Source organism: Cetobacterium somerae, assembly GCF_022430525.1.
GTDB lineage: Bacteria > Fusobacteriota > Fusobacteriia > Fusobacteriales > Fusobacteriaceae > Cetobacterium_A.
The window spans coordinates 1,614,801-1,672,471 of sequence record NZ_CP092519.1; the positions used below are offsets into that span (position 1 = coordinate 1,614,801).

General features: G+C 30.1%; 55 protein-coding genes, 4 tRNA genes and 3 rRNA genes (2 of these 62 cut by a window edge). 6 read left to right on the plus strand and 56 right to left on the minus strand.

Features of this window, described 5'->3' with window-relative positions:
* The 3 genes from MKD34_RS07440 to MKD34_RS07450 form a co-directional block, all read right to left on the minus strand.
* Positions 1–2,729: the 5' portion of an ATP-dependent DNA helicase gene (locus MKD34_RS07440; RefSeq protein WP_240218914.1), read on the minus strand. It extends 52 nt beyond the left edge of the window; the window shows 2,729 of its 2,781 coding nt (coding positions 1–2,729); it begins with the start codon at positions 2,727–2,729; its stop codon lies off the left edge, out of view.
* Positions 2,730–2,817: 88 nt separating this feature from the next.
* On the minus strand, positions 2,818–2,985 hold the full coding sequence (locus MKD34_RS07445) for a 4Fe-4S binding protein (RefSeq protein ID WP_023052384.1): 168 nt from the start codon (positions 2,983–2,985) through the stop codon (positions 2,818–2,820).
* Between the two features lie 135 nt (positions 2,986–3,120).
* Positions 3,121–3,405 (minus strand): hypothetical protein, encoded by a 285-nt coding sequence (locus MKD34_RS07450; protein ID WP_240218915.1) that lies wholly within the window; start codon positions 3,403–3,405, stop codon positions 3,121–3,123.
* A gap of 210 nt (positions 3,406–3,615) precedes the next feature.
* On the opposite strand from MKD34_RS07450, the gene MKD34_RS07455 reads away from it, so the two are divergent.
* Positions 3,616–4,050 carry a MarR family winged helix-turn-helix transcriptional regulator gene (locus tag MKD34_RS07455; protein ID WP_240218916.1) on the plus strand — a complete coding sequence of 145 codons (435 nt, stop codon included), beginning with the start codon at positions 3,616–3,618 and terminating at the stop codon, positions 4,048–4,050.
* 37 nt (positions 4,051–4,087) lie between these two features.
* Here the strand turns inward: MKD34_RS07455 and rrf are convergent.
* From rrf to MKD34_RS07505, 10 genes are all read right to left on the minus strand, one after another.
* Positions 4,088–4,204 (minus strand): 5S ribosomal RNA (rrf, locus tag MKD34_RS07460).
* A 49-nt stretch (positions 4,205–4,253) separates the two neighbouring features.
* Positions 4,254–7,170: ribosomal RNA gene (locus tag MKD34_RS07465) — 23S ribosomal RNA — on the minus strand.
* A gap of 136 nt (positions 7,171–7,306) precedes the next feature.
* Positions 7,307–7,382 (minus strand) — tRNA-Ala (locus tag MKD34_RS07470).
* A 52-nt stretch (positions 7,383–7,434) separates the two neighbouring features.
* Positions 7,435–8,947 (minus strand): 16S ribosomal RNA (locus tag MKD34_RS07475).
* Together the 16S, 23S and 5S rRNA genes with 1 tRNA gene alongside form the textbook arrangement of a ribosomal RNA operon.
* Before the next feature lie 329 nt (positions 8,948–9,276).
* On the minus strand, positions 9,277–10,284 hold the full coding sequence (locus tag MKD34_RS07480) for a hypothetical protein (protein WP_240218917.1): 1,008 nt from the start codon (positions 10,282–10,284) through the stop codon (positions 9,277–9,279).
* A 373-nt stretch (positions 10,285–10,657) separates the two neighbouring features.
* On the minus strand, positions 10,658–11,056 hold the full coding sequence (gene rpsI / locus MKD34_RS07485; RefSeq protein WP_023052397.1) for a 30S ribosomal protein S9: 399 nt from the start codon (positions 11,054–11,056) through the stop codon (positions 10,658–10,660).
* Between the two features lie 16 nt (positions 11,057–11,072).
* Entirely contained in the window at positions 11,073–11,507 is a 435-nt protein-coding gene (gene rplM, locus MKD34_RS07490) for a 50S ribosomal protein L13 (protein ID WP_023052398.1), read from the minus strand.
* 114 nt (positions 11,508–11,621) lie between these two features.
* Positions 11,622–12,233 (minus strand): acetate uptake transporter, encoded by a 612-nt coding sequence (locus tag MKD34_RS07495; protein ID WP_240218918.1) that lies wholly within the window; start codon positions 12,231–12,233, stop codon positions 11,622–11,624.
* A 97-nt stretch (positions 12,234–12,330) separates the two neighbouring features.
* A complete protein-coding gene (locus MKD34_RS07500) occupies positions 12,331–13,278 on the minus strand; it encodes an ROK family protein (protein ID WP_240218919.1) in 948 nt (315 codons plus the stop codon).
* Positions 13,279–13,289: 11 nt separating this feature from the next.
* The gene (locus MKD34_RS07505; protein WP_240218920.1) at positions 13,290–14,777 is read right to left on the minus strand and encodes a carboxypeptidase M32; all 1,488 of its coding nucleotides are present in this window, start codon (positions 14,775–14,777) and stop codon (positions 13,290–13,292) included.
* 140 nt (positions 14,778–14,917) lie between these two features.
* Between MKD34_RS07505 and trpS the strand changes: the two genes are divergently transcribed.
* Positions 14,918–15,901, plus strand: coding sequence for a tryptophan--tRNA ligase (trpS, locus tag MKD34_RS07510; RefSeq protein WP_240218921.1), 984 nt, complete (start codon positions 14,918–14,920; stop codon positions 15,899–15,901).
* Positions 15,902–15,936: 35 nt separating this feature from the next.
* On the opposite strand, the gene MKD34_RS07515 is transcribed toward trpS, so the two are convergent.
* The 7 genes from MKD34_RS07515 to MKD34_RS07545 form a co-directional block, all read right to left on the minus strand.
* A tRNA-Arg gene (locus MKD34_RS07515) sits at positions 15,937–16,013 on the minus strand.
* Between the two features lie 52 nt (positions 16,014–16,065).
* Positions 16,066–16,157: transfer RNA gene (locus tag MKD34_RS07520), tRNA-Ser, on the minus strand.
* Positions 16,158–16,165: 8 nt separating this feature from the next.
* Positions 16,166–16,249 (minus strand) — tRNA-Ser (locus MKD34_RS07525).
* A gap of 91 nt (positions 16,250–16,340) precedes the next feature.
* Entirely contained in the window at positions 16,341–17,042 is a 702-nt protein-coding gene (locus MKD34_RS07530) for a hypothetical protein (RefSeq protein WP_023052403.1), read from the minus strand.
* Between the two features lie 66 nt (positions 17,043–17,108).
* The gene (locus MKD34_RS07535; RefSeq protein WP_240218922.1) at positions 17,109–18,761 is read right to left on the minus strand and encodes a sensor histidine kinase; all 1,653 of its coding nucleotides are present in this window, start codon (positions 18,759–18,761) and stop codon (positions 17,109–17,111) included.
* Between the two features lie 20 nt (positions 18,762–18,781).
* Positions 18,782–19,459, minus strand: a complete 678-nt coding sequence (locus tag MKD34_RS07540; protein ID WP_023052405.1) for a response regulator transcription factor — start codon at positions 19,457–19,459, stop codon at positions 18,782–18,784.
* 81 nt (positions 19,460–19,540) lie between these two features.
* The gene (locus MKD34_RS07545) at positions 19,541–20,377 is read right to left on the minus strand and encodes a phosphate ABC transporter substrate-binding protein (RefSeq protein ID WP_240218923.1); all 837 of its coding nucleotides are present in this window, start codon (positions 20,375–20,377) and stop codon (positions 19,541–19,543) included.
* Between the two features lie 252 nt (positions 20,378–20,629).
* On the opposite strand from MKD34_RS07545, the gene pstC reads away from it, so the two are divergent.
* From pstC to MKD34_RS07565, 4 genes are read left to right on the plus strand one after another with little or no spacing between them, the layout of a single operon-like run.
* The gene (gene pstC / locus MKD34_RS07550) at positions 20,630–21,511 is read left to right on the plus strand and encodes a phosphate ABC transporter permease subunit PstC (protein ID WP_240218924.1); all 882 of its coding nucleotides are present in this window, start codon (positions 20,630–20,632) and stop codon (positions 21,509–21,511) included.
* Positions 21,512–21,524: 13 nt separating this feature from the next.
* Positions 21,525–22,364, plus strand: coding sequence for a phosphate ABC transporter permease PstA (gene pstA / locus MKD34_RS07555; protein ID WP_023051191.1), 840 nt, complete (start codon positions 21,525–21,527; stop codon positions 22,362–22,364).
* A 32-nt stretch (positions 22,365–22,396) separates the two neighbouring features.
* Entirely contained in the window at positions 22,397–23,158 is a 762-nt protein-coding gene (gene pstB / locus MKD34_RS07560) for a phosphate ABC transporter ATP-binding protein PstB (protein WP_023051192.1), read from the plus strand.
* A 12-nt stretch (positions 23,159–23,170) separates the two neighbouring features.
* Complete coding sequence (locus tag MKD34_RS07565) at positions 23,171–23,863, plus strand: phosphate signaling complex PhoU family protein (RefSeq protein WP_023051193.1); 693 nt, start codon at positions 23,171–23,173, stop codon at positions 23,861–23,863.
* 11 nt (positions 23,864–23,874) lie between these two features.
* On the opposite strand, the gene MKD34_RS07570 is transcribed toward MKD34_RS07565, so the two are convergent.
* From MKD34_RS07570 to tuf, 36 genes are all read right to left on the minus strand, one after another.
* Positions 23,875–24,762 (minus strand): polyprenyl synthetase family protein, encoded by an 888-nt coding sequence (locus MKD34_RS07570; protein WP_240218925.1) that lies wholly within the window; start codon positions 24,760–24,762, stop codon positions 23,875–23,877.
* A complete protein-coding gene (gene xseB, locus MKD34_RS07575; protein ID WP_240218926.1) occupies positions 24,749–24,970 on the minus strand; it encodes an exodeoxyribonuclease VII small subunit in 222 nt (73 codons plus the stop codon). The genes MKD34_RS07570 and xseB overlap by 14 nt, the downstream gene beginning before the upstream one ends.
* A 14-nt stretch (positions 24,971–24,984) precedes the next feature.
* Positions 24,985–25,533 carry a 16S rRNA (guanine(966)-N(2))-methyltransferase RsmD gene (gene rsmD, locus MKD34_RS07580; protein ID WP_023051196.1) on the minus strand — a complete coding sequence of 183 codons (549 nt, stop codon included), beginning with the start codon at positions 25,531–25,533 and terminating at the stop codon, positions 24,985–24,987.
* 18 nt (positions 25,534–25,551) lie between these two features.
* Positions 25,552–26,583 (minus strand): tRNA preQ1(34) S-adenosylmethionine ribosyltransferase-isomerase QueA, encoded by a 1,032-nt coding sequence (gene queA, locus MKD34_RS07585; protein WP_240218927.1) that lies wholly within the window; start codon positions 26,581–26,583, stop codon positions 25,552–25,554.
* A complete protein-coding gene (prmC, locus tag MKD34_RS07590; RefSeq protein ID WP_240218928.1) occupies positions 26,564–27,703 on the minus strand; it encodes a peptide chain release factor N(5)-glutamine methyltransferase in 1,140 nt (379 codons plus the stop codon). The genes queA and prmC overlap by 20 nt, the downstream gene beginning before the upstream one ends.
* A gap of 2 nt (positions 27,704–27,705) precedes the next feature.
* On the minus strand, positions 27,706–28,779 hold the full coding sequence (gene prfA, locus MKD34_RS07595; protein ID WP_240218929.1) for a peptide chain release factor 1: 1,074 nt from the start codon (positions 28,777–28,779) through the stop codon (positions 27,706–27,708).
* A gap of 111 nt (positions 28,780–28,890) precedes the next feature.
* Positions 28,891–29,301 (minus strand): hypothetical protein, encoded by a 411-nt coding sequence (locus MKD34_RS07600; protein WP_240218930.1) that lies wholly within the window; start codon positions 29,299–29,301, stop codon positions 28,891–28,893.
* A gap of 11 nt (positions 29,302–29,312) precedes the next feature.
* Entirely contained in the window at positions 29,313–29,639 is a 327-nt protein-coding gene (locus tag MKD34_RS07605; protein ID WP_023051201.1) for a hypothetical protein, read from the minus strand.
* Complete coding sequence (locus MKD34_RS07610) at positions 29,640–30,092, minus strand: RNA polymerase sigma factor (RefSeq protein ID WP_023051202.1); 453 nt, start codon at positions 30,090–30,092, stop codon at positions 29,640–29,642. It abuts the gene before it with no gap.
* Between the two features lie 58 nt (positions 30,093–30,150).
* Positions 30,151–31,200 carry a flavodoxin-dependent (E)-4-hydroxy-3-methylbut-2-enyl-diphosphate synthase gene (gene ispG, locus MKD34_RS07615; RefSeq protein ID WP_240218931.1) on the minus strand — a complete coding sequence of 350 codons (1,050 nt, stop codon included), beginning with the start codon at positions 31,198–31,200 and terminating at the stop codon, positions 30,151–30,153.
* A gap of 47 nt (positions 31,201–31,247) precedes the next feature.
* On the minus strand, positions 31,248–32,261 hold the full coding sequence (locus tag MKD34_RS14085) for a M23 family metallopeptidase (protein ID WP_282441576.1): 1,014 nt from the start codon (positions 32,259–32,261) through the stop codon (positions 31,248–31,250).
* Positions 32,261–33,508 carry a transcription termination factor Rho gene (gene rho / locus MKD34_RS07630; RefSeq protein ID WP_023051205.1) on the minus strand — a complete coding sequence of 416 codons (1,248 nt, stop codon included), beginning with the start codon at positions 33,506–33,508 and terminating at the stop codon, positions 32,261–32,263. Before rho ends, MKD34_RS14085 begins: the two co-directional genes overlap by 1 nt.
* Positions 33,509–33,524: 16 nt before the next feature.
* Positions 33,525–34,835 carry a tRNA (N6-isopentenyl adenosine(37)-C2)-methylthiotransferase MiaB gene (gene miaB, locus MKD34_RS07635; RefSeq protein ID WP_240218932.1) on the minus strand — a complete coding sequence of 437 codons (1,311 nt, stop codon included), beginning with the start codon at positions 34,833–34,835 and terminating at the stop codon, positions 33,525–33,527.
* 96 nt (positions 34,836–34,931) lie between these two features.
* Positions 34,932–35,585 (minus strand): N-glycosylase/DNA lyase, encoded by a 654-nt coding sequence (locus tag MKD34_RS07640; protein WP_240218933.1) that lies wholly within the window; start codon positions 35,583–35,585, stop codon positions 34,932–34,934.
* A 111-nt stretch (positions 35,586–35,696) separates the two neighbouring features.
* Positions 35,697–37,457, minus strand: coding sequence for a hypothetical protein (locus MKD34_RS07645; RefSeq protein WP_240218934.1), 1,761 nt, complete (start codon positions 37,455–37,457; stop codon positions 35,697–35,699).
* An 8-nt stretch (positions 37,458–37,465) separates the two neighbouring features.
* Positions 37,466–40,198, minus strand: coding sequence for a DEAD/DEAH box helicase (locus tag MKD34_RS07650; RefSeq protein ID WP_240218935.1), 2,733 nt, complete (start codon positions 40,196–40,198; stop codon positions 37,466–37,468).
* A 112-nt stretch (positions 40,199–40,310) separates the two neighbouring features.
* Positions 40,311–40,517, minus strand: coding sequence for a DUF1858 domain-containing protein (locus tag MKD34_RS07655; protein ID WP_023051210.1), 207 nt, complete (start codon positions 40,515–40,517; stop codon positions 40,311–40,313).
* A 66-nt stretch (positions 40,518–40,583) separates the two neighbouring features.
* Complete coding sequence (locus MKD34_RS07660; RefSeq protein WP_240218936.1) at positions 40,584–41,540, minus strand: KpsF/GutQ family sugar-phosphate isomerase; 957 nt, start codon at positions 41,538–41,540, stop codon at positions 40,584–40,586.
* A 1-nt stretch (position 41,541) separates the two neighbouring features.
* Complete coding sequence (gene kdsA, locus MKD34_RS07665; RefSeq protein ID WP_051364178.1) at positions 41,542–42,378, minus strand: 3-deoxy-8-phosphooctulonate synthase; 837 nt, start codon at positions 42,376–42,378, stop codon at positions 41,542–41,544.
* 6 nt (positions 42,379–42,384) lie between these two features.
* Complete coding sequence (locus tag MKD34_RS07670) at positions 42,385–43,785, minus strand: UDP-N-acetylmuramoyl-L-alanyl-D-glutamate--2,6-diaminopimelate ligase (protein ID WP_240218937.1); 1,401 nt, start codon at positions 43,783–43,785, stop codon at positions 42,385–42,387.
* A gap of 108 nt (positions 43,786–43,893) precedes the next feature.
* Positions 43,894–44,286, minus strand: a complete 393-nt coding sequence (locus MKD34_RS07675) for a hypothetical protein (protein ID WP_240218938.1) — start codon at positions 44,284–44,286, stop codon at positions 43,894–43,896.
* Between the two features lie 70 nt (positions 44,287–44,356).
* The gene (locus MKD34_RS07680) at positions 44,357–45,025 is read right to left on the minus strand and encodes a uracil-DNA glycosylase (protein ID WP_240218939.1); all 669 of its coding nucleotides are present in this window, start codon (positions 45,023–45,025) and stop codon (positions 44,357–44,359) included.
* Between the two features lie 13 nt (positions 45,026–45,038).
* A complete protein-coding gene (locus tag MKD34_RS07685) occupies positions 45,039–46,811 on the minus strand; it encodes a TIGR03960 family B12-binding radical SAM protein (protein ID WP_240218940.1) in 1,773 nt (590 codons plus the stop codon).
* A 10-nt stretch (positions 46,812–46,821) separates the two neighbouring features.
* A complete protein-coding gene (locus tag MKD34_RS07690; protein WP_240218941.1) occupies positions 46,822–47,241 on the minus strand; it encodes an HD domain-containing protein in 420 nt (139 codons plus the stop codon).
* Positions 47,242–48,093: a KH domain-containing protein gene (locus MKD34_RS07695; protein WP_240218942.1), complete on the minus strand. Its 852-nt coding sequence runs from the start codon at positions 48,091–48,093 to the stop codon at positions 47,242–47,244.
* The gene (locus MKD34_RS07700) at positions 48,093–48,692 is read right to left on the minus strand and encodes a thymidine kinase (RefSeq protein WP_023051219.1); all 600 of its coding nucleotides are present in this window, start codon (positions 48,690–48,692) and stop codon (positions 48,093–48,095) included. The genes MKD34_RS07695 and MKD34_RS07700 overlap by 1 nt, the downstream gene beginning before the upstream one ends.
* Positions 48,693–48,819: 127 nt before the next feature.
* Positions 48,820–49,713, minus strand: coding sequence for a GTPase Era (gene era, locus MKD34_RS07705; protein WP_240218943.1), 894 nt, complete (start codon positions 49,711–49,713; stop codon positions 48,820–48,822).
* 2 nt (positions 49,714–49,715) lie between these two features.
* Entirely contained in the window at positions 49,716–50,507 is a 792-nt protein-coding gene (locus MKD34_RS07710; RefSeq protein WP_240218944.1) for a tyrosine-type recombinase/integrase, read from the minus strand.
* Positions 50,507–52,168 (minus strand): DNA repair protein RecN, encoded by a 1,662-nt coding sequence (gene recN / locus MKD34_RS07715; RefSeq protein WP_240218945.1) that lies wholly within the window; start codon positions 52,166–52,168, stop codon positions 50,507–50,509. Before recN ends, MKD34_RS07710 begins: the two co-directional genes overlap by 1 nt.
* Positions 52,162–52,959 carry an NAD(+)/NADH kinase gene (locus MKD34_RS07720; RefSeq protein WP_240218946.1) on the minus strand — a complete coding sequence of 266 codons (798 nt, stop codon included), beginning with the start codon at positions 52,957–52,959 and terminating at the stop codon, positions 52,162–52,164. Before MKD34_RS07720 ends, recN begins: the two co-directional genes overlap by 7 nt.
* A gap of 11 nt (positions 52,960–52,970) precedes the next feature.
* On the minus strand, positions 52,971–54,059 hold the full coding sequence (locus tag MKD34_RS07725) for a murein hydrolase activator EnvC family protein (protein WP_240218947.1): 1,089 nt from the start codon (positions 54,057–54,059) through the stop codon (positions 52,971–52,973).
* 2 nt (positions 54,060–54,061) lie between these two features.
* Positions 54,062–54,859: a cell division protein FtsX gene (locus MKD34_RS07730; RefSeq protein WP_240218948.1), complete on the minus strand. Its 798-nt coding sequence runs from the start codon at positions 54,857–54,859 to the stop codon at positions 54,062–54,064.
* Between the two features lie 59 nt (positions 54,860–54,918).
* On the minus strand, positions 54,919–55,845 hold the full coding sequence (locus MKD34_RS07735; RefSeq protein WP_240220099.1) for a transketolase family protein: 927 nt from the start codon (positions 55,843–55,845) through the stop codon (positions 54,919–54,921).
* 17 nt (positions 55,846–55,862) lie between these two features.
* The gene (locus MKD34_RS07740) at positions 55,863–56,690 is read right to left on the minus strand and encodes a transketolase (protein ID WP_240218949.1); all 828 of its coding nucleotides are present in this window, start codon (positions 56,688–56,690) and stop codon (positions 55,863–55,865) included.
* Between the two features lie 96 nt (positions 56,691–56,786).
* Positions 56,787–57,395, minus strand: coding sequence for a hypothetical protein (locus tag MKD34_RS07745; protein ID WP_240218950.1), 609 nt, complete (start codon positions 57,393–57,395; stop codon positions 56,787–56,789).
* Positions 57,396–57,501: 106 nt separating this feature from the next.
* Positions 57,502–57,671, minus strand: the 3' portion of a protein-coding gene (gene tuf, locus MKD34_RS07750) for an elongation factor Tu (RefSeq protein WP_040406695.1). Its footprint extends 1,015 nt past the window's final position; the window shows 170 of its 1,185 coding nt (coding positions 1,016–1,185); its start codon lies beyond the right edge, outside the window; the stop codon is at positions 57,502–57,504.

Here is a 57,671-nt window from a genome sequence, read left to right on the forward strand (position 1 = left end):
TTTTCTTCAGATAATCTTTTTTCTGAAAACATACCGTTAGATATCTGCTCTGTTATTGAATCAAAATCTTTTAAAATTTCTTCTTCATCACCTAAAGTATATGGTATTTCAATTTTATTCTGATTTTTTACAAAATATATATAGCCACCCAAAACCTTTTTCTCACTATTCATTGATAATAAATAACAGTATAGCTTTATTTGAGCTATATAATTTTCTAGACTTTCATTATCTAAATTATCTGACCCTGTTTTAAAATCAATTATTTTTAAATTTTCTCCATCTTGTATAATCAAATCTAATTTTCCTTCTATTGTGTAATTTTCTCTAAATACAAATAAATTTTTTTCAACATCTACTATTTTCATTTTTATCAAATCATTATTATAATAATTCAATATTTGATTTAGTCCTTTTTTTAAAACATCATTATCTAAATATAAATTTTCTTTCTTTTTCATCATTTCATAACTAGAGTAATATCTATTCTCTATTTCTTCAATATTTAAATATTTATTATTAATTATAGTTTTATTTATATACTCTAAACTTTCATGAATTAAGTTTCCATAAAAATTTTCAATTGTTTTCTTTCTTTGAAAATCATAAATTTTATTCAATTTATATCTATAAGGACATTCTTTGTATTTTAGTAAATCTCCAGTATAGGAGTAACTATCTTTTATATCTATAGTACTTGTATTTTCAATATCTAATTCTGAAAATTTTAAATCTCCTGATAAAATATCTGGAATACTTTCGTAAACTCTTTTAAATGGCAGTGAAGGGACTTGCCTTTTTCCTTTATTACTTTCAACACAACTTAGTATTAATAAGTTTTTAGCTCTTGAAAAAGCAGTATAATATAATCGCCAAAAATCAAAATCTTTTATTCTATATTCTGGTTCAAAATTATTATATGGTATATACTTTTTTTCAAGTTCTCCTTCATCATCTCTATCAACTTCAGGAATGCTTTCTAAAGAACCTACTATAACAACAGGAAACTCTAATCCTTTTGATTGATGAATTGTTAAAAATGATACAGCACCTTTAGGAGCATATTCTTTTATATCCTCATATTCATCTACACCATTTTGCTTTAAAAATTTTAAATGCATTGTAAACAGATAGTCCCCAATTTTTAATATATTTTCACTAGTTAAATTTTGAATTTTCGAAATTTTATCTGCTTTTTCAATAATTTTAGAAAATATTCCTAAATTATATAATGCTCTATTTTGTAAAACACTATTCTCTTCATTTTCAAATATATTTTTGAAACAATTTAACGCTATTATTTCATAATATAAACTCAATAAATTTCCTTTGTTTTTATTTATATTTTCATATTCATTTTTAAGAATATCTAAATCTTTTTTTAACTCATTATCTATTTTTATCTTTTTTTCTATAGAATTTAAACATTTTTTATAATAATCCAAAATTTCTAATTTATATTCATTATTATAAATCTTGCTATCTGCTCTCAATAAAATATATAGAAAAATACCTATAATCAATATAATTTCTTCTCTATTAAAAAATAAATTTGATCTAGGTGAATAGACACCAATTCCTTTATATTCTAAATAGTGGGCTAAGGAAATTATTCTTTTGTTCCTTACTGATCTGAATAAAAAAGCTACTTGATTATAATCAGTTATCTTCTTTGAGTTTTTCATAAAAATTAAAAAATTAGCAATCCTTTCCTGCCACTTATTTTCAGAATTTTCTACTGATAATTTTACAACTCTTGTTCTGTCAATATTTTTATCTTTAGGCACAATCAATTCTTTTGAATGTCTAAATTCATCCCAATATAGACTATCTATCCATTCTTTACAGAAATTAACAATATCTTTTTCAGATCTATAGTTCACTTCCAATTTAACAATTTTACAAACCTTTCCTACTCTTCCTTCAAACTGAAGAATATTTCTAATTGTAGCTCCTCTAAATCTATAGATTCCTTGATCATCATCCCCCACTACACAAATATTTTGATTTTCTCCACCTATTAAAAAAATTAATTTTTCTTGTATTGTATTAGTATCCTGATATTCATCAATCATAATATATTTTATTTTTTCTTGAAAATTTTTTAAAATTTTAGAGTTTTCATTTAAAATTCTATAAGCTTCACATTGAATCATTGAAAAATCTATAACATTTTCTTCAAAAAGAATTTTTTTATATATTTGATAACTTTTTGCTAAAAAACTATCATCATTTACTTCTAATCCCTCTTCACTAAATCTATTAAACCATTTTATTAAACTTTCTCCAATTTTCCAGTTTGTTAGATAACTTTTATTTTGAAAGAATTCTTTAAAGCCTTTAATATCTTTAAAAAATTTTAACTTAGAAAAAATAAAAAATTTTTGATCTACATTATCTAAAACTCTATATCCTTTTTCTAAATTTGAGTATTCTATATTTTCATCTATTATTTTTAAGCAAATGGAATGGAGGGTTCCTATATACAATCCTTCTAAATATATTTTTTCATTTTTTAATCTATTTCCTATTCTTGTTGTTAACTCTCTTGCAGCCCTTTCTGTAAATGTAGAAACTAATATTTCATCTGGTTTTATGTTTCTTTCTTTTATCATATAAACCATTCTCTCTACTAAAGTTCTTGTTTTCCCAGAACCTGGACCAGCTATTATTAGTAATGGTCCATCAATATTTTCTACTGCTTCTTTTTGACTTAAATTCAAATTCATAATAACCGTCCTTTTTATTTTAGTATACAAAAAAATACAAAAAAAATAAAGCTTAGGTTTTACCTAAGCTTTAAACTTCTGTTTATAACTATGCTGTTATTGCTGATACTGGACAAACTCCTGCGCAAGCTCCACAATCTACACAAGCCTCTCCAATTTCATATTTTCCATTAGCGTCAGCTGATATTGCTGATACTGGGCAAGTTCCTTCGCAAGCTCCACATCCAATACAAGTATCTTTATCTATTACGTGCATTCTAAATACCTCCTGATTTTTTATGTTTCTATACTTACTATACCCAATTAAATGGAAAAAGTCAAGATAATTTGGTTGAAAAAAATACATTTTTTTCTTAAAAATTTGATTATCAAATCTTAGAATAAACTAAACTTAATCTTTTGAATTATCTTTTATCATTTCATTTCTTATCTCATCATTATTTTTAAATTCATCCTGTAATTTCTCATAATATTTTTGAGTAGCCTCTTGAATTGAAACCCCATTTTTTTGTGAATATGCTTCTATATTTTTTTGATCTATCGCCTGTCTTTCTTGTAAATTTCTTTCATAATCAAAAGATTTCTCACTTTCACCAAAAGCTAAATTTCCTACTAATAAAGTTCCAACTAACATCATTAAATTAAATTTTTTCATTATTAAATTAAATTTTTTCATTTTTTCCTCCTGATATATAACCTTTTCAATTATTAAACACAATATGAAATACTTACATTTTTCATTTCTTATCTACAACTATTTTAACTGATTTTAGAACAAACAAATAGATAGTATGTTCATATATGAATAATTCACCCTTTTTATTTACTTTTGCGATATTAAAAGGTATTATAAAGTATATTAAGATAATTAAATCGAGGTGGTTTTATGAAAAATAATGAAGGTTCTATTTTCCTTATATCTGCAATTAATAAAGAAATAAATTTCCTTTTTGATAATTTTCTTTCTGAACTAGAAATAACTAAAACAGAAAGCATGTATCTAAGATTAATTTATAATAATCCTGGTATAACACAATATGAAATATCAAAATTAAGAAAAATTGAAAAATCTTTAGTTACAAAATATATAACTAATCTAGAAGACAAAGGATTAATAGAAAAAAAATTACTTGATAAAAGAAAAAAAGGATTGTATTTAATAGAAGATGGTCAAAAAGCCATTAAGTTTATTGATGATTTTATTCCTGATTTACAAGAGAAATTTAAAGATATTTTTACCAATGAGGAATCTAAATTCTTTAATAATTTATTAAAAAAATTAAAACTTCGTCTTGAAGAAGTAAATGAAAGAGAGTCTTAAAAACTCTCTTTTTAATTTTTTACAAAAAATAAAAAAAGATTGGCAACTTCCTATCCTCCCAGGGGGCTGCCCCCCAAGTACTTTCAGCGTTTATGGGCTTAACTTCCAGGTTCGAAATGTTACTGGGTGTACCTCCATAGCTATCGTTGCCAATCAATATTTATTTGTGTTCTTGAACACTTGAAACTATATAGTAGTATATTAAGGTTAAAACTTCGATATATTAGTATTGGTCAGCTAAAAGTCTCACAACTCTTACACCCCCAACCTATCAACCTCCTAGTCTCGAAGGTATCTTAAAGAGTACTTATCTTGAAGTCAGTTTCCCGCTTAGATGCTTTCAGCGGTTATCTGTTCCAAACGTGACTACCCAGCTGTGCCACTGGCGTGACAACTGGTACATCAGAGGTTTGTCCATCCCGGTCCTCTCGTACTAAGGACAGATCTTCTCAATACTCTAACGCCTACAGTGGATAGGGACCGAACTGTCTCACGACGTTCTGAACCCAGCTCACGTACCGCTTTAATGGGCGAACAGCCCAACCCTTGGGACCTTCTCCAGCCCCAGGATGCGATGAGCCGACATCGAGGTGCCAAACTCTACCGTCGATATGGACTCTCGGGTAGAATCAGCCTGTTATCCCCAGGGTAGCTTTTATCCGTTGAGCGACGACCCTTCCATTCGGAATCGCCGGATCACTATGTCCTGCTTTCGCACCTGCTCGACCCGTCAGTCTCGCAGTTAAGCTCTCTTATGCCATTGCACTCTGCGGTTGATTTCCATCCAACCTGAGAGAACCTTTGAACGCCTCCGTTACTCTTTCGGAGGCGACCGCCCCAGTCAAACTGCCCACCTAGCACTGTCTTCGAGGGTACAAACCTCAAATTAGAATTCCGACATAGTATGGTTGGTATTCCACCAGTGACTCCGCGTAATCTAGCGACCACGCATCATAGTCTCCCAACTATCCTATACATACGATGCCAAAACCCAATACCAAGCTACAGTAAAGCTCCATGGGGTCTTTCCGTCCTACTGCAGGTAACCGGTATCTTCACCGGTAATACAATTTCACCAGGCCTCCCGTCAAGACAGCTCTCAGATCGTTACACCATTCGTGCAGGTCGGAACTTACCCGACAAGGAATTTCGCTACCTTAGGACCGTTATAGTTACGGCCGCCGTTCACCGGGGCTTCAATTCGGAGCTCTCACTCCTCCTCTTAACCTTCCGGCACTGGGCAGGTGTCAGCCCATATACGTCGCCTTACAGCTTAGCATAGACCTGTGTTTTTGTTAAACAGTCGCCTGAGACTCTTCACTGCGGCCTCTCATAGCTTTGCGTCGCGTGTACGCTCACCATAAAAGGCACCCCTTCTCCCGAAGTTACGGGGCTATTTTGCAGAGTTCCTTAACGAGAGTTAGCCTGTCCGCCTTAGATTTCTCATCCTGACCACCTGTGTCGGTTTGGGGTACGGGCACTAATATCTTTAAAACGCTTAGAAGCTTTTCTCGGCAGTGTGGTATTTGCACCTTCCATCTTACGACTCCTCATCACACCTCACGTTTAGTCTAGCGGATTTTCCTACTAGACCACGCTACATGCTTGAACTGGCACTTCCGTTCGCCAGCGTGCATAACCTCCTGCGTCCCTCCATCACTTGATATCAGTGGCACAGAAATATTAATCTGTTTTCCATTCGCCTACGCAATCTAGCCTCGGCTTAGGACCCGGCTTACCCAGGGGAGACAAACTTTACCCTGGAACCCTTGGTCTTCCGGCGTGGGGGATTCTCGCCCCCATTCTCGCTACTTATTCCTGCATTCTCACTTCTGATACCTCCAGAGTTTCTTGTCGATTCTCCTTCAACGGCCTACAGAACGCTCTCCTACCAGTCGCTTACGCAACTCCACAGCTTCGGTTTATAACTTAGCCCCGTTACATTGTCGGCGCAGAGACTCTCGACCAGTGAGCTATTACGCACTCTTTAAAGGTATGGCTGCTTCTAAGCCAACCTCCTGGTTGTTTGTGAATCTCCACCTCCTTTCCCACTTAGTTATAATTAGGGACCTTAGCTGGTGGTCTGGGTTGTTTCCCTTTTGACCATGGAAGTTAATTCCCATAGTCTCACTCCTGAGCTCTAGAATTATGGTATTCGGAGTTTGATTGACTTCGGTAAGCAGTATGCCCCCTAGGTCATTCAGTGCTCTACCCCCATAATTGAACACTCAAGGCTGCACCTAAATGCATTTCGGAGAGAACGAGCTATCTCCTGGTTCGATTGGCTTTTCACCCCTAAACCTACCTCATCTCCCAACTTTTCAACGGCGGTGAGTTCGGGCCTCCACTGTGTCTTACCACAGCTTCACCCTGGACAGGCTTAGATCACCAGGTTTCGCGTCTACGCCCAGCGACTATGTCGCCCTATTCAGACTCGGTTTCCCTTCGGCTCCGTTAAACTTAACCTTGCCACTGAACGTAACTCGCAGGATCATTCTCCAAAAGGCACGCCATCACCCCAAAGGGCTCTGACCGCTTGTAAGCACACGATTTCAGGTTCTATTTCACTCCCCTCCCGGGGTTCTTTTCACCTTTCCCTCACGGTACTATGCGCTATCGGTAAGTAAGAGTATTTAGCCTTACGAGATATGGTCCTCGCAGATTCACACAGAATTCCTCGTGTTCCGTGCTACTTGGGAGAGATCATACATTTGATACGGTTTACCTGTACGAGGCTTTCACTCTCTACGGCAGGCCTTTCCAGACCTTTCCAGTTCGGCGTATCATAATGTCGAATACCTTGCAGTTCTTCAGACGATCTTCCCGCTACCCCGTAGATGCAACGGCTGCATCCTTGGCACATCTACGGTTTGGGCTCACCCCCGTTCGCTCGCCGCTACTTAGGGGATCGTTTTTACTTTCTTTTCCTCGCGTTACTTAGATGTTTCAGTTCACGCGGTTCCCTCTTTCGTGCTAAGACTCCATCTTAGCAGATTTCTCCATTCGGAAATCTTGGCATCACAGTTCGATTGCAACTCCACCAAGCTTATCGCAGCTTACCACGTCCTTCATCGGCTCTTACTTCCTAGGCATCCTTCGTGTGCCCTTAATATTTTAACCTTGTAATATAATTCATATTATTTAGACAGACTAACTACTCAATTTAAGATTGACTTAAAAATGAATTGTTAGTTAATTTAGAATATTTTCTCAATATCTACTATATAGTTTCCAATGTCCAAGTTTGATAATGTTTTGGTGGAGATAAGCGGAGTCGAACCGCTGACCTACGCAGTGCAAGTGCGTCGCTCTCCCAACTGAGCTATATCCCCATACTTACAAAGAACAGTATCAATCGAATAGAGAAAAAGTTAGTCTCCTTAGAAAGGAGGTGATCCATCCGCACGTTCCCGTACGGATACCTTGTTACGACTTCACCCCAATCGCTAATCACACCTTAGGAACATCCCTCCTTACGGTTAGGCCTGCTACTTCAGGTGCAACCAACTCTCGTGGTGTGACGGGCGGTGTGTACAAGACCCGAGAACGTATTCACCGCAACATGCTGATTTGCGATTACTAGCGATTCCAACTTCATGTACTCGAGTTGCAGAGTACAATCCGAACTAAGAACAGCTTTAAGAGATTAGCTCACCCTCGCGGGTTGGCAACTCTCTGTACTGCCCATTGTAGCACGTGTGTAGCCCAGCGTATAAGGGGCATGATGACTTGACGTCATCCCCACCTTCCTCCTGCTCATCGCAGGCAGTATCGCATGAGTGCTCAACTTAATGGTAGCAACATACAATAGGGGTTGCGCTCGTTGCGGGACTTAACCCAACATCTCACGACACGAGCTGACGACAGCCATGCACCACCTGTCACTAAGTTCCGGCAAGCCGGCACGAATCCATCTCTGGAAACTTCTTAGGATGTCAAACGCTGGTAAGGTTTCTCGCGTTGCGTCGAATTAAACCACATGCTCCACCGCTTGTGCGGGTCCCCGTCAATTCCTTTGAGTTTCACACTTGCGTGCGTACTCCCCAGGCGGATCACTTATCGCGTTAGCTTGGGCGCTGAGGTTCGACCCCCAACACCTAGTGATCATCGTTTACGGCGTGGACTACCAGGGTATCTAATCCTGTTTGCTCCCCACGCTTTCGCGCTTTAGCGTCAGTATCTGTCCAGTGAGCTGACTTCTCCATCGGCATTCCTACAAATATCTACGAATTTCACCTCTACACTTGTAGTTCCGCCCACCTCTCCAGTACTCTAGAAAAACAGTTTCCAACGCAATACGGAGTTGAGCCCCGCATTTTAACATCAGACTTATTTTTCCGCCTAGACGCGCTTTACGCCCAATAAATCCGGATAACGCTTGCGACATACGTATTACCGCGGCTGCTGGCACGTATTTAGCCGTCGCTTCTTCTGTTGGTACCGTCACTTGCTTCTTCCCAACTGAAAGCACTTTACAATCCGAAGACCTTCATCGTGCACACAGAATTGCTGGATCAGACTTTTGGTCCATTGTCCAATATTCCCCACTGCTGCCTCCCGTAGGAGTAAGGGCCGTGTCTCAGTCCCCTTGTGGCCGTTCACCCTCTCAGGCCGGCTATCCATCGTCGCCTTGGTGGGCCGTTACCCCACCAACTAGCTAATGGAACGCAAGGCTCTCTCTTGGCGCATATAGCTTTCATAAGTTTCTCATGCGAGAATCTCATAATATCCGGTATTAGCTGTCGTTTCCAACAGTTGTCCCAGACCAAGAGGCAAGTTCCTTACGCGTTACTCACCCGTCCGCCATCCTCATTACCCGAAGGTAAATTGAATCGACTTGCATGTGTTAAGCATTCTGTCAGCGTTCATCCTGAGCCAGGATCAAACTCTTCATTCAAATATATTTAAAGTCCTAAGACTTACGTTTACACCATTTATTGGTTTGCCATTTCTGGCATTTTGTTATTTTCATAACTTCTGACTATTTTCTCTATTCGGTTGTTAATGTCCTTATCTTTTAACTTTCGTCTGCGGTGTTTCCCGCTGACAAAAATAATAATACCATTTTTTTTACATTATGTCAATAACTTTTTTTATTTTTTTTAAAAATATTTTTTTTATTTTTTCATTAAACAATTATATTAATTTATACCAAAACTTAGTTCTTCTATAATATCATTATATATATAAAAATCCTTGCAAGTAAACTTACAAGGATTTAATTAACTAGAATTTTACATTAACTCCAGCTTCAACTATTGTCATATATGAATCTTTTTTAGATCCATCTGCTTGCTCCCACTTTCCAAACTCATATCCTAAGCTTGTGAAAATAGTTGTTGTTTCTGTTAATGCATATGTTCCATGTGCATATATTCTATTTACATCAAATGCATCTTTCATTCTAGTTCCTACTCCATAGTCTTTAGAACCATTTTCTTTCTTAGACTCATATTGTAATGTTCCTCTATATTCTCCTGATACAGCAAAATCTCCATACTTTGCTTTTGGAGTAAATAATCTTACTTGTTGATATTGAACTTCTGAATCATTACTAATTGCGTACTCTCCCTCAAAGTAGTAAGAAATTCCCCACCCATTATATGATAATTTTGGTTGGAACTCTACATAATTAGAATCTGAATTAGTGTGTTGAACTACTGATACAATTCCTTCTTCATTCACCGTAAAGTCTTTATTATCAAACTTCTTCCCGTCATCAGCCTTATATTCATACATTAAGTATCCAGATAACCATGAAGTTGGTGCAAAATTTCCTGTTATTGCATACTTATCCCAAGATCCTTGAGCTGCATATTGTAATTCTACAGAATAATTTTCAAATAAATTTCTTCCAACTCCTACATATGTTCTAGTTGCCACTTTGTCAAATAAATCTTTTTCTGCATATGATCCATTTGTATTAGAGTTGAAATATCTTCTTGCATTAAACCATCCATACCAGTCAGCTCCATAAGAGAAGTTAGTATATAATCTTAACGAATTGTTTCCTAAATCTCCACCAGCTTTTCCAGATCTATTTTCTGACCAAATACCAGTTTTAATTGATGTTAATTTTAAAGTTGGTGCTTCCTCTACTACTACTTCTTCAACCACGTCTGCTACTACTACTACCTCTTTCGATACTTCTACTGGCGCTACTACAGCCTCTTTTGCTGATGCAGTTGCTCCAACTACTAATAAAGAACCTAATAAAAGTGCTAACTTTTTCATATAAATTCCCTCCAGTTATTATTTTTTTAGAAATCCCCGTTTTTGAATTTCTCCCGTTACCTAGTTTATACAATATTTTAATCTTTTTGTAAATATTTTTTTATTTTTTTCCAAACTTTTTACTCGCTTTTTACGTCTACTGTGTTTAATCTTAAATCATTTTTTTAGTTAAAAAATCATTTTTGTAAATTCAAACTTCATTTTTCCAACTTTTTTTCAAGTTGTACTTCACTGAATTTACAGTCATTAATTTATATATATATATTTTTTTTATCTTTAAATTTATTATATATATTTATTTTTTTATGCCATAAAATAAAAAAAAGCAGATACATAATTGTATCTGCAATAATTTTTTTGAATAAAAAAGTGATTATCTCTTTGAGAATTGTGGAGATCTTCTTGCTTTTCTCTTTCCGAATTTCTTTCTCTCTACCATTCTTGAGTCTCTTGTTAAGAATCCAGCTTCTTTTAAAGCTCCTCTTAAAGTCTCATCAGCTTCTAATAAAGCTCTTGATAATCCGTGTCTGATAGCTCCTGCTTGACCAGCATTTCCTCCACCGATTACATTTACTTTAACTTCAAACTTATCTAAAGTTTCAGTTAATGTTAATGGTTGCTCAACGATTTTAGAAAGTAACTCTCTTCCACCGAAGTAGTCTGCCATAGTTTTTCCATTTATTTCAATTCCTTTTCCACCAGGAATAAGTCTTACTCTTGCTACTGAAGTTTTTCTTCTTCCAGTTCCTCTATATTGAATCATTTCTGCCACTGTCAATCCCTCCTAATTAAAATTCTACCTTTACTGGTTTTTGTGCAGTATGAGCGTGCTCAGCTCCAACAAATATTCTTAATCTTGTTAACTGCTCTCTTCCTAATCTGTTCTTTGGAAGCATTCTCTTAACAGCTAGCATTAAAGCTTCTTTAGGATTCTTTGCAAGAATCTCTTCTAATCTTCTTTCTTTTAATCCACCAGGGAAACCTGAGTGACTATAGTAAACTTTATCTGTTAATTTCTTTCCAGTTACAGCTACCTTCTCGATATTTGTAACGATTACGAAGTCTCCTCCGTCAATATGTGGAGTGTAAGAAACTTTATCTTTACCCATTAATTTTTTAGCTATTTCTGCAGCTAATCTTCCTAAAATTTTTCCTTCTGCGTCGTATTGAACGAATTCTCTTACAACGTCTTCTTTTCTTTGCATTGCAGTGTATTTCTTCACGTTTTTTTTCCTCCTCGAAAATAGTTATATTTTTTAATATAACGAACGGCGTTCCTTTGTGGGAAAGGATTTATTATACCTATATATTATATCTATTTTTTCCTTTTTTGTCAATTACTTTTTGAAGATTCCTAAAGGTTTTCCTAGTGGTAAAAACTCTCTTCCAAAAGTTTTATTTAAAACATTTGCAGCTGATCCATAGAATGACATCATAGCTATTGCAAACTCTGATACTGCAGCTAATGTATGCATTGCATGAGGAGCAATTCCAAATGTTGTTCCAGCTAATCCTATAAATAGGAAATCAATTAATATAAATATTATCAATAATGTTTTATTAGTCTCAATAGCTCCAACTGTCATGTACAATGTGAATATTAAATATCCTATAAATACAAATCCAAAAGCTTTAGGGTCCGCTGCAGCTTTCATAGCTTCACCAAATACTCCAAGTTGTATCATCCAGCTCATAGCCATTCCAAACCAGAAGAATGCATATCCACCAAATGCTGTTGTTCCAAATACGTTTCCATGTTTAATATCATTTAAACAAGCTATTAATTGAACAAAAGCTCCTAAGAATATTGCCCAAGGAATTACTAACGATACTCCACTTACAATTCCAAATTTATTTGCCGATGCTACTAATGTAACAATTGCAAGACCTAATAGTCCTAATGCTGAAGGGTCTGCTACTTCAATTTTTACATGATTGTTTTGATTCATTTTCTTTTCTCTTACTCCTTAATTAATTTTTTTACGCAAGGAGTATTTTAACCTTTTCATAAAACTTTGTCAACAAATACTTAACTTTATTTATTTTTTATATTGTTAGTGCTGATGCACCTTTTATTCCAGCATCATTTCCAAGTTGCCCTAACTTAATCTGAAGATTTTCAATTGTTATCCCCAATGCATAATTAGGCAATTTCTCCTTAACTTTATCTAATAAAATATCTCCAGCTAAAGCTACTCCTCCCGATAAAATTATTACTTCCGGATTTATAATATTCAAAACATTTCCAATCCCCATAGCTAGATAATCTGAAACGTAATCAACTATATCCAAAGAAAATTTATCTCCATTTTTAGCGGCATCAAATACATGTTTTGCTTCTAATTTATTTAAATCACCGTCTATTAACTTGTACAACTCATTATTTTTATTTATTTGTAATCTTGATAATGTTTCTCTTATAACTCCAGTTGCTGAGGCATATGCTTCAAAACATCCTTTTTGACCACACCCACACACTTTTCCTTCTTTTTCTAATTTCATATGACCAATTTCTCCACCTGCACCAGTAGCACCAGAAATTAATTTACCATCTATAAATATTCCACCACCAACTCCTGTTCCAAGAGCTATTGTTACACTTTTAGAGTACCCTTTTCCAGCTCCATACAAAGTTTCTCCAAGAGCTATTACATTAACATCATTATCCAATCTCGTTTTTACTCCAGAAATTTTTTCCATTTTTTCACTAATATTTATATTTTTCTCCCAAGGAAAATTAGCAAAAAATCCAACTTTTTTCTGATCAATAACTGGTCCAGGTATCCCCATACCAATACCTTTTATCAAATCTCTAGTTATATCTAATTCGTCTGCTAGCTCTAAAACAGAAGTCCATATTTTATTTAAAGTATAATCTACTCCCTCTATTGATTCTGTTTTTATACTTGTACTTTTTAAAATATCACCATTAGAATTTAGTATTCCAATTTTACTATTAGTACCTCCAATATCTATTCCTACAAAATATTCCATAAAACTCCCTCCTAATTATAAATATTTTTATATTTTTCTTTTAAATACTCTATATAATATTCTGGATTTAATTCTTCTCCAGTTACTGAAACCATAATTTCTTTAGGTGTTTTCAACTTTCCATATCTATGAATTTTCTCTCTTAACCAATCTTTAATTCTTTTTAATTCTCCTCTTTCTAATGTCCCCTCTATATTTATATCTTTTTTCATAGCATTTAAAATTTGAAGTGAATATACATTTCCCAAAGCATACGATGGAAAGTACCCAATAAGACCACAAGACCAATGAACATCTTGTAAAACACCTTCAGAATCTGTTGATGGAACTACCCCTAAATATTCATACATTTTTTCATTCCAAACTCTTGGTAAATCTTTTACCAGGTATTCTCCTGATAAAATTCCTTTTTCAATTTCATAACGTACCATTATATGTAATGAATAAGTTAACTCATCCGCTTCAACTCTGATTAAAGATGGCGAAACTTCATTTATACCTTTATAAATCTCTTCTAATGTTAATTCTGATAATTTACTATATTTAAATTTACTTTTTTCTAGAATCCCAAACCAAAATTCCTTACTTCTACCAACAACATTTTCATAAAATCTTGATTGAGATTCATGTATACCCATAGAGGCTCCATCAGATAAAATTGTATCTTTTAATATCTCATCCACTCCCTGTTCATAGACACCATGTCCACCCTCATGAATAGTGCTAAAAATACTTGAAAAAGGAAGATCTTTTAAATATCTCGTTGTTAATCTAACATCATCTTTATTTACAGTTAATGTAAATGGATGAGCGCTTTCTGATAAAACTCCTCTTTCCAAATCAAACCCTATATACTCTAAAACCTCTTTTGAAAAAAGCTTTTGATTGTATTCTGAAACTTCAAACTTCACTTTCTTTTGAAAGTCTCTTTTATTTTTATTTACTTCTTTTAATAAAGGTACAATCTCTTTTTTTAATTCTTCAAAAAAATTATCTAGTTTTTTAACATTCATTCCCTTTTCATAATCATTCAAAATCTCTGAATAAACATCCTCTTTTATTCCTCTATACTCTATAAACTTTCGATTAAAATTAAAAATTTGCTCTAAGATAGGAGCAAAACTTTCAAAATCATTATTTTCTCGAGCTATCTCCCATATCCCTTGAGCTTTAGCTGTAAGTTCAGAATACATTTTATACTCTTCACTAGGAATAACTTTTATTTTTTCAACTTCTTCTTCTAAAAGTTCTATCTCTCGTTTTACTATATTATCTAATTTTTCTTCATTTTTTTTCAATTCTTTTAACATCTCTAAAAACTCTTTAGAAGTAGTTAAATTATAGCTCTTTAAGCTTAATTCTCCTATCATTTCAGAGATCAATTTATAACCACCTTTTGGTGCTTGGGTTTCCAAATCCCATTGAAGTAAAGCTAACATAGAATCTATTATTTTTTTCTCTTTTATCATTTCTCTAAATTTATTTATTTTCTCTTCCATAATTCCACTCCTTTACCCTTTTACTTAATTATATTGAATTTTTCTCTCTTTAACAAGATTTTTCACGTTCTATTGATAATTTTAGTAAAATAATGTAAACTTATATATAAAAATATAATAATAGTATAAAAGGAGTTTTTATGAAAAGAAGTATATCTGGTATCCAACCCAGTGGAATATTACATTTAGGAAACTATTTTGGAGCCATGAAACAGTTTATAGAAAACCAAGATAAATATGAAGGTTTTTATTTTATTGCAGATTATCATTCACTTACATCTCTTACTGATCCTAAAGCACTTAGAGAAAACTCTTATAATATAGTTTTAGATTATTTAGCTTTAGGACTTGATCCTGAAAAGTCAACAATTTTTTTACAATCAGATGTTCCTGAACATACAGAACTTATGTGGTTACTTTCTAACATTACTCCTGTAGGTCTTTTAGAAAGAGGCCATTCATACAAAGATAAAGTTGCTAAAGGCTTCACTCCTAATACAGGACTTTTAACTTACCCTGTTCTTATGGCTGCTGATATACTTATGTATAATGCTGATATTGTTCCAGTAGGAAAAGATCAAAAACAACATCTAGAAATGACAAGAGATATTGCATTAAAATTTAATCAGCAATATGAAGTTGAGCTTTTCAAACTTCCTGAACCTCAGATTTTAGAAGATTTAGCTGTTATTCCTGGTACTGATGGACAAAAAATGAGTAAATCATATGGTAATACAATTAATATGTTTGCATCTAAAAAAGAACTTAAAAAGCAAATTATGAGTATCGTTACTGATTCTACTCCTCTAGAAGATCCAAAAGATCCAAATAACAACATTGTTAAACTTTATGAACTTTTCGCAACTAAAGAACAAGTTGAAGAGATGAAAAATAAATTTATTGCTGGAAATTATGGATATGGACATGCTAAAACTGAGCTTTTAAATGCTATACTTGAATATTTCAAAGATGCTAGAGAAAAAAGAGAAGAATTAGTAAATAATATGGAATATGTTGAAGAAGTTCTTGCTAAAGGAGCTGCTAAGGCTAGAGAAATTGCTAAAGCACAAATAACAGCTGCCAAAAAAGCTGTCGGATTAATTGGAAATATATATAACAAATAAAAAAAGACAGTGAAAACTGTCTTTTAATTTTTTTATGGCGCACCCGAGAGGAATCGAACCCCTAACCCCCTGATCCGTAGTCAGGTGCTCTATCCAATTGAGCCACGGATGCATATTTATCTATAAAAAAAAGGTAGTTACTCTACCTTAAACTACTTTTATAATGGCGGTGAAGGTGGGATTTGAACCCACGGTACGGGATTAACCGTACTCTCCCTTAGCAGGGGAGTGCATTAGGCCACTCTGCCACTTCACCATCCTTTATGGCGGAAGGTCAGAGACTCGAACTCTGAAGTCTTGCGACGCCGGTTTTCAAGACCGGTTCCTTACCAGTTAGGGTAACCTTCCGTACACAAAGATAGTATCATTTTTTTTATTGATTGTCAAATACTTTTTTTATTTTTTAAAAAAAAGCTGCCTTAAAAGCAGCTTTAATTAACTATTTTTCTTCAGTACCTGTTGTTTCAGTTACTTCTTCTTTATTTTCTTCCTCTTTTGGAATAGGATTTCCAAACATCCACTCGATTTGTCTTCTAACTCCAGTTAATTCTACTACTTGTCCATCGAATTCTAATCTATCATTCTCAGGAATAGCTAGGAATCCATCCTCTATTGGTGCATCTTTTAATAAGTTATGCTGAATTTTTATAGCATTCTCAAATCCAAATGGTTTAAATTCTGTTTTTACACTTCTAATTAACTCATCATTTTTAGAAATCTCCTCCACTTGTTCTGGAGTAAATCTTCTTTGTGGCGGATATTCTGCTATGAATAAAGTTTCTGTTTTTAAAAACTTTAATTCTTCTCCCTCTTTTTCAAATATATCTATTGTATATCTTCCTCTCGTTTTAACTAAAAATCTGTCAATATCTACAATCTTTTTTCCAACACCTAAAGGGTCTACCATTGGTGTTAGTTCCCCTCTTGATATTAAATCATCATCAGGCCCATTTAATCTAACTTCAAACACTGTTGGTTTTGTAATCTCCTCGAAAGTTAAAACAATTGACAATCTCATCATAGGATGAGGAAAAATTGGTTGAATTATATTATCAAAAGAGCCAAATATATCTACAGCTCCTCCTACTTGTTGACTCATCTGAGCTGCATGTGCAACTATTATATTTTTTACCTTAGCCATCTTATCCCCCTTTTTGGTTGTTTTGTTCTAATTTACTATAGCATACCTATTTTAATTTGTAAATTTTTATTTCAAGATTGTAAATATAAAAATAGTACCTTTTCCCTCTTTAGAAATAACATCCACTTTTCCTCCACATCTTTCTACAAGTTCTTTCACGATAGAAAGTCCTAATCCAGTTCCAGCCTTATTACTTGTTCTTGCCTTGTCTACTCTGTAAAATCTTTCGAATATCTTCTCAACATCATCAGAAGCAATCCCTACACCATTATCTTTCACACCTATTTTATACATACTTTTTGTTTCTATTATCGATATTTCTATTTCTGGTTTTAAATCCCCTCTATATATAATTGCATTTTCAACTAAATTTTTTAAAATAGTTAAAACTTTTTCAAAATCAATCTTTAACTCTCCTTCTTTATTTAGAAGATTTAAGCTATAAGTTATATTAGCTTCACTTGTTTTTATTCTTTCATTTAATATTGCATGTAATTCCGCTTTTAATCTTGCTACCGGTATCTTTTCAATATTAACAATATTCGAGCTTTCAATCTTACTTATATTTAAAAAATCTGCAATTATATTCTCTAATTTGTCTATATTATTTTTTATAGTTTTTATAAACTGAATTTTCAACGGCTCAGGTGCGTCTTCTAACGCAATTACATAACCTTTTATATTCGTTAAAGGTGTTTTCAATTCATGGCTTACATTACTTATAAAGGTTTTTTGAACTTCTATCATACCTTTAGTTTGAGTTATATCTTTTATAGACAATAAGTATCTCTGGTCTTGATCTAAAAATTTAACACTTACACTAAAATATCTTTTTAATCTTAAAATATAAACTTCTGATTTTTGATTCTGTTTTTCTCTTACACTTTTTTTTACTATATCTATAATTTCAATATCTTTTATTAAATTTAAATAATTCAATTTATCCTTTTCATAAAGATAATTAAATCTACTATTTTTAATTATTAATTGTAAATTTTCATCAAAAAGACATATTGAAGAATCTATAGATGTTATTATTTGATGTAAAATTCTCTTTTCTCTATTAAGATTAACTATATTTTCTAAATTTTGTTTTTGCCACTTTTGAACAATATCCCATAAATTAAGAATCCAAGGGTCTTTTTCAAAATACAGGTTTTCTCCATTTCCTTTTTCTTTTAAAAAATCTTCAATAACTTCTATCTTTCTATACAAGTCTCTTTTTAAATATTTTTTATAAAAAGCATGTATTATAAAGTTTAAAAATGTAAAAAATAAAAGTTCTGCAACTAAAATTATCTTTAACATTCTTAAAGTATCTCCATAATTTTTAGAAACTCTTACAACTACTTTTTCTCCCTCTTTATTACTTCTTTCAACTGCATAGTATGCCATAACCTCATCTGAAATAGAACTTTTCCTTATATCAAATCCTATTCCAGTATTTTTAACTTCAAGAACTTCTCTTCTGTTACTATGATTTTCTAACTTTCCTTCTTCATTATATTTTCTCGAATCATATATAACCTTTCCATTTAAACCAATTATATTAAATCTCATATCAGAATTTTCAAATATTTGTTGGTAATCTTTTTTGTCATACTCCTTTATTAAATTAGATATGATAAAAACATTTTCTTTTAAGCTATTTTTTACTCCATCTTTATACAAATGAGATAAAAATAAAATATTGGTTATTACAAAAATTATTTCAATCATAACTATAAAAAATAAAGCAATTATCTCTTTTCTTCTAATCTGTATCCTACTCCTTTCACTGTTTTTATACATTCTGTTAAAAATGGTATTTTCTCTCTCAATTTAGATATATACACATCTACAGTTCTATCGCCTGAATAATAATTACTCCCCCAAACTTTATCCAATATTTTCTCTCTACTTACTACAATTCCTTTATTTTTAACTAAAAGCAAAAGTAAATCATACTCTTTCTTAGATAATTCTACCTCTTCACCATTATTTGTAACCAAATGTTTATCTTCATCAATTTCCAAATCTAAAAATCTATTTCTTATCTTTTTGTTTTTTTCTTGTTGATTAAGAAGTTTTTTTCCTCTTAACAGAAGCTCTCTTGGATCAAATGGCTTTTTCATATAATCATCCGCTCCAATTTCTAATCCTTTCAATACATCTTCAACTTCTGTTTTAGCAGTTAACATAACTATATAAGGAGTTCCATACTCATCTTCCATCTCTTTTACAATCTTCGTAAAATTTATTCCATCCAAATTAGGTAGCATTAAATCTAAGATGATTAATTCATGTTTATCTTTTTTCAAATACTTCAAACCTTCTAATCCATCAGAAGCTACGGTTACTTTATAACCCTCTTTTGTGAAATAATAGTTTATTAACGCCTGTATCTCTAAATCATCTTCAACTACTAGTACCTTCATATCATCTCTCCTTATTTTTTCTTTTTATTATATCACAAATATAAAAAAGGTGTCCTTTTTTCATCAGGACACCTATACTTACTATTTTGCTGGAACGAATCCCTCATCAGCAACTACTCTTTGTCCATCTGCTGATAATGCAAAGTCAACTAATCCATTTACATCTTTATTATCTGTATCTATAACATACCAATAGATTTCTCTTGCTATTGGATATTTTTTATCTGCTACATTTTGTACACTAGGTTCTATTGAATCCACTTTTAAACTTTTTACAGATTTATCCATATATCCCATTCCTATATATCCAATTGCGTATTTATTATTCTTTGCTTCTTGTTTTATAGCTTCATTTGAAGGCATATACAAAGTATTTTTACCGTATTCCGCATCTTTCTTTGTATTTTCTTCTCTTATAATATGCTCTTTAAAAAACTCATGTGTTCCAGATGATGAATCTCTAGATAAAACAACTATTGTAGCATCATCTCCTCCAAGCTCTTTCCAATTAGTAATCTCTCCTCTAAATATTTTAGCTAAATCCTCATGCGTTAAATCATTTACTTTATTTGAGTCATTCACTATTACTGTTATCCCATCATATCCTAAAACAACTTCTTTTAATTTTAATCCTTTCTCCTCTGCTGCTTTTACTTCTTTATCCTTAATATTTCTAGATGCCATCCCTATATCAGCTGTTCCGTTTATTAAAGATGATATTCCTACTCCAGACCCTCCACCTGTAACAGCAATTCTAGCATCCTTATTTTTTCCCATATACTCTTCAGCAATATACTGAGAAACATTTACTATTGTATCTGAACCTTTCACTTGGACAACTTTTGATGCCATCGCTGTTGTTGAATACGCTCCCATCATAGCCATTAACCCCATTAGAAAAAACTTTTTCATTTTCATCCTTAAACTCCTCCTAAATTTTATCTTTATTTTAATTTTTATTTTTCTATTCTTGAAAATAGTATAGAACATCAATGTTAATCTAATTTAAATTTAATGTAAAAAAACTGTAAAAAATTTTTTACAGTTTTTTTACATACAATTAATCTTATTTTAACAAGCAAGATATATTATATTCGTATGTAGTTTAATTTTAGTTTAAAATTAGTTTAATTTTTTTTTAATTTTTTAACATAGATTTAGGAGGTTATCATGCATAATATAAGAAAAGTTAAAGATTCTTTTATGAATGGAGTTCACTCTATTGTTGGAATTTTTAACATTCTAATTGTTATACTTATATTCATTTTTATTTTAGTTAATAGTTTATCTTTTTTTAAAGACTATCCTCTTTCAAAATTTTTCTTTGGAACAGAATGGATATCTCTTTCAGGTAAATATGGACTTTTACCACTTTTAGTTGGATCATTTTGGGTAACACTAGTTGCACTTTGTATCTCTATTCCTATTGGAATTATAACTACTATATATATATCTGAGTTTGCTAATAAAAAAACAAAAAAAATCATTAAAATTATTATTGAAACAATGTCTGCTTTACCGTCAGTTGTTTTAGGATATCTAGGATTATATGTTTTGTCTGGATTTATAAAAGATTCATTTAATTTACCAAGTGGACTAAATGCTTTAACTGGAGGAATTATGCTTTCTTTTATGGCTATTCCTACTATAGTAAGTTTATCTGACGATGCATTAAATGCCCTTGATAAATCTTACCGTGAAGCTTCTCTTGCTCTTGGAGCTAATAAACTTGAAACAGTTTTTAAAGTTCTTTTACCTGCTGCATTTCCTGGAATTTTCGCAGGTATTATGCTAGGATTCGGAAGAATTATTGGTGAAACTATGGCTGTTCTTATGATAACTGGAAACGCTCCTATAATGGCACCATCTCCACTATCTCCTGTTAGAACTTTGACAGCTACAATCGCTGCTGAAATGGGTGAGGTTGTTCAAGGCAGTCAGCACTACCATGCTTTATTCGCTATCGGTTTAGTATTATTTGCAATAAGTTTCTTAACAAATAGTGTTGCAGATAAGTATATTAGAAAATCAAGAAAACTGATGGGTAAATAGGAGGAATATTTAAATGAAAATTTTAAAAGGAAAAAGTGGTATCGCTATCGAATTATTTATTAAGACAATTGCTTTATTAGCAGTAGTTCCAATATTTCTGATATTAGGGTACATTATCTATAAAGGTGTTCCTGCAATCTCATGGGAGTTTTTAACCGAAGTTCCCAAGAGAGGAATGAGAGCAGGAGGAATTTTCCCAGCTATTGTTGGAACTATCTATCTAACTCTTGGAACTATTGCGGTTTCTGTTCCATTTGGAATCTTTACTGGAGTATATCTTGTTGAATATGCAAAAGATAACGTATTAACTAGATTAATCAACTTAACTATTATTAACTTAGCTGGAATACCTAGTATCATATATGGACTTTTCGGAATGGCGTTATTCGTTATATACTTTAAATTAGGTGTTTCAATATTATCAGGATCATTAACTTTAGGTATTATGTGCTTACCTGTTATTATAACAGCTACAAGAGAAGCTCTTTTAGCTGTTCCAAATAGTTTAAGAGAAGCATCTCTTGCTCTTGGAGCAACAAAATGGGAAACAATTTCTAAAGTTGTTGTTCCTGCTGCATTGCCTGGAATCTCAACTGGAGTCATTTTGAGTATTTCAAGAGCCGCTGGTGAAACTGCACCTATTTTATTTACAGCTGCAGCATTCTATTTGCCATTTTTACCTCAATCAATATTTGATCAGGTTATGGCTTTACCTTATCACCTTTATGTTATATCAACACAGGTACCTAATATGCCACAAAGCAATATGCATGGAACTTTATTTGTTCTGGTATTTATAACTGTAGGATTTAACCTTATTGGTGCATATATTAGAAATAAATTTGAAAAATAATAATCTCGTATAATTTTGGAGGAATATATAGTATGAAACAAGACGTTAGAATATCTGTTAAAAACTTTAACTTTTATTATGGTGATTTCAAAGCTTTAAAAGGTATAAATATGGATATAATGAAGAATAAAGTTACGGCACTTATTGGCCCATCTGGATGTGGTAAATCAACATTTTTAAGATCTTTAAATAGAATGAATGATCTTATATCTAGTGTTAAATATGAGGGTGAAATCTTACTTGATGACCAAAATATCTTTGATAAACAATTTGATATTGTTGAACTTAGAAAAAAAGTGGGAATGGTTTTTCAAAAACCAAATCCATTTCCTAAGTCTATCTATGAAAACTTAGTTTATGCTCCTAAATTACACGGAGAAACTAATAAGAAAAAATTAGATGAAATTGTAGAATCGTCTCTTAAAGCAGTTGCTCTTTGGGATGAAGTAAAAGATAAACTTCACCAATCTGCTCTTGGATTATCAGGAGGACAACAACAAAGACTTTGTATAGCTAGAGCTATCTCTATCAACCCTGAGATACTTCTTATGGATGAACCAACTTCAGCTCTTGACCCAATATCAACTGCTAAAATCGAAGAGTTAATTGTTGAACTTGCAAAAAATTATAGTATAGTTATTGTTACTCACAATATGCAACAAGCATCAAGAATATCTGATTACACTGGATTTTTTTATCAAGGTGTTTTAGAAGAGTTTGGTGAGACTTCTAAGATATTTACTACACCAAGTGTTAAGAAAACCGAAGATTATATAACAGGAAAATTTGGATAAAAAGGAGATTTTATGAGAACTTTAAACGAATCTTTAAAAGCTTTAGACGAGCATTATTTAGAAACATTAAAATATGTTGGTAGAAATTTTGATGTAAATTTAGAGATGTTACAAAACAATAGTTTTAATCCTACACTTTATGGAGAAGCTAAAATGATAGAAGATTTTATTAACTCTTTTGAAGTAAAATTAAAAGAGGATTCTATTATTACAATGGCTAGATTTCAACCAGCAGCTAAAAATCTTAGAAAGTTAGTAATGATTATCAATAGCGTAAGAGTCCTTGAAAGAATGGGTGATCTTTTAAAAGCGAATTTATCTTTAATTAAAGATATCGAAAAAAAATCTCCAAACTTAGCTTATGCTCTAAGTGAAAAAGTTTTACCAATCGCAAAAAAAATCAGAGGTCTTTTTCAAATGTATGTTGATGCTTTTTTAAATGAAGATGTACGTTTACTATATAATGTTCTTTATTTAGATGAAGAGATTGATGACTTAATCAATGCTAACACTGATTATTTTCTTACTAAAATGAAAGAAACTCCAGATAATGTTGTTGGAGGTTCTGAGCTTATGCTTTTAGATAAGAAATTTGAAAGATTATCAGATCATATAATACATTTAGCAAGTGATTTAATTTATATTTTAAATGGTGAAAATACTAGAAAAGCTGAATTACAAAATAAAGGAAAAGGGAACCAATAATGGTTCCCTTTTTAATTCTCTCTAATTCCTATATAATCTGCTAATTCTAAAAAAACTTTAATTTTTTCATCTGGAAAAATATTTAAACTTCTTTTAGCATCTGAGATAACTTCTTTTAAAATCTCTTTACTTTTCTCAATTCCAAATATACTTGGATATGTTGTCTTTTCAAGTTCTAAATCACTACCAATAGGTTTTCCTATTTTTTCAAAGTCACCTTCTATATCTAATATATCATCTTTAATTTGAAAAGCTAATCCTATTCCATCTGCATAGTTTTCTAAAGCTTTATACTCTTTTTCTGTTGCTTCTGAAATTATTGCTCCTATTTCCACTGGTAACTTTATTAATTTTCCAGTTTTATTTTCATGAATATATTTTAAAGTTTCCAAAGATACTTTCTTTTTTTCACTCTCTATATCTACTGTTTGTCCACCAATCATACCATTTATTCCAGCATATCTTGATACCATACCTATTATTTTTACAAGTTTATCTGAAGCTACTCCTTTTGTTTCATCTGTTATAATAGAAAATGAATGCGTTAATAAAGCATCCCCTATTAGTATTGCTTCTGCTTCTCCAAACTTTTTATGAGTTGTTAATTTTCCTCTTCTATAATCATCATTATCAAGAGCTGGTAAATCATCATGAACCAAAGAATAAGAATGAATCATCTCTATTGCAACAGCTATTGGTAATCCTAAATCTATTTTTTTATCGAAAAGTTCTAATACCATTAACAATAAAATTGGTCTTAATCTTTTTCCTCCATTTAAAACAGAATATCTCATACCTTCTGCTATTACATTTGGATATTCTAATTTATTTAAATGATATTCTATATTTGAATCCACAAGTTCTCTTTTAGTTTTTAAGTAATTTTTAAGCATTTTCATCAACCTCTAGTTGAATATTATCATTTTCTGAAGTTACTTTGATTATTTTTCCCTCTGCTTTGTTCAAAATATCTGAGGATTTTTTTAATAACTTCATAGCTTTTTCATACTCTTTAATTGATTCATCTAAAGATAACTCACCCTTATCTAATTTTTCAATTATTATATCAATTTCATTAATATTATACTCAAAACTATCTTTTTTCATGGATCCTCCCTCTTTTATCTTGTATAGAATGTCACAACTTTTTTTCCATATTTTCTTTCGTCTGTCTTTTTAAATTCTCCAACTTCTTCAGACATATCTTCATACATATGATGTTCACAAATTATTAATCCATTTTCTGCTAATAATCCAGCTTTTGATATAGCTCTCATAACTCTCTCACAAACCTCATCTTTATAAGGAGGGTCCATAAAAATTATATCAAATTTTTCACCTTTTCTTCCTAAAATCTCAACAGCTCTTAAAGTTTCATTTTTGTAAGCTCTTGATTTGTTCTCATATCCTAAATTATTGATATTTTTTATTATATATTTTAATGCTTCTTGATCTTTTTCTATCATTACAGCTCTTTTAGCCCCTCTACTTAAAGCTTCTAAAGCTATATTTCCTGTACCACTAAAAAGATCTAAGAATCTAGCATCAGTTATATATGGAGCAATTATTGAAAATAGAGATTCTTTTATGCTATCTTGAGTAGGTCTTGTATCTGTACCTTTTCTACATTCTAATCTCTTCCCTTTTGCTTCTCCTGCGATTATTCTCATCTTTTCACCTCTTTTTTATTAACAAATAAACATTGCATCTCCAAAACTAAAGAAATGATATTCCTTTTTTACAGCCTCTTTATATACATCTAACATGAACTCTCTATTTGAAAGAGCCGATACTAACATAAGAAGTGTTGATTTCGGCAAATGAAAGTTAGTTATTAGTGCATCTATAACATTAAATTTATATCCTGGATATATAAAGATCTCTGTACTTCCTTTTTTAGAAATTAAGTTTCCATCCATATCCACAGATGATTCCAATGCTCTAACAGTTGTTGTTCCAACAGCTATTATTCTTCTATTCTCTTCTTTTGCTTTTTTTATTCTTTCAACAGTATATAAAGGAATTTCAAAAATTTCCTCATGCATTTTATGATCTAAAACATCTTCAGTTTGAACTGGTCTAAACGTTCCTAAACCAACTTCTAAAAATACATCCAATATTTCAATGCCTTTTTCTTTTATTTTCTCTAAAAGTTCTTTTGTAAAATGTAATCCAGCTGTGGGAGCTGCAACTGATTCTCCTTTTATTGCATAAACTGTCTGATATCTATCTTTTGTTTCTAAAGCTTCTACAATATATGGAGGCAATGGCATTTTTCCAAGTTTATCTAATACTTCTTCAAATGCTCCCTCATATTCAAATTTTAAAACTCTATTTCCATCTTCTTTTATCTCTAATAACTCAGCTACTAACTCTTTATTTTCACCTATTTCAAGCTTTTGTCCTACTTTTAATTTTTTAGCAGGTTTTAATAAACATTCCCAAGTATCTAAACTCACTCTTTTTATTAAAAGTATTTCTAAAACTCCACCAGTTTCTTTTTTTCCAAAAAGTCTAGCAGGTATAACTTTTGTTGAATTTCTTACTAAAACATCTCCTGGTTTTAGATAATCTATTATATTAAAAAAAGTTTTATGTTCTAATGTTTGATTTTCTTTATCTACTACCATTAATTTAGAGTGATCTCTAGGCTCTCTAGGTTTTTGACCTATAAGCTCATCTGGTAAATGATAATCATAATCAACTAACTTTGTTGACATCCTCTTCACCACTCTTTCTTCCTATTACTACTCTCTCTATTCCGCTATAATCATTTACAATTGCTATTATTTCAAATCCAGCCTTTTTCATAAATTGACTTACTTCATGTGCCTGATTATATCCAACTTCAAAAGCTAAATAACCTTTATCCTTAAGATATTTTGAAGATTCCTCTGATATTTTTTTATAAAAATAATAACCATCTCCATTATCTGTTAAAGCACCTTGAGGTTCATGCTGTTTAACCTCTGGCATTAACTCCTCGTATTCATCTTTAGGTATATATGGCGGATTTGAGATAATCATATCATAATCATTATCTTTTATATTTGAGAAAATATCTGACTTAATAAATTTTAAATTACTTTCTACATTATTAATCTTTCTATTTTCTACAGCAACCTCTAAGGCATCTGTACTTATGTCTGCTCCTAAAACCATAGCACTTGGAATCTCTTTAGCTAGAGTTACAGATATTGCTCCACTTCCAGTTCCTATATCTAATACTTTAGGATTATCTATCTCGTTTAAAATGAATTTACACTGCTCTACTAAAATTTCTGTATCTGCTCTTGGGATTAAAACTCTCTCATCAACTTTAAAAGGTAATCCATAAAACTCCCACTCTCCTAAAAGATATTGTAAAGGTTTTTTTTCCTTTGCTCTTTTATAAAGTAAATCTTTTATCTCTTCTTTTTCTTTTAAAGTAATCTCTTTTCTTAAATTCATAAATAACATTGTTCTCTTTACTTTTAAAACATGAGCAAATATATATTCTGCGTCTAACTTACTATCTTTTACATCATTTTTATTCAAATATTCTATACTCTTTTGTAAAAGTTCTCTATTTTCAGAACTACAATCTTTCTCTTCAACTAGATTTATCTCTTCTTTTGGAAGTTCATCAAAAGTTAATCTATTTCTAGCCATAGCTTTCAAATAATTTTTTATTTTATCTTTTTGCTCTAAATTAAGTTCCATATCAAAATAAGCGTAAAGAGTTATTCTTTCTAGATTTAATACATGAGATATTATCTTTTCACTTTCTAATCTGGGTTTTGAAAAGGAGTATTTTTTCAAATACTCCTCAGAAAATTTTAATATATCTAATAATTTCATAATTACTCCGCTGAACTTGAAAGCATTTCTGCTTGAGCAAATGTAGTTAGAGCATCTATCATATCATCTATATCTCCATCTAAGAAAGCTTCTAATTGATGTGCTGTATATTTGATTCTATGATCTGTTATTCTTCCTTGTGGATAATTATATGTTCTTATTTTTTCTGATCTATCTCCTGATCCAACTTGAAGTCTTCTTTCACTTTCAACAGCTGATCTTTGCTTTTCTAACTCCATCTCATAAAGTTTTGAAGCTAAGTGTTTCATAGCTTTCTCTCTATTTTTTAACTGTGATCTCTCATCTTGACACTGAACGATTACTCCTGTAGGTAAATGTGTTATTCTAACTGCAGAGTCCGTCATGTTAACGTGCTGACCTCCCGCTCCTGATGCTCTAAATGTATCAATCTTTAAATCTGATGAGTTTATTTTAACATCTTGAACTTCATCAACCTCTGGTAAAACTGCAACTGTTGCTGTAGATGTATGTATTCTTCCTGATGATTCAGTTTCAGGTACTCTTTGCACTCTATGAACTCCTGATTCAAACTTAAGTCTTGAATATGCTCCTTGACCATTTATTGAGAATACAGCCTCTTTTATTCCTCCAACACCAATCTCTTGTTTTTCTATTATTTCAACTTTCCATTTGTGTCTCTCAGCATATCTCATATACATTCTAAATAGGTTTCCAGCAAATAAAGCAGCTTCATCTCCTCCTGCTCCACCTCTGATCTCTATTATAACGTTTCTATCATCATTAGGATCTTTTGGAAGTAATAACACTTTCATATCTTGCTCTAAATTAGGAATTATTTCCTCAATCTCTTTTAATTCCTCTTGCATCATTTCTCTCATATCAGGGTCTTTTTCTCCTCTGATATTTTCTTTTATAAATTCTAAATCTTCTTGATATCTTTTATACTCTTTGTACTTTTCAACGATAGGTGTTATATCATTTAATGCTTTGTTACACTCCATCATTTTTTTAGGATTACTTAAAACTTCTGGAGAACCTAAAGCTTCTGTTAACTCATTAAACCTTACTACAACTTCTTCTAATTTAGTAAACACTATCTTCACTCCTTTTTATATCTATACTTTAACTTATAAATTATACCATACTTACTTTAAAAATAAAATAAAAAATCTTCTTCCATTATTATTAAGGAAGAAGATTTTTAACTATTGTTTTTCTCTTGATTGTGATATTCTTTTTAACGATAACTCTCTAGCTTTCAAATACTGATCTGTTGTTATATGTTTTTGAACTTCTATCTGATACTTCAATCTATCCTTTATAATTTCAGCATCTAAAAGTCCAACCTTCTCTACTAATTCATTTAATTTTTCAAGATTTTTTTCTGTGCCATCCAAAATATATTTATTAATTTCAATCTCTAGTGCTTTTTTATCCAATGTTTTCAATTTATATTGAATACTAGCTTGTTCAATTATAACTTTAACTCTATCAATATTATCTTGACTTACCCCTACAGCTTTGAAATCGTCATCTTTAACTATCCCTATTCCCGATGTTGCATAGGCTGATACACTAAATACAAGTATCAACAGTCCCATCACTATTTTTTTCATAAAATCCTCCACTAAATTTGTAGATCTGTTACAAAAAGATTTTCAGTATTAAAATCTCTTTTATTTATTTTTATTTCATCAGCTTGAAATAAATCATCGATTGTAAAACCAATCTCTTTTTTATCTGAAACTTTTCTCTGTAGCTCTCCACTTTCTAAAGCTACTAACTTCTCTGTAGGAGAAATATTTCTTTTAACTAAATCATAAGAAGTCCCTGTAAAGACTCCAACTACAAAAAGAGACAAAGAAAAAAATGAGATTTTTTTATTTCTTTTCTTCTCCTCTTCTAGTAATGATTTATAAATATTCGCTCTTACTCTCTCTTTTGGAGATACCATTTATATCACACCTCCCATGTCTTTAATTGCCTTGTAGTATATCGTTTTTACTGTTGATATATTCATTTCTTTCATATCTGCAATCTCCCTCAGTTTATAGCCGTATATATCTTTTAAAACAACTATCTCTCTCTCCTGGAAAGGTAGTTCTTTTAACTTCTCCTCTAAAAGGATTGGAATATTAAAGTCTTCATTACTTTCAACACTTAAAATCTCATCATTTAACTCTAGATTTAGCTTTTTCTTTCTAAAAAAATCATACGTTTTATTTATAGCAATTCTATAAATCCAAGTATAAATATTGCTCTCCTCTCTAAAGCCTTTAAGATTTTTATAAACACTAATGAATACTTCTTGAGCTATGTCTTCGGCATCTTCGGCATTTTTTACTGTTGATAGTATTTTATAGTATATTCTATCAAAATACTCATTATATATCTGATCAAAATCCATTTAAATACCTCATTATTTTAGCTTTATAATTTTAGACTACAAAATTCTTAAAAAAGTTTTAATTAAAATCATCTTCGATTAATTTTTTTAACTCTTTTAGAATATCCCCTTCATCAACCTTTTTTATTATCTCACCTTTTTTAAATAAAACTCCAACTCCTTTTCCACCCGCTACTCCATAATCAGCTTCTTTAGCTTCTCCAGGTCCATTTACAACACACCCCATAACGGCTATTTTTATTTTTTTATCTACTTTTTCAAATTCTTTTTCTACTTGATGTGCAAGTCCTATCAAATCTATCTCAGTTCTTCCACAAGTTGGACAAGACACAATCTCTACACCAACCTCTTTTAACCCTAAAACCTTTAATATCTCTTTTGCAACTTTAATCTCTTCTACAGGGTCTTCTGTTAAAGAAACTCTAATTGTATCACCTATTCCATCAACTAGCAAAGAACCTATTCCAATAGCTGATTTTACAGTTCCTTGAAATGCTGTACCTGCCTCTGTAACACCTAAATGTAAAGGATAATTACATAACTTAGCTAGTTTTCTATAGGCTTCAACCATCATCTTTACATTACTCGATTTCAAAGAAATTATTATATCTGTAAAATTAAATTTTTCTAAAAGCCTCATATGATATAAAGCACTCTCTACCATCGCATCTGATGTTGGCTTTCCATATTTTTCCAATATTGTTTTTTCTAATGATCCTGAATTTACACCTATTCTAATTGGCACACCTTTTTCCATAGCCTTTTTAACTACGATTTCAACTTTTTCGTCACTACCTATATTTCCTGGATTAATTCTTAACTTATCAATTCCATTTTCTATAGCTAATAAAGCTAATCTGTAATCAAAATGTATATCAGCTACTAATGGTATATCTATTTTCTCTTTTATTTCCTTTATTTTTTTCGCAGCTTCTTCTGTATTAACTGTAACTCTAACTAATTGACACCCTTCTTCTTGAAGCTTTTTTATTTGATTAACTGTTTTTTCTACATCTGTTGTGGGAGTATTTGTCATCGATTGAATAATAACATCATTTCCACCACCAATCAATATATTTCCAACTTTTACAACTTTAGACTCTCTCATTTTTCACCTCTCGTAAAATTTAAAAAAGCCCTAGTATAATCCTAGGGCTATCTAACTAAATAATTCATTGGATTATTAGCTTTTCCGTTCTTTCTAATTTCAAAATGTAAATGTGGTCCTGTTACTCTTCCTGACATTCCAGTTTTTCCTATAACTTGACCAGCTTTAACCCTATCACCTGTTTTTACATACATTTTATCTAGATGAGCTGATCTTGTTTCAAAACCATTGCCATGATTTATTTTAATTATTTTTCCATAACCTGTCATATATCCTGCAAAAACCACTGTTCCATCCTTTGAAGCCATCAAAGGAACATATCTTGCTCTCATATCAACTCCTGCATGTTGAATATATCTTTTTAAAACAGGATGAAATCTTTTGCCAAAAGGACTTGTTATTCCAGCCCACTTTACTGGCATCGTGAAATTTTTTTGTACGGTTACTCTATTAACATTTCCACTACGAGTAAGTCTTTTTAAGCTTTCTTCGCTAGGATTATATATAAATAGTTCTTCTCCAACTCTTATATTATCATTTCTTAAATTATTATATTTTCTTAAATCTTCAACATCTATTTTATAAGCAAGTGCTATTTTAAAAAGAGAATCTCCTCTTTTAACTTTATAAAAAACACCATTAGACTTTACAATTTTTATTTGCTGTCCTGCCTTTAAATTATTTGAAATTCCTGGATTATTAGCTTTCAGAATTTCTAAAGATATTCCATTTTTATCTGCTATTCCACCTAAAGTATCTCCACTAGCGACTACATAACTTTCTAGCTTTGGGATTTCATATGCTTGCTTTAAGTCTAAATCTTCTAAAGGAACACCTTCTATCGATTCGTCTTCACCTATTTTATACTCTTTTTCTATCGTATAAAAATTGCCATCAACAAGTTCAAATCCACCACCATCTTCAACAGTAGTTGTCTCTGAATAATATTCTGTAAATTTTCTTAAATCTACTACTTCTGATTTATAAGGTTTAAAAACTAATATTAACATAGCTATAAATGCTGCTATTATTATAGCAAATATTTTAAATATCTCTTTCACTATTTCCCCCTTGCAAAGGACTTCTCATACATTTCAATAAGCTTATCATTGCTTTCAGTTGATGAAATAGTATCAATTAATTTTTTCGTTGCAGTAGCTTTATCTAGAGATGATAAATATCTTCTTATATTCCAAATAGAATCTAATTTCTTTTTCCCTATTAAAAGTTCTTCTTTTCTAGTTCCAGATTTTTGAATATCTATTGATGGGTATATTCTAAGTTCAGCTAAATTCCTATCTAAATGTATATCTAAATTTCCTGTTCCTTTAAACTCTTCATATATAACATCATCCATTTTACTTCCTGTATCAATTAAAGCTGTTGCTAAAATAGTTAGACTTCCACCATTTCTTATATTTCTTGCCGATCCAAAGAATTTTTTTGGATAATATAAAGCTGTTGGATCTATTCCACCAGAAATTAATTTTCCACTTGATGGTATTACTATATTATATGCTCTAGCTAGTCTTGTTAAAGAATCCATTAAGATAACTATATTTTCACCGTTTTCAATCTTTCTTTTTGCTCTTTCTAAAAGAGATTCAGTAACTTTTATATGATTTCTTGGGTCATCATCAAAAGTAGAAGCATAAACTTGTGCCCCTTTTACAGTTTCTTTTATATCTGTAACTTCCTCTGGTCTTTCATCTATTAAAAGAATCCAAACTTCTATATCCTTATTATTTTCTATTATAGAGTTTGCGATATTACTAATCAGTACTGTTTTACCAGCTTTTGGTGGTGCTACTATTAATCCTCTTTGTCCTAATCCTATCGGTGCAATTAAATCTATTATTCTACCAGAGATATTTTTTGCATCTGTTTCTAATTTTAACTGTTCTGTTGGATAAGCAGGTATTAATTCATCAAATGGTATTCTTGATTCAGCTTCTTGAATACTTCCATTATTTATTAAAAGAACTTTTCTAAGTCCGTAGTTATTTTCACCTTGAACAGCTTCTCTTACTTCACCTAATACAAAATCTTCTGTCCTTAATTTAAATTTTCTTATTTGTGAAGCTGATACATAGACATCTTTTTCTACATTTGTATTTCTCAAAAAACCATATCCATCAGCCATTACTTCAAGATTTCCCCAAGCCAAATGCATACCTTCTTTAGCATCTATTGCCTCATTTATTAATTCTACAATCTCTGCTTTTTTAGTTCTACTTGAATAATCAATATCCATTTGTCTAGCAATCTCTTGTAACTCTTTTAGCAAAAAATTTTCTAACTTCTCCATTGTACCTCCAAGGTTACTAGTCTACTATCTCTCCGTATAGCGACCATGTTTTACACTCATTTATTTTTACATTAACAAATGTTCCTTCTAACTCTTTATCTCCTGCAAACAAAACAACTTTATTAGTTGATGTTCTTCCTGTTAGAACTTCTTCATTTTTTCTGCTTGGCCCTTCAACTAAAACTCTTTCTATTTTTCCTTTATAACTATCACTTGCTTCTTTTGATTTTCTATTTTGTAAATCTATTAGTCTTTGAAGTCTTTCTTTCTTCACTTCTTGATCTAATTGACCATCCATTTTTGCTGCAGCCGTACCTTTTCTAGGTGAATACATAAACATAAATGAAGTTTCAAATCCAATTTTATCTACAACATCTAAAGTATCTAAGAAATCTTCCTCTGTTTCATGTGGAAATCCTACTATTATATCTGCTGTTAATGCTACACCTGGAATTCTTGATTTTATTTTTTCAGCTAACTCTATATACTGCTCTTTAGTATATTTTCTATTCATTAGCTTAAGTATTCTTGATGACCCTGATTGTAAAGGTAAATGTAAGCATCTTGCAACTTTTTCATTTCTAGCTATAACATCAATTACATCATCACCAAAATCTTTTGGATGTGGTGAAACAAATCTAACTAAAAACTCTCCATCTATTTTACAAATTTCCTCTAATAGTGTTGCAAAGTTTTCTCCAGTTTCTAAATCATTACCATATGAATTTACATTCTGTCCTAGCAACATAATCTCTTTATATCCTTTTTCTACAAATCCTTTAACTTCATCTAATATTTGAGGCATTGGAACAGATCTTTCTCTTCCTCTTACATATGGAACTATACAATAAGTACAGAAATTATTACATCCATATGTTATTGGAATTGATGCTGTTTTTTTAGAATCAAACTCTGCATCTAATCTTGGTGGTAAATCATCTTCATCACCTGTATAAATAACATGTTTAAAATCTCCTGATTCTATTTTCTCAATTGCTGTTGGTATTTTTCCAATATTTTGATTTCCCATTACAATATCTATTACTGGAAACTTTTTAGCTAACTCTTCACCTTGCTCTTGTGCAAAACAACCAGTTATCCCTATGATTGTTCCTCTCTCCTCTTTAACAGCCATTAACTCTCCAAGTTTTCCATAAATTTGAGTAGCTGCTCCCTCTCTTACCGTACAAGTATTTAAAAATACTGCATCTGCTTCTGATACATCTTCAATTACATTATATCCCATATTTTGTAAGATACTCTTTATTTTTGCACTTTCGTTGACATTCATTTGACAACCATATGTTATTATTACTGCATTTTTCAATTTTTTTCCTCCAAATTTTTAACAAATTACTACTTAAACATGTTAAAAATTATACCATAGTAGTACAACTTTTATCAATAATTCTTTAACTAAACATTATTTAAATATATCTTTAGCTTCTAAATACCATAATAATAAATCTATATTCTCCATAGGAATATCTATCTCTTTACAGTATTCTTTTAGTTTCTCCTCTATCTCTTTATATAACTTAGGAGTTACTGTTTTAGGAACTTCTTTTATCACGTCTAAAGCTGCCAAATTTTTTAAAATATGTCTATCCAAAATTGCTAATTCTTGACCAAAACCAATATTTCTTAAAAAATGACTAGCTTCCTTGTATGACATTCCTCTTATATTTTTTACAATCCACTCTCTCATTTCAAATGCTGAATTGAATGTTGAAAAAAAATCTTTTGTTATAAATTTCCCATTCTCATCTGTCATTTGCTTTCTAAGTATATAGAGATTTTTAGCTTTAGTTCTATTAAAACGAACAATATTTAAAAATGGAAGCATCTCCTCTTCACTTCCTGTAAATAAAAGATTATTATCCCTTAATTCACTTATTGCTTTCCATGCATTTCTAGCTTTAGATTGTGGAGTTAAAATACAAAAAGCCAATTCACAAAAGATATCTTTATTATCTCCATCTCTCCAAATTTTTCTATACTCATCTAATCTTTCTTCTATTCTACTTCTTATATTTTCATATATTTTTTGTACTTCATAAAAATAGGCATTCTTCATAAAATATACCTCCTAAAATTATTCGTACTTTAATTTTACCACATTTTTACAACTCTTTACATCTGTTTTTAAAAAAATAGGATAAAGCTATTTTTAGCTTTATCCTATTTTTTATAAGTTCACAAAGTACCCATATTCTTTAAATAAACCTGATACTTCGTCTAAATTTTCTTTTTTTACCATTATGTGAAGATCTTCACCTTTTAAGATTAATGGTTTGAATCTTTTATCCTTTGTTATTGCTGATAATAACTCTTTATCATTTTTTAGTTTTAAAACTTTATAATCAGGAACATGGGTAATTAACTCTGTTTTTTCAATAACATCTCCAAAAAATCTATTCCAATTCATTGGTAAATCATTAGTTATTTTCTCTTTAAACTCTTGTATCTTACCATGAACTTCATTTAAATTTTCCAAGCCTTTTGTTAAAGTCTCTTCAGATATTTTAAATTTATTTGGTGCTATTTTATTTCCCAATCTTTCTAAAGTCATCATTCTAAGTGGACTTTCTCCAATAACAGTAACAATTAATCTATCTTCATCTAAAACTATTTTTCCCTCATCTTCTAAAACCTTAAAATCATATGTTAATACTCTATTAAATATGTATCTACCTAGTTCCGTAAATTTAACATATTTTATTCCATCATATTTACTTAAATAGCCATTTTTCAAATACAATGAATTTGCTGAAGATGGCTTTTCATAACAAATTTCTAAAACTCCCAATGATGCTAAAATAAAAAATACTGATTTTATAAATGGTTCAACAACATATGCTAAATACTTATCATATCCTACAATTTTTGTTCTTTCATAGTTTGCTTCGTTAATATATAGTGTTGCAAACGCTGATTCTAAATCGATTATTTCTATAAATTCATCTCTATAAAGTATACTTTTTATTATATTATCTATAGATACAAAACCATCATCTGGAAATTCTGATAAAACTTTACTTATTGTTGCTAATCCTCTTTTTATTTCATCATTAGATTTACCCACATTTTTTATACCCTTTAAATAATTTAAATATAAGCTTATATAAGTATTGTCTTCACTTTTTATTATACTTCCATCTAAAAATCCCTTTACTATAGCTTTTAAATTACTAGATCTTATAAACTCATCATTTAAATATTCTTCTTTAAAAAGAAATAAAAATAATCCCATTGTTTCTGTTTTTAAAAACTCTAAATCTTTTATTCCTTCATAATACTCGTGAATATTACAATATTTTTTCATGTTATTTTTTGATTCTTTTAGTAACTTTCCACTACTTGAAAGTTGCATTTTTCCATCTTTAAAAAATGAATAGTACTTTCTCAAATTTTCTTGAATTTTTTCTTCATTATTTTCTCTAAACTCACAATCACAATTTGCAACTTTATAAATATAGTATTCTTTTGGCTTATTCATAAATTGCCTCATAACTCTCACGATATCATTATTTAATGTTAAATATTCTCCTCTTTTAGTATCTCCATTTTTAGTAAAAAATAAAAATTCATCTTTTAGTTCTGATTTAATATTATAACCTTCTTCATCTTTTAAATAAATATCCCTATCTTTTATTTTAAATTTACCTTTCCAAGCTATACTTTCAAATATATCTTGAACTTCTTTTGGTAGCGAAGAAAAAATACCTTTAAATATCTCTTCTTTTGAATACATTTGTTCCATCAGTTCTAAAAATGTTTGTTTATTTGTAGATTCTGATATTAAAGAAATTTCAAATAATCCTAAGTTACTTCCAATATACCCTTCAGCTATCCAATCTAAGAAATATCTTTTAAAGATTTTAAAAAGAATCTCTTTTGAATAGCTTTCATTTAAAGCTTTTCTAAATCTATCTCTACTTATTCCCATACCATCTCCTATTCTCCAAGAATAAACTCTATATCCTTTTCAGTTAAAGTTTTTAAAGTCGCTCCCTCATCAGAAATTAAATTATCTAATAGCTGACTTTTACTTTCTTGTAATTTTAATATTTTTTCTTCGATTGTATCTTTTAATATTAGTTTGTAAGAGAATACTGTTCTATCTTGTCCTAGTCTATAAGCTCTATCTACAGCTTGATTCTCTACAGTTTTATTCCACCAAGGATCATAAATAAATATAGTATCCGCTGCTGTTAAATTAAGTCCTACTCCACCAGTTTTTAATGTCATTACAAAAACTTTATATTTTTTATCTTTTTGGAATAAATTTACCAATCCTTGTCTGTCTTTAGTTGCTCCAGTCATTTCTAAATATTTTATTCCTCTTTTTCTTAAATCAGACGTTATACTTTCTATACTTTTTATATAATTTGTAAATATAAGCACCTTATGTCCATTCTCAACTGCATCTTGGACATTATTTATTAGTACCTCTCTTTTACTAGAAAGTATATTTGGATTTTTCATTTCTGGACAACTAGTTAATTGTCTTAGTTCATTTAAAGCTTGAAGTATATAAAACTGTGTTTTTCCTAATCCTTGAGTTTTTATTTGACTATTTATCATGCCATAATAATATGCTCTTCTTTCCTCATATAACCTTTTTTGCTCTGGATTCATTCCTATGAATAATGTTTTTTCAATTTTATCAGGAAGATCTTTTAAAACTTCTTTTTTGACTCTTCTTAATATAAATGGATATATTTTCTTTTTTAATTCCTCTATCGCTTCTTTATCATTCTCTTTTTGAATTGGATTAGCATAATGATAGTTAAACTCATCTAAAGTTCCAAACATCGACGGATTTAAAAATCTAAATAATGAATATAGTTCTCCTAAATTATTTTCAATAGGAGTACCACTTAAGGCTAATCTATATTTTGAATCTAGTAACATAACTGCTTTTGTTGTTTGTGCATTTACATTTTTTATATTTTGAGATTCATCTAAAACTATTAAATCAAACTTCATCTCTTTTAAATACTCAATATCATTTCTTACAGTACCATAAGTTGTTATAATTACTTCTACATTATTAAAAATTGTTTTATCTCTAAAATTTCCATAATATATTCCACATTTAAGATCAGGACTAAATTTTCTTATTTCACTTTCCCAGTTATATATTAAACTTTTTGGCATGATTATTAACGTTTTTCTTTTAGGTGTTAAATGTAAACTTGTTATTAATGTTATGGCTTGTAATGTCTTTCCAAGTCCCATGTCATCGGCTAAACATCCTCCTAAACTATTGTCCATTAAATATCTTAACCATTTATAACCATATTCTTGATATTCTCTAAGAGTAGCATTTATCATCGGCATCGGCGCACTATAATTTTCTATTTGATTAATCCCTCTATAGAAACTCTTTGTTTTTTTAATTTCGCTTGCTAATACTTTATCTTCAATTAAGTCATCTATAATTGGTAAATCAAAAAACGAAATTTTTACATTTGATTTACCATTATCTTTAAATACTCTCTCTAATTTTTCCATATATTTTCTATTGATAAGAGCATTTGTTCCATCGCTTAAAACAATATATGAATCTTTTTTAAAGCTATTTAAAACATCAACTATTGAAAATTTTTCACCTTCAATCTCTAAATGAACATCTCCTTCTAAAAAGTCTATTCCATGTTTGAAGTTACCTACAACTTTTGGCTTTACAGCTTTTACACTATATTTCTTTAAGTTATCTGTCCCAACAACTTTATACTTACCAGCTAATTGAAGAAGTTCTTGTGTTACAAACTCTCTTGCTAATTTTTCTTGTAAAATAATAAAATTACCATCTACATAAAAACTTGATTTTATCTTTAAATTCTTTTGATGTTTTACAATATTTTTAACAATCTCTTCTACAGTTTCATCTAAATAAGCTGCTTCAACTTCTGTTATCTCAACCCTTTTTAAATCATCTTTAATGACTAAAGCTCTATTCAAATTATGTGCTTTTAAAAACTCATAATCAATTGTTGATATAGATGCTCCTATTTTTAAGTATAAACTATTATCTTGAGATATTTTTTCTATTATTAATTCTTGAACTGGTTTTAAATTTCCTTCTTCTACAATCTCATAATCTAAACATTCAATCTCTATCCCACTACCAAAAGATGATGCTAAAGTCAAATATTTTTCTAACTCTGGTTTTGAAAACTTTGATTCCATCTCTTTTAAAATATGTATTGTATCCTTCGGAATATCTATCCAATAGATTGTATCTTCATTTAAAACATAGTTATCTGAAACTATCTTAAAATCTCTCTCTCCATTTAAAAGAAGCTTACCTTCGCACAATTCAAACTCATCTTCTACAAAACTAATTTTCAATACTATTTTATTTCCACTTAAAACCCATTTGATTGGGTTCATATCCCCTGTGACTACTTTTTTACTACTTTTTAGATAATCTAAAATCTCTATATTTTCATCTATATAGAGCTCATTTTTTTCATTATCCCACCCAGAGAAAAAGCTATCTTCTTTTATCTCTTGAATTAAATCAATAATTTTCAAATCATTTTCATCACTAATTTCATATTCTGCTATATTTTCTACTATATCCCCATTACTGTCTACTAAAGAAACATATGTTCCTACTTCGTCACAAGTTAAAGTAAAAAATAGTGACTCATTTACTTTTTTTAAATTAGATTCCATACCCTTTTCCCTCATATATAAATTTTTTCTGAAATATATTATATCAAATTTCCTAAGGGTTAGCAAGAAATTAAAAAAGGACTCTATTAATTAGAGTCCTTTTAGTCAATTATTACTTAGCTTCTGATTCTTTTATTAAAATATTCATCTCTTCGATTAATGCATCTGCATCTAATCCGTGAGCAGCAATTCCTTCTCCTAAAGTTTCTCCAGCTGCTACCATACATCCTACACACCCTAATCCATGCTTTTTAAATACCATTGAAATTACTGGATGCTTTTGAACTGCTTCTAAAATATTCATATCTTTAGTTACCATTTTTACTCCTCCTACTTTTTCTTTATATTACTTTTTTATTATATAAAACTTTACTTTTTTTGTCAACTATTTTCCTATTACATTTAATAAGTCATGAATTCTGACAACCCCAACAATCTTCTTATCTGATAAAACAGGTAATACAGATATTTGACTCTCTCTATTCTCCATAAGATCTAAAGCATCTAATGCCATTATATTTTCAGTAGCGTAAGTATAATCTCTAGTCATTATATCCTCAGCCTTTAAAGTAAAAAATTTATCCTTCATCTTTAAAGCTCTTCTAATATCCCCTTCTGTTATAATTCCTAAAAGTTCATCATTTTCAACAATACAAACTACTCCTAATCTTTTTTTAGTCATCGTCATTATTACTGTATCCATATCACTTGTTAGTTGAGCTATTGGTAAATCCTTATGCATCACATCTCTTACTTTCATAAGTAGTCTTCTTCCTAAGCTTCCTCCTGGATGATAAACAGCAAAATTTTCAGGCTTAAAGTTTCTTGCAGTTATTAATACTGTCGCTAGTGCATCTCCCATAACTAAAGTACTTGTTGTAGAAGACATCGGAGCTAAATTCAATGGACATCCCTCTTTTTCAACACCTATATCCAATATAGCATCAGCTTCTTTTCCAAGTCTTGAATTAGAATTACCAGTCATAGCTATTAATGTTGCACCAATTTTTTTTATTGATGGAATAATTGAAATCACTTCATCACTATTTCCACTATTAGATATCGCTATTACTATGTCATTTTTATTTATCATTCCCAAGTCTCCATGAAGACCCTCTGCTGAATTCATAAAAACAGCTAACGTTCCTGTTGATGCTAGCGTTGCTGCTATTTTTTTTCCTATAATCCCTGATTTTCCAATACCTGTTATTACAACTTTCCCTTTAGAGTTTAGTATTAAATTTACAACAATTTCTAACGAGTCTGATATCTTACCTTTTACTTTCTCTAACTCACAAATCTCTTTATCAAATAAATCTTGTGCTATTTTTTTTATGTCCATACTATCTTCCTTTTACTAAATCATCTATTTTTACAGCTACTTTCAATATCTCCTCTAAATCTGATAAGAATAACATATTTGGACCATCTGATTTAGCATTTGTTGGATCTGGATGAACTTCTGCAAATATTGCATCTATACCAATTGCTAGTCCTGCTCTCATTAAAGGAAATACAAACTCTCTATCTCCTGATGTTGCAGTTCCTAATCCACCCGGCTTTTGAACTGCATGAGTCACATCAAATACAACTGGATATCCAAACTTTCTCATCTCTCCAAATCCTCTCATGTCTACAACCATATTGTTATATCCAAAAGTTGATCCTCTCTCACAAAGCATTATATTTGGATTATTCATTTCCTCCATTTTTACAACTACATTTTTCATATCCCAAGGAGCTAAAAATTGTCCTTTTTTAATATTTACTGGTAATCCTGTTTCTGCTGCTGCTATCAGCAAATCTGTTTGTCTACATAAAAATGCTGGAATTTGAATTATGTCTACAACTTTAGCAACCTCTTTACATTGCCAAGCTTCGTGAACATCTGTCACTACTGGTATATTAAATCTTTCTTTTACTTTTTTTAGTATCTCTAATCCTTTTTCAATTCCTGGTCCTCTATATGAATGTATAGAAGATCTATTTGCTTTATCAAAAGATGCTTTAAATACATAGTTAATTCCTAATCTATCACAGATATCTTTCACTTTTTCAGCTACTTCCATAACCAACTCTTCTGACTCTATTACACATGGACCAGCTATTAAAGTAAATCTATTGTCTCCACCAATTTCAAATTTATTCGCTATTTTAACTTTTTTTACTTCTTGAACTATTTTCAATTATTTCACCTCTTCTAATTCTTTTATTGCTTCTATGGCAATCTCTCTATCGTCAAAGTGTATCTTTGTCGTTCCTAAAATTTGATAAGTCTCATGCCCTTTACCTGCTATCAGTATTATATCATCTTTTTCAGCTTTTAAAACTGCTTTTTTTATTGCTTCTTTCCTATCAATTTCTACTATATAATTTTTATTTTTAAATCCTTTTACTATATCATCTATTATTTTATTAGGGTCTTCTGTTCTTGGATTATCCGAAGTTACGATCACTAAATCACTATATCTCTCACTAACCTCTGCCATTACAGGTCTTTTTATTCTATCTCTATCTCCACCACAACCAAATACAGTTATTATTTTACCATTAGTTTTTAAATCAGTAACCCCTTGTAAAATATTTTCTAATGCATCTCCTGTATGAGCATAATCTACAACTACTTTAAATTCTTGTCCTGCTAAAACTGGTTCAAATCTACCAGGAGCTCCCTTTATTTCTCTTGCTCTTTCTTTTATTGTATCTAGATTTATATTTAATATTTTTCCAACTCCAATTGCTGCTAATAAATTATACATATTAAACTTTCCTAGCAATGATGGATTTATCTCTTTTATCAACTCAAGATCTAAATCAGCTTTTTCTTTTAAAGAGTATGTCATTCCTCCAAACTCCTTATATATTCTTCTACCATATTCGTCATCTATATTGATTACACCATTTTTTGAATCTTTTAATTTTTTAAAAAGTATTTTTTTAGCATTAAAATAGTCTTCCATATCTTTATGATAATCTAAATGCTCTGGTGTTAAGTTAGTAAAAATAGCTACATCAAACTCTAACATATCTACTCTTCCACTTGTTAATCCATGAGAGCTAACTTCCATCACTAAATATTCCAATCCTTTATCCACTGATTTTTTACACATTTTTATAATATCTAAAGACTCTGGAGTTGTATTAGGAGCTTCTATTATCTCATCTCCAATTTTATATTCTACAGTTCCTATTCTGGCAACCTTACTTTCTCCTAAAATTTGCTCTATTAAATAGGTTGTTGTTGTTTTTCCATTTGTTCCTGTTACACCAATTATTTTTAACTCTTTTTCTGGATTTTTATAGAAATTAGATGCAATTTTTCCTAATTTTCCTCTTAAATCTTCTACTAAAAAATATCCTATTCCATCTTTTAGTTCTGTTAATTTTTCTGATATAATTATTGCTGATGCTCCATTTTCAATAGCTTTATCGATAAATTTATGTCCATCTACTAAAGCTCCTTTTAATGCAATAAATATATCTCCTTGCTTTATCTTTCTCGAATCATACTCTAAGTTTCCACTATATATATCTTTTTCTGCAGATTTTAATATTTTATAATCTACTCCTTTAAATAATCTCTCCATATTCATCCCTCGCTATATATTATTCAACTTATTATAACACTTTTCAAAAAAAAACAATATATACTTAAAGTAAAAAACAGAGGAAAAAATCCTCTGTTTTCATATTTACTATTTAGCTGGAGTATAAACTCCTGAATTTAAAGCATTTTTTATTGCTGCTCTTACTTTTGTAGCTCTTACTGTAGCTCCTGCATTTTCTATCTCTCCAGGAGCATATAAAGTTTCCATTCCATCATTAACATTTTTATTTATTATTGCTGTTAATAACGCTTCGTATTCAGCTTTATACTTTGATAAATCTTTATTTTTTAAATAATCTTGATCTTTATAAAATAATGTTCTAAATTTTGGTTTCTCTACTTTATCATCTTTTAAATCAAATTGAACTTCTACCTGTGTTTCTTGTCCAGAAATATATACTCCTCTATAAGTTCCGTTTCTGTATTCCGCTCCATAAGCTACCGCACCAATTATTGTTAATAACATTAAAAAATTTTTCATATTCCCTCCTCAACCCGTTTTTAATCTATTTTAAACTATTTAAGTATATTTTGTCAATTAATTTTGATTATCAAATAATATCCCATGTTATAGCTTTGTGACCTTTTTCTTTTAATATACTATTTATGGTTTTAAAGTGATCACATCCAAAAAACCCTCTACTTGCTGATAGTGGGCTTGGATGAACACCTTCAAGAATTATATGGTTTGGATTTGTAATATATTTCTTTTTATCTTTAGCATTATTACCCCAAAGAACAAATATTACTTGTTCCTTTTTTTCATTAATTTTTTTTATAACTTCATCTGTAAATGTAGTCCAACCTATTTTGCTATGTGAATTCGCTTCACCTTCTCTTACAGTTAAACTAGCATTTAGAAGAAATATCCCTTGCTTAGCCCAACTTTCTAAACATCCACTATTAAAGGTTTCTCCCTCTCCTTCATTAACTATCTCTTTATATATATTTCTCAAAGATGGAGGTAATGAGATTCCTTTTTTTACTGAAAATGCTAATCCGTGAGCTTGTCCTGCGCCATGGTATGGATCTTGTCCTAATATAACTATTTTTACATCTTTATAGGGTGTTAATTGAAAAGCTGTAAAAATCTCTTTATTTGGTGGATATACTGTTTTTTCTGAGTATTCATGTTTTAAAAAATCTTTCATTTTTACAAAATATTCTTTTTCAACTTCTTCTTTTAATATTTCATCCCAGTCAGTTCCTATTTTCAACATACAAATCTCCCAATTACTTTTTATCTAAAGTTAATGATCCACACTCTTTAATATATTTTTTCATTCCACAAGCTGAGCATTGCTCTCTACAATCAACTGTTAAAGCTTGTTTTTCACTTTTTTCTAGTTCTCTTATGTAAAATTCTTTACTAACTCCTGTGTCTACAAGGTCCCATGGAAGAACGGCATCTAATTCTCTTGCACCTAAATAATCTTTTTCAGATATATTCAACTCTTCCATTGCTTCTTTCCAAATAGAGAAATTATCTTTGTAATCATCTAGTTTTGCACCAATTTTAAATGCTGTTTCTATTAAATCAGCTGTTCTTTCATCTCCTCTTGAAAGGAAACCTTCTAAATAAGATTTTTTAGGTGGATGCATTCTTAAAGTTGCTCCCTTCATTCCTCTAAAAGCATCTCTTAACATTCCCTGTTTTCTTTCTGTTTCTTCAACACTCATTTGCTCATGCCATTGATAAGGTGTATGAGGTTTTGGAACAAAGTTTGAAACACTTGCTGTTATATTAACTCTTCTTCTTATTGTTCTACATCTATATGTAACTCTTTTCACTAGCTCATATATTGCCATAACATCTTCATCTGTTTCAAATGGTAATCCTATCATAAAGTAAAACTTTAGATTATCCCAACCAGCTTTTACTGCTGCTTCTGCTGTTTCTATAATTTGTTCCTCTGTTACCCCTTTATTAATAACATCTCTCATTTTCTGACTTCCAGCTTCTGGAGCAAATGTAAATCCAGTTCTTTTTCCACCACTAATGTTTACAGCTACATCAACAGAATGAGTATTCATTCTAAGAGATGGTAGTGAAATTGCTAAATTTTTATTCTCATATTTTTTTTGTAATCCATCTATTAAAGAGCTTATTCCTGTATAATCACTACTACTTAAAGATGATAATGATATTTCAGAATAACCTGTATTGAAAAGCATATCCTCTATTAATTCCATATTTTTCTCAAGACTTCTTTCTCTTACAGGTCTATAAACATACCCTGCTTGACAGAATCTACATCCTCTAGTGCATCCTCTTTGAATCTCCACTGAAGCTCTATCATGAACTATTTGAATATATGGTACTAATTGCTCAGAATATGATGGTGTATTATCTATATCTTGAACTATTGCTCTTTTTATTCTTTTTACACCTTTATGTAATTTAGGAATATAAACTCCTTCAAAATCTTTTATAGCTTCAAGTTTTTCAGCTTTTGTTTTTCCCGCAAGAGCAACCAATGTTTGAGCTAACTTTGTCATAGTTTCTTCTCCATCACCAATTACAAAGAAATCTAAAAATTTCTCCATAGGTGTTGGGTTCATCATACATGTTCCACCTGCCATTATAAGGGGATGTTCTTCTCCTCTTTCATCAGCATGCAATGGGATATTGGCCAAGTCTAAAGCATTTAAAACATTTGGATAACACATCTCATATGATAATGAAAAACCAACAACATCAAAATCTCTTAACTCTGTTTTTGTCTCTAAAGAAAACATTGGAATATTATTTTGTCTCATTAAAGTTTCCATGTCTTCCATTGGAGCAAATCCTCTTTCTAAATAAAAATTATCAACTTTATTCATAATTGCATAAAGTAATTTTATTCCTAAATTAGACATTCCCACTTCATAAATATCTGGAAAGAATAAACACATTCTAGCCTTTACTGAATCTAAATCTTTATGAAAACTATTTATTTCATTTCCTAAATATTGAGCTGGTTTTTCTACTGACATTAAATACTTACCTATATCTACTCTCATATCTCTCCTTTTATTCATCATCAATTTTTTGAAAAATTTTCATTTCATTTTCCACATCAACTTTATGATGATCTCTACATAATTTTGCTACATCTATATTGATATCTTTTAATATTTCAAAAGCATTTTCAGAATGTTTTTCTAGCTTTTTATCTCCAATTAAAACTTTTTTTATTCTTTTTAAAAGACCTGTATTACCTTTTCCACAATCATGTAGTAATGCTAATTTTAAATAATTTTTATTATTTTCTAAAATTCTGTTTTCACTACATTTTTTATAAACTAAAAATGAATGCACTTTATCGTACTCTCTCATCTTACTAAAAATCTTATATTCTTCTGCTGAAAGCACCTTTTTTATCTCTTCTTCATTTCTTTTATTAAATTTCAAAAATATATATCTATATACTTGCTTTAGTCTAGAAAGCATTTAAATCTCCCTTATTACTATATTTCCAAGTTCTTTTCTTAAGGATTTTATATTTGAAGCATTTTTTCCTATTACTTCTCCTTTTTTTTCCTTTTTTACATATAATATTGTAATTTCATCATCTTTTGTTTTTTCTATTTTTTCAACTCCAGATATTTTAAGATTATCACATGATAATATCATCTTATTCATTAACTCTTCTTTTAGATACACATTTTCTAAAGTTAAAAATTTTCCTGGAAAAGTTTCAACTTCACCAGTTAAAATATACCCTGCCATATTTCTAACTTGTTTAGGCATAAATGAATTTCCTATAAATTTTAATACTCCTTTTTCATAAGTAACTTTAACTGTTCTTTCATGTTCTTTTAATTCGAGTCCCTTCTTATCTGTAAATTTACTTACATCATAAGTTCCGCTTATTTCTAAAAGAGTTTTTTCTATATCTTCTATTGATCTTTTAACTCTTTTTTTAGGATATCTATAAATATACTCTCTTTTTTCTACATATTCTGGAAAAGATAAATTTGGAAAAGTTTTTTGTACTTTTCTTATAAAAATAGATTCCTTCATTTTTTCATTAAATTTAAATATTATCTCACTTAAATCACCAGTAAAATTACTACTTACATATAACAGATTTCTTTCAGCAGAAACTTTAGCATCTGTTCTTCCACCCTGTTGAATTCCTTTTGCCCAAGTAAATCCTAGTTCATTCATTACTTTTCTAAATTCACCTTTTACAGTTACTTTTCCTGCCATTTCATCAAAAGAATGAAATTTTTCTCCATTATAAAAAACTGTAAATATATATCCCCATTTATCAGTTTTTTCAATACCTCTAAAATTCATTACTCTCCTCTTTTTCTAACAATATGGCATCTTCTACATCTTGCTTCATAACTTTCACTAGCTCCAACTAATACAATAGGATCATCCTCGTATGCTGGCTCTCCATCAACTAATCTTTGAGTTCTTGATGCTGGATTACCACAGCAAGCACAAATAGCATTAAATTTGTCTACATATTCAGCTTTTGCCATTAGTCTATCCATTGGTTTGAACGGTTCTCCTCTAAAATCTTGATCTAATCCAGCTACAACAACTCTTTTCCCTTGATCTGCCAGTTCTTCACAAAATTCAGCTACGTCCTCACCAAAAAATTGAACCTCATCTATTCCTATAACTTTTACATCTTTATATTCTTTTTCTATTATCTCTCTCATCTCTTCTACTGTTGAAGCTGGTACAGCCTCAATAAAAGCCTGACTATGAGAAGCTACTTTTGTATCATCATATCTATCATCACTTGAATGTTTAAAAACTAAAATTTTCTGATTTGCATATTTTGATCTTCTCATTCTTCTAATTAACTCTTCACTTTTTCCTGAAAACATACTTCCAGTTACAACTTCTATCCAACCCATTCCTTCTGTTAATAATAAATGCATTGTATTTTTTCCTCCATCACCAACTATTTTTTATCTATTTTCTATTATAACATAATTAACACATCAAAACAAATCTATAAATCTCTTCAAAATAAAAAAGTAGCCATGATAGCTACTTTTAATTTATCTATTTTTCGTCTACATATCCTAATTCTTTTAAGAATGGTTTTTTCTTTCTCCAGTCATCTTTTACTTTTACCCAAAGTTCTAAGTATATTTGAATTCCTAATAGACTTTCTATCTCTTTTCTAGCTTCAATTCCAATCTCTTTTAGCATTTTACCTTGCTTTCCAATTATAATACCTTTTTGAGAGTCTCTTTCTACATAAATATTTATATCAAACTTATCTTTTCCATTATCTCTTCTAGTTACATTTATAATTTCAATAGCTACAGAGTGAGGAATTTCATCTCTTGTTCTTTCTAATATTTTTTCTCTAACAACTTCTGTTATTATTCTGTATGTAGGCATATCCGTATACATATCATCTGGATAATATTTTATTCCATCTTCTAAAAATGGATCTAACGCTTCTAGTAATTTAGGAACACCTATTGCATATTGTCCTGCGATCTCTACAATCGCATCAAAATCACCTAATTTTTCTGCTATTTCTTCTCTTTTTTTAATTAGTTCTTCATCTGTTATTTTATCTATTTTATTTACTATTAATATTCTTGGTGTTTTTTTTGCTTCTTTTACTTTTTCCCATACGAATAAATCACCAGTACTAATCTCTTGAGAAGCATCTATAACCATGGCAATTACATCAACATCTCTTAGTACTCTTAAAGCACTATTTGTCATATGTTCACCTAATAAATGCTTTGGTTTATGAATTCCTGGAGTATCTACAAATATATATTGATTTCCATTAAAATTTAAAATACCTTTTATCGTATCTCTTGTTGTTCCTGCCTTATCAGAAACAATAGCAACTTTTTCATTTACAAGTTTATTTATTAATGTAGACTTTCCTACGTTTGGTCTACCTACAACTGCTATAAATCCAGCTTTCACTTTTAATCATCTCCTATTCCTATTTTAAAATACTTATCTTTTAAATCTAAAAAAAACTGTTCTTCATTAATTTCATCATTACATTTTACCATAGTTTTCAAAGTATTTCTCAACATATTTGGAGTTATCTCTCTTTCAATACCACATTTTTTACCTAAAGAGATAAATCTAGCTCGAAACGATTGTCTACTAAAACTATAGAATACAAGATTACTATTACCATTAGATAAATAATTTCTAATATCTTTTATATAGTCTTCAAGTTCTTTAGAAAGTTCATCAGATATTCTTATCTTTTCACCCTTTTCATCATTATATATAATTTTATATGAAACTAACTCTAAATCTGATATTTTTATTTTTAGAACATCATTTATTGATAAATTGGTTTCTACAAGTAATTTTATAAGTAACTTATCTCTCAATCCCTTATAATCTTTCCCACAAGCATCTAAAATACTATTAATTTCCCAAAGCTCTAAAGTTTCGAGCTCTTTTTCAGGAGCTTTTTCAATTACTATTCCCTCTGAAGGATTATCATTTATAAATCTTTTTTCTAAAAGATATTTATAAAATGTCTTTATTGTACTTATTTTTCTTATAATTGAATTTGGTTGATAATTATTTTTTAAGAATTCAATATATTTTAATATGTCTTCTTTTTTTATATTTAAAAAATCTTTTTCTACGAAACTTTCAAAGTCTTTTATATCTCCATAATATAAATCTAGTGTTTCTTTTTTTAAGCTTTTTGAATCTGCTTTATATTTAATAAAATTTTCCAATAGTTTCATTATACATCACCTAATAACTCTTTAGCATGCTCTATTACTGCTTCAGATATATTTTTTCCCGCTAACATTCTAGCAATCTCTTTTATTCTTTCATCTTTATCTAACTCTTTTACTTGGGTTATAGTTTTATTATCTATCAGATTTTTTTCTATATAAAACTGTTGAGTAGCTTTTGCTGCTATAGCAGGCGAGTGAGTTATACTCATAACTTGAGTTGTTTCACCTATCTCTTGAAGTTTATTCGCTATTTTTCTAACAGTTTCTCCTCCAACTCCCGTATCAATCTCATCAAAAATTAATATTGGTATATTATCAACTTTTGAGAAAATCACTTTTATAGCTAACATTATTCTACTCACTTCCCCACCTGAAGCAACCTTCCATAATGGTTTTAATCCTTGACCAACATTTGTTGATATCATAAACTCCACTTGGTCTATTCCACTTAAAGTCATTGATGTTGATTCTTCAAATTCAATTTTAAAGTTTGCATCTCCCATATTTAGACCTTTTAATTCATCTTGGAGATTTTCTTCAATGATTTTAGCCTTTAATTTTCTTATATCACTTAACTTTTTAGCTAAAGTATAGTATTTTGTTTTAGCTTCGTCTCTATCTTTTTCTAATTTTTTTACTTGAAAACTATTTTCATCTAATAACTGAAGTTTTTCATCGATTTTTTCTCTGTATTGAAGTATTGTAGCTATATCTTCTCCATATTTTGACTTTAAACGATTAATCGTATCAAGTCTTGAAATTACCTTTTCTAATCTTAAATCATCAGCCTCTATATCATCATTTAAATCTCTAATTGAATCTACACAATCTTGTAAATCATAGTAAACTCTTTCTAATCTTTCTAAGTTTTCTTGAAATTCTTTTCCATACTTTGAAATTGTTTCTAAGTTTTTTCTGCTATTGTAAATTATATTTAAAGCATTTTTTTCTCCATCTTTTAATATATTCTCCGTTAGTGATAGCTTTTCCTTTATTTTTCCTGCATGAAATAGTTTTTTATACTCTTCTTCAAGTTTTTCATCTTCTCCATCTTTCAAATTTACTTTATCAATCTCTTGAAGTTGAAATTCATAAAATTCTTTTTTTTCTAAAGTTTCTCTTTTATTTTTTTCTACATCTTGAATTCTTCTTTCCAAACTTGAATATTCATTATAAATTATTTCAAGTTGCTTTTTTATTGCAATACCATCATCACCTAAAAATCTATCTAAAAGTCTTAAATGATTACTTTTATTTAAAAGCATTTGATGAGAGTGCTGACCTACTATATCAACTAAAGTCCCCATTATCTCTTTTAAACTAGACATTGGCACTCTTATGTTATTTACAAAAGCTTTTCCTTTTCCATTTTTATCTATATGTCTTCTTACTATAACTTCATTATCTTCAGCTTCTATACCTAACTCTCTTAATTCAGCTTCTTGTTCTTCATTAACAGCAAATACACCTTGTGCTAGAAGGTATTCTTCTCCATCTCTAACCATATCTGCACTAGCTTTTTCTCCTATTAAAAGATTTATTCCGCTTAAAATTATTGATTTCCCTGCTCCTGTTTCTCCAGTCAAAACAATTAATCCTTTTTTAAATTCTAAATCCACCTTTTCTATTATGGCTAAATTTTCAATTTTCAACTCTTTTAACATAGATTATCTCCCCACTTTAACTTATCTCTTAAAATTCCATAGTAATCTCTATTTTCTGGTAATATAAGATTTATTTTTTCATCAGAGTAATATACCAATATTTCCTCAGCATTTCCTATTTCTCTCTCTATTTCACCATCTATTATTATACAACCTTTTTGCTCTGGTTTTAAAGTTAATATTAATCTTTCTTCACCACTTAAAATTATAGGTCTTGTTGCTAAATTATGAGGTGCTAAAGGGGTAACTACTATAGCTTTTATTTGTGGCATAACTATTGGGCCTCCTGCTGAAAGAGAATATGCTGTTGAGCCTGTAGGTGTTGCAACAATTATTCCATCTGCTTTATAATCACAGATTTTTGTATTCTCAGTATTCATTGATATATCTAGAATTTTTGAACTGGCCATTTTCTTTGAAATAACAATCTCATTTAATACGTCTATCTTTTCTCCTCTTATAACTACTTCTAAAAGTTGTCTACTCTCTTTTTTTACTATTCCTTTTAAATACTTAAGAAAAGTAGGATGAAACTCTTCGATTTTTATCTCTGTTAAAAAACCTAAAGATCCTGCATTGATTGCAAAAATATCTATATTTTTATTTTTAATTAAAGTTTTAGAGGCTCTAAGTAAAGTTCCATCTCCTCCTATAACAACAGCAAATTTTGCTTCTAATACATCAGTCTTAGGAACTATTTCTATATCGTATTTTAAAAAAAAGTCTATTAATTGATGATATAGTTTTACTGCTTCTTTTTTATCTTCATTGTAAATTATAGTTCCCTTCATTATTTCCTCCCTTAAAATAGATTTTCTGGATTTATTGGTTTTAAATTAAATCTTACTTCATAATAAAGATTTGCTTTACTATCGGTATTTAGACCTAAAACACCTATGTCTTGTCCTCTTTGAACTTGTTGATTTAATTTAACTCCAACAGCAATTAAATTTCCATAAACACCAATAGTATTATATCCATAATCTATCATAACCACATTATTAAGCCCTTGAAATTTATCTGCATATATTACTTTTCCACTTGTTGCAGCTTTAACCCTAGCTCCCATTTTTCCAGCTATCTCTATACCATTACTAACAACTTCACCATTTTTCTTTTCTTTAAATTTTACAGCAATTGTTCCTGAAATAGGTCTTTGGAATTTTCCAAGTTTAAGTACTGCTGTATCTAATTTTACATTTTTAGCTGTTACACTTCTTGCTTTTATTATTCTTTCAATTTCTTTTTCTATATTTTTCTTTTGAGTCTCTAACTTACTTATTGTTTTTACATGAGTTGTTTTTTCTTGATTTAATCTTGTTATTAATCTATTTTTTTCTTGTTTTTTTACTTCAATTGATCTTCTATTTGAATCTAGTTTTCTTTTAAGAATCGTTAATTTTTGTCTATCATTTTCAATGTTCTTTTTTACATGTTCTATTGAACTTTGAACATTTTTAATATGTTCCATACTTTCTAAATCTCCATACAAAAGTCTTGAAAAGCTTCTTTTAGCAATGCTTCTCTCTTTTGTATCACTTTCTAAACTAGATTTTCTAGTTACTTCAATCATTTTAGCTTTATATTCTGACTTTTTTCTATCTAGTACCTTACTACTTACATTTAAATTCAATCCACCATACTCAATATTTCTATTAACTATTTTTATCTCATCTTGAAGTTTTTCTGCCTCTTTTTCAATATCTTTAATTTCTGAATTTATATTTTCAATCTGTTTTGCAATACTTATTTTTTCAGAGTCTATATGTTCAATTCTACTATTTTTTTGCTTTATTTCACTCTCTATTTTTTTCATTTTATTTTTTAAATTATCTACACTATCTCCAAATACAAAAGTTGAACAAATAAAAAAAATCATTATTCTTTTCATATTTAGACCTCATCTTTTTTTAGCTTACCTGTTGATTTCCAAGCCAAAAATAGAAGTATTAGTGTTGCTATAATCTCAATTACTATAATTTGTTTAAAACTTTGAAGTATTAATTTTGATAAAATTTGTTGGTACTTATCTCTCAATATAACATAAATATTAAAAAATATCATTCCTCCAACTAATGCGCTTCCAAAAAATGGTATCAAATTTTTATTTCTAGCTACAGAAAAGTTTTTTTTATTTTGTGGAGCCTTTATTGAAAATATCATATAATCTCTAATTATAACTCCTCTGAGAATTGTTGTTATTGGATAATACATTCCTAAAGATAATATTAAACAAATAAATAGTGACATGTTTGCTGCACTAACTTTTCTTTGAATATTTTGTAAAAATTGACTATCTATATATATCTCTCTTACCATTGGGTTTACATCTAATAATTCCTGGATGGCATGAAGGTTTTTTTCATCTTTAAAATATACAATTATTGAATTTGGTAATGGATTTTCACTTTTAGGTATCACTATTTCTAATTCTTTTTGTAAGTTTCTAAAAGCTTCTTCTTTTGATAAAAATCTTGTTCCTTTAACATTTTCATTTTCTAAAAGAAATTTTTCGAATTCTTGTAATTTCTCTTTTGAGTTTTCATTTTGTAACTCAATAGTAAAAAAATAATCACTCTTTAATATTTTCCCAATAAAGTAGCTATTAGAAGATAATGAAATAAATATATTAAATATAATAAAACTTAGTGTTAATGCTATAAATGTTCTTGCCCCTTTTTTTCTTTCCATCTCTTCTCCCTAATTAAAATATAGAGGCCAGTTCAACTCGCCTCTATACTATATATTTTCTATAAGTTTTCTTTTATTACCGATATTAATTTTGTTGCCGTTAATTCGTATTTCTCTAATAGCTCTTCAGCCTTTCCACTTTGACCAAACACATCATAAATTCCAACTTTTTTAACTAATGTTGGATGTGTCTCTGATAAGAACTCTGATACTGCTGATCCAAGTCCTCCTATTACTGAGTGCTCTTCAGCTGTTACTATGAACTTTGTTTCTTGAGCAGCTTTTAAAACTGTTTCTCCATCTAAAGGTTTTATCGTTCCAACATTTACTACTCTTACTGAAACCCCTTCAGCTTGTAACTTTTCTGCTGCTTCTAAAGCTCTTGCTGTCATAAGTCCTGTTGCTAATATTGTAACATCAGTTCCTTCTTTTATAGTATTTGCTATTCCTATTTGGAAATCATATGAATCATCAAATAATACTGGTACATCTAATCTTCCCATTCTTATGTATACTGGTCCGTTATACTCTGCTGCTGCAAATATCATTTTCTTAGTTTCTGTAGCATCTGCTGGTGATAATACAACCATTCCTGGAATACTTCTCATTAAAGAGATATCTTCAACTGATTGATGAGACCCTCCATCTTCTCCTACTGAAATCCCTGCATGTGTTGGAGCTATTTTTACATTTAACTTTGGATAAGCTACTGTATTTCTTATTTGCTCAAATGCTCTTCCCGCTGCAAACATCGCAAATGTAGAAGCAAATGGTATTTTTCCACATGTAGCAAGTCCTGCTGCTGTTCCAATTAAATCTGCTTCAGCTATTCCAACGTTTATATGTCTTTCTGGAAATGCTTCTTGAAATAGATTTGTTTTTGTTGATTTTGTTAAGTCTGCATCTAAAACAACTATATTATTATTTTGTCTTCCAAGCTCTACTAATGCTTCTCCGTAAGCCTGTCTTGTAGATTTTTTCATTATTTCATCCTCCGAATTTATTATATCTCTGATACTTTCTCTAGCTCTGCTATCGCTTTTTCTGTTTCTTCACAAGTTGGAGCTACTCCATGGAATCCACAAACATTTTCCATAAATGATACTCCCTTACCTTTTACAGTTTTAGCAATAATTACTGTCGGTTGCCCTTTTGTTTCTTTCGCTTTATCTAAAGCATCAAATATCTCTTGGAAGTTATGTCCATCTATTATAATTACATTCCATCCAAAAGCTTCCCATTTTTTATCTAGAGGCTCTACACCCATAATTTTATCTACATTTCCATCTATTTGAAGATTGTTTGAGTCAACGAAAGCACATATCGAATCAAGCTTAAAGTGTGCTGCTGACATTGCGGCTTCCCATACTTGTCCCTCTTGTAACTCTCCATCTCCCATTAAAACATACGTTCTATAGTTTTCTCCTGAGATTCTAGCTGATAATGCCATTCCATTTGCTACAGATAGTCCTTGCCCTAAAGAACCTGTAGAAATCTCTACACCTGGAAGTTTTTTCATATCTGGATGACCTTGTAAAGGTGATCCATAAGCTCTTAATGTTCCTAAAAGTTCTCTATCAAAGTATCCTCTTTCAGCTAAAGCAGAGTAAAGTACTGGAGCTGCATGTCCTTTTGATAAAACAAATCTGTCTCTTCCCTCCATTTTTGGGTTTTTCGGATCTATATTCATTTCTGAAAAATATAGTGCAGTTACTATATCAGCAGCTGATAATGATCCTCCTGGATGACCTGATTTTGATTTACAAATCATTTGAACAATGTCTTTTCTAATTTTAGTAGCTTGTTCTACTAAAAAGTTAATGTCTCTCATTTTTTCTCCTCTCAATCCTTTTATTTAGTTAAATTATATTAAAAATTAACTTCTTTTGTCAAGTTAAGGTCCAGGATTTCTATAAATTTTCATGTACTAAAATAGGATTTTCACTTTTTCAAATATTAAGTGTACAATAAAAGTGATAGAATTACTTATTTCATCATATTTTACTGCACTTAAAAATACACAAACCCCTGCAAAAAAGGTAAAAGGTCTAAAAAACTTTTCTTCTTTTTTTATATTTTTTACAATTGTGTACACTCCTAATAAAGTCAAAATCATAACTTCAATATAAGTTTGCGAATATTTTATCGATAAAAAGATACAATATATTCCCGTTAAAAAAATAAATCCTTTACTTCCTTTAACACCTAAACATACTCTACAATATGGAAAATATATTAATGCTCCTCTTGACCATCCCTTTGGAAAAAAATCAAAAATCATATGTAATCCTAACGCTAACGCAAATCCCATTATTGAAAATCTAAAAACTTCAACATCTTTTTGAGTATTGTAAAAATATATCATTATCCAAAGTATTATTGGACTATGAGTTAAAATATTTCTATGTTTTATCTTTAACTTAAAATCCCAATCAGGAAATTTCAACCCTATTAAAAAAGACATCCAAATTAATATTAGTCCTATGAAGCTCATAGATTCAAAAACCTCTATAACTTTTGTAAAATCTATTATCATGTAATATCCTTTCTATTTTTTCATATTATATCATATTTTTTTAAATGAAAAAATAAAAAAGAGAGCTAAGTTTAAAACTTAACTCTCAATATTTTAATAAGTAAGATTACTTAGTAATTTCTGCAACAACTCCAGAAGCTACTGTTCTTCCTCCCTCTCTGATTGCGAATCTTAATCCTGGCTCCATTGCGATTGGGTGAATTAACTCTACTGTCATCTCAATGTTGTCTCCTGGCATTACCATTTCTACTCCCTCAGGTAAGTTGATTGCTCCAG

Bases quoted from the DNA above. Each gene is read 5' to 3' on its own strand.
- MKD34_RS07445 (WP_023052384.1), bottom strand. From the start codon at position 2,985: ATGCACGTAATAGATAAAGATACTTGTATTGGATGTGGAGCTTGCGAA.
- MKD34_RS07450 (WP_240218915.1), bottom strand. From the start codon at position 3,405: ATGAAAAAATTTAATTTAATAATGAAAAAATTTAATTTAATGATGTTA.
- MKD34_RS07455 (WP_240218916.1), top strand. From the start codon at position 3,616: ATGAAAAATAATGAAGGTTCTATTTTCCTTATATCTGCAATTAATAAA.
- MKD34_RS07480 (WP_240218917.1), bottom strand. From the start codon at position 10,284: ATGAAAAAGTTAGCACTTTTATTAGGTTCTTTATTAGTAGTTGGAGCA.
- MKD34_RS07495 (WP_240218918.1), bottom strand. From the start codon at position 12,233: ATGAATCAAAACAATCATGTAAAAATTGAAGTAGCAGACCCTTCAGCA.
- MKD34_RS07500 (WP_240218919.1), bottom strand. From the start codon at position 13,278: ATGGAATATTTTGTAGGAATAGATATTGGAGGTACTAATAGTAAAATT.
- MKD34_RS07505 (WP_240218920.1), bottom strand. From the start codon at position 14,777: ATGGAAGAGAAAATAAATAAATTTAGAGAAATGATAAAAGAGAAAAAA.
- trpS (WP_240218921.1), top strand. From the start codon at position 14,918: ATGAAAAGAAGTATATCTGGTATCCAACCCAGTGGAATATTACATTTA.
- MKD34_RS07530 (WP_023052403.1), bottom strand. From the start codon at position 17,042: ATGGCTAAGGTAAAAAATATAATAGTTGCACATGCAGCTCAGATGAGT.
- MKD34_RS07535 (WP_240218922.1), bottom strand. From the start codon at position 18,761: ATGATTGAAATAATTTTTGTAATAACCAATATTTTATTTTTATCTCAT.
- MKD34_RS07540 (WP_023052405.1), bottom strand. From the start codon at position 19,459: ATGAAGGTACTAGTAGTTGAAGATGATTTAGAGATACAGGCGTTAATA.
- MKD34_RS07545 (WP_240218923.1), bottom strand. From the start codon at position 20,377: ATGAAAATGAAAAAGTTTTTTCTAATGGGGTTAATGGCTATGATGGGA.
- pstC (WP_240218924.1), top strand. From the start codon at position 20,630: ATGCATAATATAAGAAAAGTTAAAGATTCTTTTATGAATGGAGTTCAC.
- pstA (WP_023051191.1), top strand. From the start codon at position 21,525: ATGAAAATTTTAAAAGGAAAAAGTGGTATCGCTATCGAATTATTTATT.
- pstB (WP_023051192.1), top strand. From the start codon at position 22,397: ATGAAACAAGACGTTAGAATATCTGTTAAAAACTTTAACTTTTATTAT.
- MKD34_RS07565 (WP_023051193.1), top strand. From the start codon at position 23,171: ATGAGAACTTTAAACGAATCTTTAAAAGCTTTAGACGAGCATTATTTA.
- MKD34_RS07570 (WP_240218925.1), bottom strand. From the start codon at position 24,762: ATGAAAATGCTTAAAAATTACTTAAAAACTAAAAGAGAACTTGTGGAT.
- xseB (WP_240218926.1), bottom strand. From the start codon at position 24,970: ATGAAAAAAGATAGTTTTGAGTATAATATTAATGAAATTGATATAATA.
- rsmD (WP_023051196.1), bottom strand. From the start codon at position 25,533: ATGAGAATAATCGCAGGAGAAGCAAAAGGGAAGAGATTAGAATGTAGA.
- queA (WP_240218927.1), bottom strand. From the start codon at position 26,583: ATGTCAACAAAGTTAGTTGATTATGATTATCATTTACCAGATGAGCTT.
- prmC (WP_240218928.1), bottom strand. From the start codon at position 27,703: ATGAAATTATTAGATATATTAAAATTTTCTGAGGAGTATTTGAAAAAA.
- MKD34_RS07600 (WP_240218930.1), bottom strand. From the start codon at position 29,301: ATGAAAAAAATAGTGATGGGACTGTTGATACTTGTATTTAGTGTATCA.
- MKD34_RS07605 (WP_023051201.1), bottom strand. From the start codon at position 29,639: ATGGTATCTCCAAAAGAGAGAGTAAGAGCGAATATTTATAAATCATTA.
- MKD34_RS07610 (WP_023051202.1), bottom strand. From the start codon at position 30,092: ATGGATTTTGATCAGATATATAATGAGTATTTTGATAGAATATACTAT.
- ispG (WP_240218931.1), bottom strand. From the start codon at position 31,200: ATGAGAGAGTCTAAAGTTGTAAAAGTTGGAAATATATTGATTGGTGGT.
- rho (WP_023051205.1), bottom strand. From the start codon at position 33,508: ATGGAGAAGTTAGAAAATTTTTTGCTAAAAGAGTTACAAGAGATTGCT.
- MKD34_RS07640 (WP_240218933.1), bottom strand. From the start codon at position 35,585: ATGAAGAATGCCTATTTTTATGAAGTACAAAAAATATATGAAAATATA.
- MKD34_RS07645 (WP_240218934.1), bottom strand. From the start codon at position 37,457: ATGGGAATAAGTAGAGATAGATTTAGAAAAGCTTTAAATGAAAGCTAT.
- MKD34_RS07650 (WP_240218935.1), bottom strand. From the start codon at position 40,198: ATGGAATCTAATTTAAAAAAAGTAAATGAGTCACTATTTTTTACTTTA.
- MKD34_RS07655 (WP_023051210.1), bottom strand. From the start codon at position 40,517: ATGGTAACTAAAGATATGAATATTTTAGAAGCAGTTCAAAAGCATCCA.
- MKD34_RS07660 (WP_240218936.1), bottom strand. From the start codon at position 41,540: ATGGACATAAAAAAAATAGCACAAGATTTATTTGATAAAGAGATTTGT.
- MKD34_RS07670 (WP_240218937.1), bottom strand. From the start codon at position 43,785: ATGGAGAGATTATTTAAAGGAGTAGATTATAAAATATTAAAATCTGCA.
- MKD34_RS07675 (WP_240218938.1), bottom strand. From the start codon at position 44,286: ATGAAAAATTTTTTAATGTTATTAACAATAATTGGTGCGGTAGCTTAT.
- MKD34_RS07680 (WP_240218939.1), bottom strand. From the start codon at position 45,025: ATGTTGAAAATAGGAACTGACTGGGATGAAATATTAAAAGAAGAAGTT.
- MKD34_RS07685 (WP_240218940.1), bottom strand. From the start codon at position 46,811: ATGAGAGTAGATATAGGTAAGTATTTAATGTCAGTAGAAAAACCAGCT.
- MKD34_RS07690 (WP_240218941.1), bottom strand. From the start codon at position 47,241: ATGCTTTCTAGACTAAAGCAAGTATATAGATATATATTTTTGAAATTT.
- MKD34_RS07695 (WP_240218942.1), bottom strand. From the start codon at position 48,093: ATGAATTTTAGAGGTATTGAAAAAACTGATAAATGGGGATATATATTT.
- MKD34_RS07700 (WP_023051219.1), bottom strand. From the start codon at position 48,692: ATGCATTTATTATTAACAGAAGGAATGGGTTGGATAGAAGTTGTAACT.
- MKD34_RS07710 (WP_240218944.1), bottom strand. From the start codon at position 50,507: ATGAAACTATTGGAAAATTTTATTAAATATAAAGCAGATTCAAAAAGC.
- recN (WP_240218945.1), bottom strand. From the start codon at position 52,168: ATGTTAAAAGAGTTGAAAATTGAAAATTTAGCCATAATAGAAAAGGTG.
- MKD34_RS07720 (WP_240218946.1), bottom strand. From the start codon at position 52,959: ATGAAGGGAACTATAATTTACAATGAAGATAAAAAAGAAGCAGTAAAA.
- MKD34_RS07725 (WP_240218947.1), bottom strand. From the start codon at position 54,059: ATGAAAAGAATAATGATTTTTTTTATTTGTTCAACTTTTGTATTTGGA.
- MKD34_RS07730 (WP_240218948.1), bottom strand. From the start codon at position 54,859: ATGGAAAGAAAAAAAGGGGCAAGAACATTTATAGCATTAACACTAAGT.
- MKD34_RS07740 (WP_240218949.1), bottom strand. From the start codon at position 56,690: ATGAGAGACATTAACTTTTTAGTAGAACAAGCTACTAAAATTAGAAAA.
- MKD34_RS07745 (WP_240218950.1), bottom strand. From the start codon at position 57,395: ATGATAATAGATTTTACAAAAGTTATAGAGGTTTTTGAATCTATGAGC.